Genomic DNA, 56,888 nt, shown 5'->3' with positions numbered 1-56,888 from the left:
GCTGCAGACCAGTTGCTCTGAATGGCAACCGAATACTTTCACATTGGTTGGGGAGTTGCCGCCAAACTTTTCTTATTGGGCGGGCGTGCTCTATGAGCCTGAGCCTGGTACCAGCTGTGCGGTGACAGATTGGAGGCGAACCATGCCGGAATTTAACCGCCCTTGGCTGGGTGAATATAAGCCAGAGATAAAAATACCCATACGCACCCGAATAAAGGGTTGCCAGATGGTTTTGGATAAAATCGACATAAAAATATTTGCTCGATGGTCTGATGCCACGCCAGTAGACAGGACGGATAGCTACACACGCGCTGGCTTGGGTATTTACTCGCAATATGAAGGTAGGAATAAACGAAAAATCACAAAAAGCGATGAGGATACTTTCTATGGAGAGTGCTATTGGGAATTCAGAACCATGGGTAAAAAACGCCAGCTCTCAAAGGGGTTGAGTTGCAGGCAGGACGCCAGCCGTGGAGAGGTCGGTTTGGATGTGGTGTATGCCGTCTATACATTGGATCAGTTGCCGGGAAAAACCATAAAAATGAATATTCGGTTACTTGAAGAGGAGGAGCCGGGCGAAGGCGGGAGGTGGGTCAAGTTTCCGAATGGATGGAAAAGATGCATGGGGAAAGGGTTTGAAGATCCTTATGCCTTTTGCAGAGGTAATACATCTGATTTCAGTCATTTCACGGGACCGAACGGCGAGATTTGCACAATTCATCCTGGGTGTAAGGAGTAGCAGTTGTTATGAAAGATATCGTGGACGAATTGTCATTACCCATTAACCCGAAAATTTTCTCTTGCCCTATACAGGACCGCCGGACCAGCTTTCAGTTAGTCGATGAATTTGGACAAGGCGAGCCATATGCAGGGCTAGGATATGAGGCAATTGATCGGGAGGGAGTGACTTATCAAGGGGTGCTGGATGTTCAAGGGAAGGGTGCTGTTGCAGCACACTATAGTGGTGGGTTGGTTATTACACTCTTGACAAGCTATATCGTTGTCGATGAGTTTTATACGACTTTGATCGAACGAAAATTTTACCCTTTAAAGATTACGGAATTACAGGTTCGTGCAGAAGCTACTCGGTTCAGACATGAAGATGGCTCCCGAACCTTGGACAACCCTGCTCAAGCCTTGTGCGACCACTTTTTCCAGGTCGAGGTTCGTGATCTTGTCCGGTACGCCTGCCATCTACCTCCCCCGACAAAATCTAATTTTCCTATGGAGAAACACGCCAAAAAACTCATGCGTGGACATGGTACCCACGGTGTGTGCCTGAGGCCCAACCAGCACACGGTGCTGGAAGTCCGCCCCCTGCGCGCCTTGCGATTGGTGCTATCGAAGGATCCAGGTTTTTGTGTGTTGAACATGTATCAGCTGGCACTCATGGCCACGCTGAGCTATTCGCCGTTCGGGCAAGAACCGGATGGGCACCCGGTCCGGGCATCGACGGTCAGCTTTCCCCTTGAGCCCAGCGTTGGCAATTGGTTTGCCGAGTCGCTGAGTGCATTCAGGGAGATCTGGAAGGTCGATACGAAACTAACGCAGTCGTTCTACCCGTTCTATGAAGGCGTACCGTACTCGCAGCGATGGGAAATCGCGCCTTTTGATCCCGAACTGTATCCCTACAATCATCCGAGCCGGAAAGGCCTTCAAGAGCACCCAGCCAGTATTCATTTTCTTGATGATCGAAACAGGTTCAACGCGACGGATACCCAGGCATTCGCTACTCACACATCAGATCAGATCTTGATAGCAGTCCGGGGTACCAGCGAATTCATGGCCGATGCGCTTCGAGATGCGGATGCGTTACAGGTTGAATTTCGTGAAGGGGCGGGTCGAGTTCATCGAGGATTCTATGAATCCGCTACGCAAGCGTACGCTTTCGCACGGGACTACATGCGTAGGTTCTACACGGGTCAACAATTGGTCATCTGCGGTCACAGCCTCGGCGGTGCGGTTGCCTTGCTCTTGGCAGAAATGCTTCGCCGCCAAGTAGAAGGCATCGACATCCAGCTCTACACCTACGGCGCCCCCCGCGCCGGCGACGCCATCTTCATGCAAGGCGCCGCCGATCTGGTCCATAACCGCATCGTCAACGACAACGACCCGGTCCCCAGTGTCCCCGCCAGCTGGATGCACCGTCCCTTCGAGCGGGTCCGTCAGGATGTTGCGCAGGCTCATATGCAAGCGCCCTTGGGCGTGAAGACGGTGCTCACCAGTCTCGGTTTCGAACTGGCCGAGTCCTACGAGCACCACGGTGAATTGCGCCATTTCATGAGTATTCCCTTCGCGCCAGGCCGTCAATCCGCCGTGCTGTGGACGCCCGGCTGCAGCACCATCACCGAGCAAGCGCTGTGCAACCGCATGCTGCGGCACGAGTACGGCCTGCCCGAACGTATGGCGTTCATGGATCAACTGTTCAGGGTCGGCGACCATTTCATGGTTGCCTATATCCCCGCCTGCTGGGCCGCGTTGCGCCGCCATCAGGAGGTCCTGCAGGCCAACACGCCCCCTGTCACCCGCCGGGAACTGTCGCTGATCCGCGCAATGCTGGTTTCATTCGATGAACAAATCCAGCGCAGGCAGGCGTCGATCAAGCAGGCAGACCCACACCGTCGCCAACACGAAAACCGGCTGCAAATCATGCAGGAGGAACGCCGCCGACTCGAAGCCACCCTGACGCGACTCTCTGCGCTAGCCACCACCACTGTCACCGCAGCCCAGGTCTACGGCTCGCTCGCCAACCACCCCGAACTCGAAACCGTACTCGCCCGCTGGCACGCCCATGACGTGAACAACCGTGAAGAGCAGCTTGCCATGGTCCCCGCCGAACTACCCTCAAGCGAGCCACCGATAATCAAAGTGTCCTTCGACGAGATCCTCGCCATGCTCGATGCCGAGAGCGATCCGTCGGACCCCCTGAACTTGATATAAAAAAACGGCCCGAAGCGTGCGCTTGGGCCCTTGAAAGGTTGAGAGGTGTCCTGGCGCAGCCCCTGCTGCCGGGCGACGGTCAGGGCCTGACCGACGCGTTGCCGCTACCCGTGACGGCGGGTCCGGTGCAATGGGCGTTGTGGGCGGCGAGTCAGACGCTCGACAGCGCGCTGTGTCCGGTCTGTGACAGTTGTTGCGACACGTCTTTGGGAGGTGCGGTATGAGCGAGTTAACCCCGTGGCAATGGATGGCGCGCGAGCGCGCTTGCGGCCGTGACATCGTGCTGATGCTCGACGCCGGTTTCGATGCCCGCCAGGCCCTGATGGCCCGCTTGGGCTCCGAGCGCTGGTGCGCGTTGTACCAGCAGACCGACGTCGCCCACCTCGCGGCGCAAGGGCCGGCCTGCTTTCTGATCGGTGAGGGCGAGGTGCGCTTGCTGCAGGGCTTGTTCGAGGCGCCGCAAGGCAACTGGGGGTGGTTGGCCAGCCTGGCGCCGGGCGCCTTGCCGGACTGGGTCGAGCATTGGCGCGCACGGCTGCTGCTGGGCCAGCGGCCGCAGCGGGCGCTGTACCGGTTCCACGACAACCGTGTGCTGGCGCGAGCGATGGCGGTCGCGGATCGCAGGGCTGCCTGGCTCGGCCAGGCCATCAGCGTGTGCTACTGGCAGGCCACGGCCTGGCGGGTGGTGGATAACCCGGCGCCCCGTGCCTACCCCGTGCCGCCCGTTCCGGTCTGGTTACCGACTCCGGCCGAAGTCGAAGGCAATGGGATCGTCCTGGCCAATGCCCATCGCTACCTCTACAGCCAGCATCTGGACACCTACTGCACGCTTGCCCAAAGCCAGGTGCCCCTTGAGTGGTTGCAACGCCAACTGCGTCAGGCTCGGGTCTGGGGCTGGCATACAGGGGAGGAGATCGAGTTCCTGCTGATGTTGAGCCTGCGCTCGCCGGGGTACGAAGTGCCGCGGGAATGTGCGCCGTTGGTTGATGAAAACCCACAGGCGCATCTAGAACGGTTGCGACTTCGTACGGTGTTTTGAACAGGGAGAAAGAAGGATGAATGGGATGTTGGTGAAGTGCCTGGTGACGTTGATCCTGGCCTCGTTGGTGGGGTGTGCGGAAGAGCAGCCGAATACCTTCAAGTTGGTGGGGGAGCTGCCGCCGGACTTTGCGTACTCAGCGGCTGCGTATTATGAGCCAGAGCCAGGAACGGAGTGCTCAGTGATTGACTGGAAGAGAACGATGCCAACTTTTAATTCGGATTGGCGTAAAGAGTACAGTCCTGTATCGATTATAGAGATCTACAAGGTAATCAAAGGATGTCGGATGGTTGTTAGTCATATAAAGATCAGGATTTTTGGGGTCTATGGGGAAGTCTTTAATCAAGTGACGGAAGCCGATGCTAATGTAGGTATATATACGGAGCTGGATGATAAATATAGACGTGTTATGAATGCCAGTGATGGCGATACGTTTTATGGAAAGTGCCAGTGGTGGTTTAGGACATTAGGGCCGGATCGACGTATCAGAAAAATACTGAATTGTAAAAAAGATAACGAGCGCGGAGAAAAATTTGTCGGAAATCCTTTTGGGGCCTACATGATAGATCAATTGCCGGGAAAGACAATCAGGATGAATATTCGTCTCGAAGGCAGAGAGGAACCATCAATAGACGATACTTGGGTTGAGTTCTCAAATGGCTGGAAGCGTTGCATGGGGAAAGGCCTCGATGACCTGTACGGCTTTTGTCGGGGTAATTATAAAGATTTTGTCGATTTCAAAATGCCTGATGGACGTATTTGTCAAATTTATCCTGGCTGTAATGAGTAGCTCATGAAAAATAGCGCTGATCTAATAAAAGAGTTAAATCATCCATTGAATAACCTGATGCTGACTTGCCCGGTGCGTGGCTGCTCAACGAGCTTTCAGTTGGTTGATGAACATGGTAGTGGAGCCCCGTATGCTGGAGCTTTCTATGAGGTTGAGGATATGGAGGGGGTTATTTACAAAGGGGCGTTGGATAGAGAGGGACAAGGTGAGGTTTCAAATCATTATACTGGGCCGATATCTCTGAGGTTTGTAGCAAGCTATGCAGGAGGTCATGACGATTACACTTTTTTGCAGGCTCGAAAACATTATCCGCTGAAGATAACCGATCTTCAGGTCCGTGCTGAGCAGACTCGTTTCTCGAACCATGATGGAACTCGAACATCATCCAATCCTGCAAGGCTTAATGCTGATGACTTTCGTCAAGTAGAGGTTCGGGACCTTGTTCGATTTGGTTGTCACCTTCCCCCGCTGTCAGCGAGGTCCTCCCCACCTGACAAGGGACTTCGGCGAATTATGGGCAAGCATTGCGAATGGGGTGTCGGGCTCATGTTCGGCAAGCACACGGTATTGGAAGTCCGCCCGCTGCGAGCACTGCGGCCCGTCCTGTCAATGGACCCTGATTTCTGCGCGCTGAACCTCTATCAGTTGGCATTGATGGCCACGCTCAGTTACACCCCGTTCGGGCAGGAACCTCCGGGTCACCCCGTTAAAGCCAAATCGGTCAGTTTCCCCCATGTCCCCACCGTCGGAAATTGGTTTGGCGACGCTCTGGCCAAAGGGCAGGAGATCTGGCGCGTAGACACGAAACAACAGACAGAGTACTTCCCATTCTACGAGGATGTCCCTTATTCCCAGCGATGGGAAATTGTGCCATTCGATCCTGATCTGTATGAGGAGAACAACCCAGCGCTAGGTGAAGACCAGAAGAATCCTGCCAGAATCCATTTTTTGGATGATAGAGAACATTCGGACACTACCGATACTCAGGCATTCATGACCCACAATGCCGATGTGATGATCATCGCTATCCGTGGCACCAGCGAAAAGATCCCGGATCTACTGCGTGACGTGGACGCATTACAGGTTCCGTTCGAAGAGGGGCATGGCAAGGTTCATCGTGGTTTCTACCTCGCCGCAAAGCGTGCTTTGCAGTTCGTGGAAGTTTACATGGACAAGTTTTACCAGTCCCAACAACTCATCATCTGCGGCCACAGCCTCGGTGGCGCGATAGCATTACTGCTGGCCCAAATGCTGCGCGCCGGCGGTCACATTGGCCCACTGCAGCTCTACACCTACGGCGCCCCCCGAGTCGGCGACAGCACGTTCCTCGCCAGCGCCGCCGACCTGCTACACCACCGCATCGTCAACAATGACGACATGGTCCCCAACCTGCCACTGCCGTGGATGAACACCCGTTACGAGGTGATCGCCACAGGCGCCGTCCTGGCGAGTATCAACTTCCCGCTTGGCGCCATGGTCATGCGAACGGGCCTGGTCAACCAGGACGGCGAGCCCTACGGGCACCATGGCGAGCTGCAGCATTTCATGCCGATCCAGCTCAGCAACCAGGAATCCTCGGCCATTCTCTGGCGCCCGGGCTGCACCACCATCACCGCCCAGCCCGCCTGCAATTACTACCTGGAAAAGGTCGAAGGCCTGCCGCAGCACAGGTCTGTCAGCCTGGCGGATCATTCCATGGTGTCCAGCTACATCCCGGCCTGCTGGGCCATGCTGCGCCGTCACCAGCAGGCACTGGCGAGCCGCACGCCAGCGGTAACTGTACGGGAACTGGAGGCGGTGGAGGCGGCGCTGGCGTCGATCAGCCAGCAGTTGCGCGAGCGTCGTTCTCGATTGAGCCGAGGCGACTACTACCCGCGCTCCCGCGAGCCCAGCCTGACTGCCATCGAAAAAGAACTGGAACGCCTGCAGGCTACCCGCGAGCGACTGGCCAGCTTGCGTCGCGCCCCGGTCAGCGAGGCCGACGTCTACGGCAGCCTCGCCGGCCAGCCGCAACTGGTCGAGGCCCTGGAGCGCTGGCAGGCCCACGCCGCCAGCACCCAGGCTGCACCGCTGGCCATGGCGCCCAAGGAACAGGAGATCAACGTGGTGACGTTCGACGAGCTGTTCGCCAGCCTCGACGACCCGCTCGACCTCATATGAGGAGTAGCCGGCTTGCCCAGCGTCGCGTTCAAACCGCCAGGCGCGATGTCGACCCGATCACCTGCTCCAGCACGCTCGAGTCGATCCACTCGCGCACATCGATGTGCCGTGGAATGAACCCCCAGCGGTGGAGGAACTCGCTGAAGTCCTGCAACGCCGTGATCGACCGGCCATCCAGCGCCGTGCGCAAGCGCCGGTGGGCGTCCTCGCCATAGGCCGCCGTCACCCAGTATTCGCTGGTGTTCAGCTCGCGGGCGAGAAAGCGCCGGGTCTCCTCGGGGTTGGCCCAGGCCCACTGCTCGGTGCGCAGCACGGTGTCGACCAGGGTACGGCTGGCGTCGAAATGTTCGTGCAGCAGGTGGGTGTCCACCGTCAACGTGCGCGGTGTGCCGTTGTTGCTGCGGATCAGCGGGTCGGGGTGGCTGCCGGTGTCGACCACCACCCGCAGACCGAACTCATGGGCCAACTGCACCGCATGGGCCCCCTTGAGGAAGATCGCGTCGATGTCGCCGCGCAGCAGGCCGATCAGCTCGTTGTTGCGCCGGCTCACGCGGCGGGTGTCCAGCGCCACTTGCAAGCCGTGCAGGTGCTGCTTGGGCTCGTCGCTGTAGGTGCCGCCGTAGGGGTAGTCCACCAACTCGACATCGGCCACGTTCAGCCCTTCGAGCTTGAGCGCGTTCTCCAGGCCGCGCAGGGCCTGGGCGCGGGTGAAGTCGATCTGCACGTTGGCCCACTTGGGCAGGCCGAAGCGGCGGTTCTTCAGGTCGCGGATGCCGCGCACGCCGCTTTCTTCGGTGGTGAGGATCAGCTGCACCTCGTCGATCCAGCTCAGCCCCAGTACCCGGGTCTCGACGCCGCTGGCGTAGGCCCAGATCGCCGGGATGCTGCCGCCGTGGCGCACCGAGTTCTGCAGGTGGTGGTCGTAGTGCGCCTCGCGCACTTCGCGTTCGCTGGACTCGCGCAGCGACTGGATGCGCGTGCCGAACGGCGTGAAGGCCTGGGCCAGGCGCCCGGACTGCACGGCGATGCCGAGGCCGGTGGGCACCGGGCTGTGGGTGTACCAGAGGGTGTCGAGGGGATGGCTCATGGCTGGTTTCCTCAGGCGCTGGCCTTGAGTGGCGCGACGACGGGTTGCTGCACCAGCGGCAGCACTTCCTGGCCGATGCGCAGCGCCTCTTCCAGGTGCGGGTTGGCCGCCAGGATGAAGGTCGAGAAGCCGGCGTCGCGGTACTCGGCCAGGCGTTCGGCGATATTCTCGTGGCTGCCCACCAGGCCCACCGTCGGGCCAGGCTTGGCCTTGGCGAAGCCGGCCCACAGGTTGCGGGCCAGCTTCAGCGCGTCGAAGTCCTGCAGGTGCTGGTGATAGGCCGCCTGGCGCGCGCCACCCACCGAGTCGGAGCCGCTGGCGAAGCCCTTGGCGATGGCGCTGCTCTTGCCTTCGAGGCGTTCGAACTGCTGGCGCAGTTCGCGCCAGGCCTGCGCTTCGGTTTCGCGGGCGAACAGGTCCACGCGCAAGCCGAAGCGCACCGTGCGCCCTTGCTTGTCGGCCAGTTCGCGCACCCGCTCGATATGCGGCTTGAGCGTGTCGATGGGCTCGGCCCAGTTCAGGTAGACGTCGGCGTGGCGGGCGGCGACGTCCAGCGCGGCATCGGAGAAACCGGAGAAGTACACCGCTGGCTTGCGCTCGTGCTGAAGGCCCGGCGGCAGGCTGCCGTGCTCCAGGCGGTAGATGTCGCCTTCGTAGGAGAACGTGTCGTTGGCCCACAGGCCCTGGATCACGTCGAGGAATTCGCCGGTGCGCTTGTAGCGCAGGTCGTGTTCGAGGAAGTCGCCGTGGGCGCGCTGGCTGGCCGGGTTGCCGCCGGTGATGATGTTCCAGTCCAGCCGCCCGCCGCTGAGGTTCTGCAGGATCGCCGCCTGCTGCGCGGCATAGGCGGGCAGGGTCCAGGTGGCCTGGAAGGCGATCAGGAAGCGGATGCGCCGGGTCTCGCGGGCCAGGGCCGCGGCGGCGATCCAGGGTTCGGGGCCGGTGGGCAGCAGGGCGCCTTCGAAGCCGGCCAGCTCGGCGGCCTTGGCCACCTGGGCGATGTAGTCGATGTAGGTGAAGCCATCGGCTTCGCCGTTGGGCAGGCGGCCTGGGGCGATGTGGCCGGGGCGGTGCTGTGGATTGCCGCGGTTGTGGTGGTCGGTGGACAGCTGCGGGCCATCGGTGCCCAGGGGCAGGCGCCAGAAGAATTCGGTGGTCATGGGGGCTCCTGAAGGGGAGGTTGGCGATGGGGAGGGTGGTGCAATGGCTGTGCCATGGCGGTGCAAGACCGATGGCGCGGGGGATGGTGGCGGTTGGCGAGGGCGGGTTGTTGCTGTGGCAGCAGCCGGCCAGCAGCGACGCAGCATGGCCTGTGTAGGAGCGGATTCATCCGCGATGCGCCGCACGGGCGGCGCTCGGTCATGTGAACACCATCGCGCTTTCGCCGGGCACCTCAATGCCACCGCTGCGGCTTTCAAAAGTTCGAGATCCGCAAGGTGCTTGCCTGTAGAGCATTTGTGCCTATTGGATCGAGCGCCGCAGGCGCGGCGCATCGCGGATGAATCCGCTCCTACACACAGGCCAGGGTCAGGCTTCGGCGTGCACCTCCCCGGCGCTGCGCAGATAGGCGTCGTACAGTCCGGCATACGCACCTCCAGCCTCGATCAGCTCGGCATGCCGTCCCTGCTCCACCACTCGCCCGTGGCGCACCACGGCGATCCGCTCGGCATCGCGGATGGTCGCCAGGCGGTGGGCGATGATGATTGCCGTGCGCCCTTGGCACAGCCGCCGCAATGCCCGCTGGATGCGCCGCTCGGTGTGCACGTCGACCGCCGAGGTGGCTTCGTCGAGCACCAGCACCGCAGGGTCCGCCAGGTAGGCACGCACCAGGCACACCAGCTGGCGCTGGCCATGGCTGAGGTGGCTGCCCAGCGGGCCGACTTCGGTGTGGTATTGCCCTGGCAAGCGTTCCAGCACCTCGTCGGCGCCCAGCTCGCGGGCGGCGGCGACCAGCACGGCATCGTCGGCCTCGGGCCGGGCCAGGCGCAGGTTGTCGAGGATGCTGCCGCTGAACAGCACGTTGTCCTGCAGCACCACGCCGACGTTGCGCCGCAGCTCGCGCTGGGCCAGTTCGCGCAGGTCGATGCCGTCGAGCCTCACCGCACCGCGTTGCACGTCGTAGAAGCGCGTGAGCAATTGCACCAGGGTGCTCTTGCCATGCCCCGAGGGGCCGACGATGGCCAGCACCTCACCTGCCCGGATGCGCAGGTCGAGCCCGTCAATCACGGGTTGAGCGTTGTAGGCGAAAGCAACGTCTTCGAAGTCCACCTGACCCCGGGCGCGGCCCACTGTTCGCGGCTGTGCAGGGTCCAGCACCTGAGGGCAGGTGTCGAGCAGCAGGAAGATCCGTTGCGCCGAGGCGCTGCCGGTGGCGTAGCGCTCGAACAGGTCCGACAGCTCCTGCAGCGGTCCGAGGAACAGGAACACGTAGAACAGGCTCTCGGCAATCTGGCCAACGCTCACCCGGCTCTCGGCCAAGCCCAAGGCACCCACCAGCAACAGCACGGCCATGCCCGTCGTACTCAGCAGCGCAGTGAGCGGGGCGAACCAGCCGGTGCGCAGGCTGCCGCGGATCAGGGCCTGGTTGAAGTCCTCCAGCAAGCGTCGGTAGCGGCCCTGATTGTCGGCTTCGCGGCCGCACTGCTGGATCAGCCGCACGCCGCTGACGCTCTCGACCAGGTGCGCGGTGAAGCGGCTGCGCTGTTCGGCAACTTCGGCCCAGCTGCGTTGCGAGACACGTTTGAAGCACCAGGTCGCCAGCACCAGCAGCGGCACGGTGGCAGCCAGGCTGTAGAAGAAGCTCGGCTCGATGCGCCACAGCATCAACCCGGCCAGGCAGCAACGCAGCAGGGCACCGATCAGCTCTGGAGGGCCTTGCACCAACAACGGCTCCAGCGCGTCGACGTCGCGGTCGACGCGGGCGATGATGCGTCCGGCGCGGGTCTGGTCGAAGTAGCGCACCGACAACCCCTGGACATGGGCGAACACCTGCACGCGCAGGGCGCCGAGCACGCGGATCGCCGCGTTGCCAGCGATGAATTGCGAAGCCCCGGCCAGCAGGAAGCGCCCCAACCAGCTGGCGGCCAGTCCCAAGCCGAGCCACAGCACCAGGCGCTCGTCGAGCAGCCAGTGGCCGGCTTCCCGGATCAGCCCACGGTCGATCAGTTCGCGGACGAACCAAGGCCGCAGGAACACGGTGAGCACCAGCAGCAGTTCCAGGCCGATCACGCTCATGATGGCTCCACGGATCGGCCGCAGCAGCGGCAGCAGGCGGTGCAGCATGCCGCGGTCGAGGGCCTGGCGCGCCAGGCGCTGTTCGATGTCGATGTCGCTTTCAGCCATGCTCGATCCCCAGCAGGTCGCGGTAGTGGGCGTTGTGCGCCGCCAGTTCGGCGTGGTGGCCGCTGGCGCTGATGCGCCCGCCTTCGAGCAGCAGCACGCGGTCGGCCAGCAGCAGGGTGGACAGGCGGCTGGTGATCAACAGCAGGGTCGGTGTGCGGCCCTGCTGGCGGCGCAGGTTGTCGAGCACGCGGCGCTCGTTGTGGGCGTCCAGGGCGCTGGTGGCGTCGTCCAGGCACAGGATGTCCGGCGCGCCGAGCAGGGCGCGGGCCAGGCACAGGCGCTGGCGCTGGCCACCGGAGAGACTTGCGCCACGGTCGCCCAGCGGCGTGTCCAGGCCCTGGGGCAGGCGCTCCAGCACGTCCTCGGCGGCGGCCAGGCGCAGGGCTTCGCGCAGCTCGCTGTCGCTGGCCGCTGGCGCGGCCAGGCGCAAATTCGCGGCCAGCGAGTCGGAGAACAGGAAACTTTCCTGTGGTAGTACTTGCACCCGGCGGCGCAAGGCGTTCAGGTCGAGGTCGCGCACATCGTGCCAGCCGGTGCTGTCGGAGCCGACCCGCACGCTGCCGCCGTCCACCTCGGCCAGGCGCGGCAGCAGGCTGGCCAGCAGGCTCTTGCCGCTGCCGGTGGCGCCGACCAGCGCCACCACCTCGCCGGGGCACAGGCGCAGTGAGCAGCCCCGCAACAGGTCGCGCGCTGCCTTCGGCGTGGCCACGCGCACCTGCTCCAGCTTCAGGCCCAGTGGTCCCTCCGGCAGGGCGCCCTGGCCACTGCGAATGGCAGGGCGTTCATCGAGCAGTTGCCAGATGCGCTCGGCACTGGCGCGGGCATCGGCAAAAACCTGCATCACCCGGCCGATGCCCTCGATACGGAATACCAGCGTGGTGGCCACCAGCAGAGAGGTCACCAGCTCGCCGATGCCCAACTGCCCGTCGGCCACCCGATGGGCGCCGTAGACCAGAATCCACACATGCCCCAGGGCGACCACTGCCTGGGGCAGGGGAATTCGCGAACTGGCGTAGGCGAGGGCGGCACGGGCATGAGTGCTGAACACCGTTACCTGCTCGGCGAAGCGCGCTATACGCCGATCCTCCAGGCCGAACGCCTTGATTACCCGCACCCCGCCGATGCCTTCCGCGAGGTCCTGGCTCACCTGGTCGTAGGCCGAGGCGACGGCTCGGTCGAGGCTGACGAGGCGCTCGGTCTGGTGCACGAACAACCCCAGCCCGACACCGGTCAGCAGTAAAGGCACCAGGCCCAGCAGCGGGTCGTACCCGCACAGCAGGCCGACCGCCATCAGCACCACCAGCGGTGTCTCGATGATCTGCCGCCAGAAGGTGATCAGCGCATCGCGGACCTTGTCGGCGTCACGGGTGGTGCGGGTGACCAGCTCGCCCATGCCATGGCGCCAGTGGTAGCCCAGGTGCAGGGCCTGGACCTGTTCGAGGATGCGTTCGCGCAAGCGCGTCAGCAGGGCTTGGCTGAGCACCAGCGACAGCACGGCGGCGGCGTATTGCAGGATGCCGCGGGCCAGGGCGATGGCCAGCAGTGTCCACAGCCAGTGCCAGGCCAGGGTGGCATCAAGGCTGCCATTGGCCAGGCGGGTGACGGCGCGGCCGGCGCCGACGTCGTCGATCGCCTGGCCGATCAGCCATTGCTGCCAGGCCAGGGCCAGGTTGCCGGTGATATAGAGGGTGGTGACCAGGGCGAAGCGCCAGGGCATCTCACGGTAGATGGCCAGGGCGCGCAGGAGGGGGTGTCTGGAGGTCATGCAGGGCTCGGGTCTGGAGTAGGCGGGAAGTGGTCGAGATCCTCGGGGGCGCTGTGCGCCCCTTTCGCGGCACAAGGCCGCTCCTACATGGGGTGTGCGGTTTCTGTAGGAGCGGCCTTGTGCCGCGAAAGGGCTGCGTAGCAGCCCCCAGCGCATGCCTCAACGACGCGTGGCGCCTTGCGCTTCCTTGGCATTGAGCACTGCCGTGTACTCCCCAGGGTCCGCCCCATTGAGGTAGTAGTTGCCAACGTTGTGCAACCGCCAGCGGATCGGGTCGTGGGTGGTGTGCACCCGGGCATCGCGCCAGAAGCGGTCGAGGTTCCATTTGCTCAGCGAGGCACTGGCCCCCAGCAGCGAGAACAGGTCGCTGGAGATCTTCAGCGCCGCCCCATCGGCATGCGCCCGGGCGGTGGCCACCGAGAGTATCAGTTCGTCCTGCAGCGCTTTGTCGTCGGGGGCGCGCTCATGGGCGTCGAACACCCGCGCGGCCTCGCGCAGCACCGCTTCGGCGCCGCGCAGGGCGACCGCATACTCGCCAACCTGGCGGATGATGTGCGGCTCGTCGCTGGCCCGCTCGACACCACTCTCGACCCAGGGCCGGGCATGCTCGCGCAGGTAGGCCACCGCCGCCTGCAACGCGCCTGTGGCGATGCCGCTGTCGATGGCGGCATGGAGGATTTGCGGGAAGGTAAGCCCTGTGCGTTTCATCGGCCCGCTGCGCAAGGTGACGAAGCGCTCGTCGAGGACGATTTCGTCGAACTCCACCGTGCCGCTCACCGAGTGCTGCTGACCGAAGGCCCGCCAGTCATCGACCAGGGTCAGGCCAGGGGTGTCGCGGTGCAGCAGCACCCCGGCAGCGCCGTCTTCACTGGCGGCGGTCAGCCAGATCCAGTCGGCCAGGTAGGCGCCGGTCGAATAGAACTTGCTGCCGTTGAGCACCAGTTTGCCGTCGGCGCGGCGTTCGACACGGGTCCGGAGGGCGAACTTGTTCTTGCCGCCGACCTCGGCCAGGGCGTTGCCCAGGCGTTTGCCGGCCAGTACATCGGCCAGCACGCGGTCGCGGACTTCGTCGGGGTAACCGTCGAGCAGGCCGCGCAGCATGACGTTATGGATCTGCAGCAACTGGCCGACGCCGCCGTCGGCGGTGGCGATCAGGCGCACGGTTTCGACGAGGGTCTCGACCGAGGCGCCCAGGCCGCCGAACTGCGTGGGAACGCCGATGGCGGTGAGGCCACTGCTCGACAGCCGTTCGGCCTGGTGGCGGGGGAGCTGGTCGTTGTTGCGCGGGTCGGCGGCGAGGGTGGCGAATTCGCTGGCGACTTCACGGGCGATGCGCAGGGCTTCGGCTTCGCTGGTGATGCGGTGGGCGGGGGGCTGTTCGATGATGCTCATGGTTGACCTCGATGGCGGTGTTCGCGGGGGCTGCCTTGCAGCCCAACGCCGGCAAGCCGGCTCCTACCGGTATTGCGTTGACCTGTAGGCGCCGGCTTGCCGGCGATGGGGCACGCAGCGGCCCCGATCCTGACAACGCCAGAGCAACTTCTTTGCCACCCCAGTGGAGCCCTCGCAACAGCTGGCCTGCGGCGAGATTCCAAAGGTCCAGTGCTGCGCCAGCAACACCCTCGGCCACACCGCTTGCTGATCTGGCAACACCCGCCCCGCATGCCTGCTCCCAGGCCAGCAGCCTGGCCTGGGTTGCTCGCGCACAGTCTGCATGTTCCGGGCCTTCCAGCCCTTGGCACGACCGCTGCAACACGCCCTGCACGACGCCCAAGGAGCTCTCCATGACCCTCGCCCGAACCGCCCCCAAACCTGAAACACTGGACCGCCTCTGGTTCACCCGCTGCCCGGTACCGACCGCCTCCGGCATCGCCTACAAGCTCGGCTGGTTGCAGAAGGAGTTTGCCCGTGACGGGCTGCCCATCGACACCCTGCAGGAGGCCCGTCAGCTCGGCCATCATCACTACGATCACCTGCTCCCCGGCCTGTTCCGCGAAGGCGGCAACCTGCCGGCCCTGGCCGCCCGCGCCGCCGGGGCGCCGTCAAGGCTGGTCGGCCTGACCTGGATTGAGGAGTGGCAGACCCTGCTGGTCCGCCCTGACAGCAATATCCGCCGCCCCGAAGACCTGCGCGGCAAGCGCCTGGCGCTGCCGGCCTGGGGGGACGATCGCCCCGGCAGCATCGCCCGGGCCATGAGCCTGCACGGCTACAAAGGCGCGCTGGCCTCGGTGGGGCTGACCTTCGATGACGTGCATCTGGTGGAGGTGGCGCTGCTCGACCAGCAGGGTGCCAGCACCCCGCAGTTGGGCCTGCAACGCCTGTGGTCGGGCCTGGACTACCTGGTGCGCGGCGAGGTCGACGCGGTGTATGTCAAAGGCGCCGCCGCAGCCGACGCCGCCCGCCGCCTGGGCCTGGTGGTGGGTATCGACCTCGATGCGCTGCCCGACCCACGGCACCGCATCAACAATGGCACGCCACGGCCGATCACCGTCCACCAGTCGCTGCTCGACGAGCACTTCGACCTGGTGGCGCGTTTCCTCGCCCAGACCCTGCGCGCCGCCGATTGGGCAGCCGGCAACCGCGAGGCGCTAAACGCCATCCTCGAGGAAGAGACCCACGCCGGCAGCCAGGGCGTGGCCGAGGCCTACCGCGGCGGCTTCCACGCCACCCTGGCGCCAGACCTGTCGGCCCAGCGCCTGGCCTTCCTCGATACCCAGAAGACCTTCCTCAACCTGCATGGCTTCCTGGCGCGCGACTTCGACCTCGCCGACTGGGTCGACCACCGCCCCCTGCAAGCCGCCCATGACCTGTTGGCCCAGCGCCGCGCCTGACTCCGGAGATCGACCATGACCGTACTGATCAACGAACGCCCCCTCACCGCCGAACTGCAAGCCTTCATCGACCAGGTACTGGCCGAGGCCGAAGCTGCGTTCTCGGTGTTTCGCGAAACCAACACCATCACCGCCAATGGCACCGTCGGCTTCATCGAGCGGGTGCCGGGGCAGGAACTGTTGGTGGCGGTGAGCTACGCTGGCCCGTGGCACTACCGCAAGCCGCTGGAAGCGACGGTCAGCGACTTCGCCGGCAATGTCATCCTCGGCAAGGGCAAGGGGGGCCTGGGGCGTTACACCAGACTGTTCCAAAGCCATGCCGACATCACCACTGTGTCCCACGTGCATACACCTTACCTCGGCGCTTGGGCGCAGACCCATCGCACGTTGCCATTCCACTATGTGCCGGTGCAGCGCTACCAGCTGGCCCGCGAGTTGCCTGTGTACATCGACCGGCGCCAGGCCGAGGTGGATTTCATCCTTGAGCAGATCGCCGCCAACCCCTTCAACCTGGCCATTCTCGAGGCCAACGGCGGCGCTACCGTGTGGGGCAAACAGGGCCTGCGCGCCACTGCCGAATTCATCCTGCTGCTGGAGGAGGGCGCGCAGATCCAGTTGCTCGCCGATGCACTCGGTGGCTCGCGACCCTATGGGCCCGGTGTACTCACTCAGCAATGGAAGATGAGCGGCCTGTACGAACGCGCCACCGAGCTGGGGTTGGTGCCCGGTATCGACCGCCGCAACTGATTCGTCACTGGCAATTTCCGCGGCGCGAGGTACATTTTCCGTGCGCTGTACGAGGCGGCGGTAGCCAAGGAATTGCCTGATGAAAACCATCCGTTACAAAGGCGGCTGCCTGTGCGGCCGCATCCGCTTCATCGCCCAGGGCGAACCACGGTTTCCCCACACCTGCTCCTGCGGCATGTGCCAACGCCATTCGGGCGGCCTGACGCTGTGCTGGGTGGAGTTCGACAAGGCGGCTGTCGAGTGGGTCGGCGAGGGGGGCTTGCCGGCCCTGTACCGGGCTTCAGCGCAGTCCAGCCGCGCATTCTGCGCGACCTGCGGCAGCAGCCTGGGCGCGATCGACGATGCGCCGACGGTCGGGTTGCTGCTGGGGTGCTTCGACGCCAAGGGCGAGAAGGCGCTGCGGCCTGCCTACCACTCTTTCGTTTCGTCTCGCCCGCGCTGGTGGAAAATCAATTCGCTCATGTGATCCCTGCACCCTCTGTAGGAGCGGCTTTAGCCGCGATGCAGGCAACGCATTGCCCGGCACCCGCTTCGCGGGTGATCGCGGCTGAAGCCGCTCCTACAGAGGTTGGGCAAAGTCAGAGGGTGGCGCGTTCGCCGCGAAAGTGCGGAAGGATGTGCTCGCCGAGGCGGTAGGCCTCTTCCAGGTGCGGGTAGCCGGCGAGGAAGAACAGGTCGATGCCGATGGCGTGGTACTCACGGATTCGCGCCACCACGTTTTCGTGGCTGCCAACCAGCGCGCAGCCCGGCGGGATGCCGATGTAGCCAAAGCCGGTCCAGACGTTGGGGTGGATGAAGAAGTCGTCGAAGGCGGGCGCCTCGCCCTGGTCGGCGTATTCGTGCTCATAGCTCAGCTTGCGCGCTGTCCGCAGCCCGGCGTGGGCGGCACGGGCCTTGACCGTGCCCTTGGCCACGCCTTCGTCGAAGAAACGCTTGGCTTCGGCCAGGGCAGCCTCCTCGGTGTCGCGGGTGATGACGTCAATGGACAGCCCGAAACGGATGTCGGTGCGCCCATGTTTCAAGGCCCGCGCACGGATATCGGCGATCAGCGCGGCGATTTCGTCAGGATGCTCGGCGCGCATCAGGTAGAAGTCGGCGTGCTTGGCGGCGAATTCGCGGGCCGCCTGCGAGGAGCCGGCAGTGCAGATCAGCGGCAGTTCGGCCTTCTTCAGCGGCCCGCGCAGGCCGCCGCCCTCGGCACGGTAGTAGCGGCCTTGGTAGTGGAAGTTGTCGCTGTGCCAGTAACCACGCACCACATCCATGAACTCGGTGGCGCGGGCATAGCGCTCATCGTGCCCCTCGAAGTCGCCGACCTGGCGCTGGATGGCGTCGGATCCACCATTGATGATGTTCCACACCAGGCGGTTGCCGGTGGCGCGCTGGTAGGTGGCGGCCTGCTGCACCGCGACCCAGGGCGTGTAGTGATAGGGCTGGAAGGCGGTGACGAACTTCAGCGTGCGGGTCTCGCGGGCCAGCAGCGAGCATACCGTCCACGGCTCTTCGCCGGAGGGCGCGTTGACCATCAAGGCGCCGCCGAAGCCGTTGATCTCGGCGGCCCTGGCCACCTGGCCGAGGTAGTCGATATAGCTGAAGTGATCGCCCACGGCGAAGCCGGAAACCGCGCCGGTGCTGGGGCCGCCGGCGTGCCAGTCGCCGCGGTTGCGCGGGTCGCCCGGGAGGAACTGGGTTTCGCCGTGCAGCGGCAGGCGGGTGAAGAATTCGAGGCTCATGGTGGTGCTCCTGGCTTACTGGACGCTGGGGTTGCAGTTGGGGGTGACGGGTTGGCCGCTGATGACCTGGCGAGCGAAAGGGATGGAATCCTGCAGCGAGGCATTGACCGTCTCGCTGTGGCCCAGGCCTTTGTACAAGTGCCCCTGGACCACGGAACCGGCCTTGCAGGCGTCCTGCATCAGGGCCACCTGGGTGCTGGCGGCGGGGGTCTTGTCCTCGGCGCCGGTGCCGATGAAGATCGGCTGCGCGAGCTTGAGGGTCGGGTACGACACCTGGGCCTGCCAGGCTTCAAGCTGGTTGCCCTGGTAGTCCTTCCTGGCATTGGCCGGGGTCAGGCCGCTGCCGACCACGTCGCTGACCAACGAAGACAGGCAGTTGCTGCGCGCCTGCTCGAACAGCGGCAGGGCCTTGGCGGTGTAGAAGTCGCGCGGGTCGATGCTTGGGTCGTACTGCTGCGCTGCCAGCAAGGTGTAGAAGCCGTAGGCCAGCGACGGGTCGACCTTGTCCGGGTCCTGCTCGCCGACGTTTTTCGCGCCGAGGGTGTAGATCACCCCGGTGCCGATACTGCCCTTGACGCCGAGGTCCGGTGCATAGGTGGCCGCATAGGCGCCTGCCGCGAACGCCCCGGCCCCGCCTTGTGACTGGCCGACGATCAGCACCTTGTTGGCCAGCCCCGGCACGCTGGCGACCACTGCCCGCGCCGCGTCGAGGATGCCGTAGGCCGCCATGCGGTTGTTCAGCAGCGGGTGGCCACCCGGCACGCCGAGGCCCTGGTAGTCGCTGGCGACGATCGCGTAGCCCTCGTCGAGCCAACGGTCGAGGTACTGCACATCACGGTATGAGCGCCCGGCCCAGGACGGGGCGCAGATATCGGCGACGCCCACCGTGCCGTGACCCCAGCTCGCCAGCGGCCAGCCACCGGCGGGCGCCTTGCCCTTGGGGATGAACAGCGCGCCGGAGACCACGATCGGCGTCTTGCCATCGATGCCGTCCAGCGAGGTGTAGAGGATGCGCTGGGCGCTGGCGGCGTTGGGCAGGCTCAGGGCCTGGTCCAGCGGCTCGCTGCGCAGCAGCTTGCCGGGCGTGGCCGGGATGGCCTTGCTCCAGGTGTAGAACGCCGAGACCCGGCCATCGCCCTGTTGCGGGTCGGGCTTGGGGGCGAAGGTGTCGGCGGCGACGGCACCGATGGACAGCGCCAGGGCGGTCAGGCCCAGCGTGAGTGAGGCAGGCAGCTTCATGGCGGGTTCTCTGTCAGTGTTGGCTGAGCTGGGCGTCGAGCGACGGCCAGTAATGGGTCAGTTGCAGGTCCTGCAGCGCCTGGCGGGTGAAGCCGGTGGCCAGGTCGCCGTCGATGGCGTAGGGCGTGCGGATCAGGCGGTTGTCCAGGGCATAGCGGGCCAGCGCCTGGTAGTGGGCCTTGAGTTGGGCGTCGCTCTTTGGCGCCCAGCGTTCCTTCCAGGCCACCGGGTCGTCCTGGTCGTCACGGCGCAGCACGCTCTCGGCGACACCGGCGCGGGAGGACAGGGCGTAGTAGCCGTCGCGGTTCTGCTCCTGGGAAATCCACCACGCCGCCTTGACCCAGGCCGTGGCCACCAGTTGGGTGATGTCGGCGTGTTGTTCGATGAAGCGGTCGGTGCCCCACAGGTCGGAGACCAGTCGCCAGTCGTTGGCGCCCTGCTTGGTCGACCAGAGGATGCGGGCCACGCCCTTGTCCTCGAGGGCATAGGCCTCGCTGAGCAGCACGGCGGCATCCACCTTGCCCGCCGACACGGCGGCCGCGCCGACCTGCGGGTTGAGGTTGGCGATCTTGAAGTCGGTCAACTGCAGCCCCTGGCTTTGCAGGAAGTTGCTGAAGGCGAACTCCCACGGCCGCCCCCGATGCAGGGCCAGGCGCTGGCCCTTGAGGTCCTGGATGCTGCGGGCCGTGGAGTTGGCCGGCACCACCAGGTACACGTTGTTGCCGCTGCCGCCTGGCACGACCAGTTTGCCGGGGACATTGCCGGCCCCGGCGATCACCGATGGCAGGTCGCCGCGCACCGCGAAGTCCAGGCTGTCGTTGCTGAAGCCTTCGTTGATCTGCGGGCCGGCGCCGGCGTGGGGCAGGGCCACCCAGTCGAGCTGGATACCGCGTTGCTGGAGTTGCTGGGCAAGCCAGCCGTCCTCGATCACCCGCCCTGGGATGCCGCCGAAGACTGGCGCGCCGCCCTGGGTGAAGGCGACGATGGCAATGCGTACGGATCCGGGAGGCTCACTGGCCCAGGACGCGAGGCTCAGTAGCAACCCGAGCAGGGCCAGGCTGTGGCGCCAGATAGTCTTCATGATGTTCCGCTCCTGACAGTGTGCGGGCCGCGCGTTTGAGCGGCCCAGGCGTTTGCCAGGCAGGAGCGAAATGCATGCCAGGGTATCTTGGAGAGCGCTGTAGGCCTTGTGTGACGGGGCCTGCGGTCAACATTGCCAGCCATGCTCAGCGCGCTTGCTGTGCTGATGCCCACGCAAGACGGTGTTGACTGGGTGTTGCTCCAGCAGCAATCGGGCTGCTGTCTTTCAGATATTCTCAAATCGAATATATAAATATTTATTAATAATTTTTCGGTCTAAATTGTTTCATGCACTATGGGGGCGCGCACACTTGCCAGGAATGCCCCCATGTCGCTGATCACCCATCCCCACGCCCGCGAGCTGACCAAATCCGTGCGCGCCACCGTGCTCGTGTTCAAGGACCCACGCTCCCAGGAGTTGCTCAGCCGTATCGAGCGCCTGGCACCCAGCGAAGCCAACACCCTGATCATCGGGGAGACCGGCACCGGCAAGGAGCTGGTCGCCCGCCACATCCATACCCTCAGCCGGCGTCATCGCGAACCTTTCGTGGCGGTGAACTGCGGTGCCTTTGCCGAAACCCTGGTGGAGAGCGAGCTGTTCGGCCACGAGAAGGGGGCCTTCACCGGGGCCACCTCGAACAAGGCCGGCTGGTTCGAGGCGGCCAACGGCGGGACGCTGTTCCTCGACGAGATCGGCGACTTGCCGTTGAACATGCAGGTGAAATTGCTGCGTGTGCTACAGGAGCGCGAGGTGGTGCGCCTCGGCTCGCGCACACCGATCCCGATCAATGTGCGGCTGGTGGCGGCCACCAACGTCAACCTCGCCGATGCCGTGGTGGCGGGGCACTTTCGCGAGGACCTGTTCTACCGGCTGCACGTGGCCACCATTCGCCTGCCGCCGCTGCGTGAGCGGCCAGGCGACATCCTGCCGCTGGCCGAATTCTTCATCGAGGAGCATTGCCGGCGCCTGGGCTACGAGCGTGCGACCCTGAGCCCTGAGGCCGAACGCAAGTTGCTGGCGCACAGCTGGCCGGGGAACATCCGCGAGTTGGAGAACGCCATCCACCATGCCTTGCTGGTGTGCCGCCAGCAGCAGGTGGCGCCGGCCGACCTGCACCTGGTGGATATGCGCCCACTGGCAGTGGCGCACGGGGAAGTGGCGGCGTTGCCCGTGGCTGCCGGTGCAGTGCCGGTCAACCTTGAGAGTGCGTTGCTGGCGCTGTTCGAACAGAACCTGCCGGACCTGTACGAGCATATCGAGGAAACGGTGTTTCGCTCGGCGTATCGGTACTGCCACGGGAATCAGTTGCAGACGGGTAGGTTGCTGAATATCAGCCGGAATATCGTGCGGGCGCGGTTGGAGAAAATAGGCGAGCTGGGAAAGGAGAGGTTGAACTGATCAGGCGGACGATACAGCCATTGCGGTTGGCGGGCCGCACTCCAGTCCATAGAGTGCGGCGAGTATTTTAGTCTTGCTCGATATAGAATGAGGGACCGTGGATGATTTCGGCCGCTTCTGGTACTTCGATCTCGAGAACCTCTTCGATTTCAACAGAAGTGCTAAATCCGGAGCGCCTTGCAGTTACAACCCATTTAAATAAGCCGTGCTCAGAGTCCGCTAGGAAGGTTGCATTAGCCACATCGTCATCAGGTTCTTTGTAGCCGCCGCTAGGTTCTTTGTCGAACTTGATGTCGACTAGTCGAGGGGCGTCGGTGAAAAAGGTTAGATCTTCAGAACTGTACTGGTATTCAGCGCCATTTGAGTTTACGTCTACTGTCCAGGCCATCAGTGAAACATCCCTTTCAATTGGTTGCGAGTAGCGCCTCGTACGGTAATGGCAATTGGCTCTTGGTGGCAAGCTGCTATGGACTCATGATCTGCCAGGTAACGCTGAACCGATCGACCTTGCGCACGGTGATCACCTCGCCGACCTTGACCTTGCGCCGTGGCCGGGCCTTGTCGAGCACGGTCCTGGCGCCGTCGGCGGCGACGCGCATCAGCTCGCCTTCGTCGATGCACAGCACACCTTGCTGGTTGGCCTGCAGCGCACGTAGATAGGCGGAGTGGGTGGCCTCGCTGGCGTGGCGCGGCACTTGCCGTTCCAGGGCGTCGAGGGCTTGCTCGGAGAGCTTTCTTGCTTTTGCGACCATGAAGGAATACCTCCGGGCAACAGGGGGGCTGTTGCGTACATGGGAGGCATCATAGCGCTGACAGGGGTGGATGACATCAAGAGGGGGCATGGGTGTTGTTCCTGACGTGGATTGCGGCTGAGTCTGGTACAGCCTCATGTTCCGCTTTTCCCGGTTTTGCGTAGTCCCTCTCCTGTACGCTGAACGGGGCTGCCAGGCAGCCCCATTACCCAGTTTCAGAAGCCGAATTCACTCAACCCGGGATGATCGTCCGGCCGCCGTCCCAGCGGCCAGTGGAACTTGCGCTCGGCCTCACTGATGGGTTGTTCGTTGATGCTGGCATGGCGGTTGCGCATCAGCCCGTCTTCGGCGAATTCCCAGTTCTCGTTACCGTAGGCGCGGTACCACTGGCCGCTGTCGTCGCGGTACTCATAGGCGTAGCGCACGGCAATGCGGTTGTCGGTGAAGGCCCAGAGTTCCTTGATCAGGCGGTACTCCAGCTCGCGGTTCCATTTGCGGGTGAGGAAGGCCTGGGCTTCTTCGCGGCTGTGGCAGAACTCGGCGCGGTTGCGCCAGTGGGTGTCGGCGGTATAGGCCAGAGCGACCTTGGCGGCATCGCGGCTGTTCCAGCCGTCTTCGGCGAGGCGGACTTTTTCGATGGCGGTTTCACGGGTGAAAGGTGGCAGTGGCGGGCGGGACATGGTGCTGCTCCTCTGGTTGAGGCCTTGAGTGGCCTGGCAGGGAAGGAGGCTACGCCCGCTACGCCTTGCCGAGAATCGGTGGTCTCGGCACTTCATAATTGTGCTTGGTGGAATAGTAGGTGGGGAGCAGAGGTGGGGCGGGTGATCGCGTGTTGGCGGGCAGGTGCCAGGCGATAGCGTTACAGCGCTCTCAAGAACGAGCGCCGTCCGCGCGGCGCATCGCGGATGAATCCGCTCCTACATCGGTTTCAGGCGATATGCCTGCCTGAAACCGCCAGGCAAAACTGGCCCGAAACACACCTGTAGGAGCGGATTCATCCGCGATGCGCCGCAGGGCGGCGCTCGATCTCCCAGGCACTGCAACGCGCTTGGCGAACACCTCGAAAGAACAGCGGCTTCGCGTGACTACACAGCATCACCGACGGCACTACCCGCCACCTTGGCCCGCCCGCCCAGCCACACCAGCAGCAACCCACCGGCCGCCAGCAAGCCACCGGCCATGGGGACCGCGGCATAGCCCAGGTCCAGGCTGATCACCGCGCCACCCAGCGCGGCGCCCACCGCGTTACCCAGGTTGAACGCACCGACGTTGATCGAGGACGCCAGGCCCGGCGCTTCGGCGGCGGCGATCATCACCCGCATCTGCAGTGGCGGCACCACGGCGAAGGTGAACATGCCCCACACCAGCAGCGCGATGGCCGCGCCGACATGGCTGCCGAGCACCAGCGGCATCAGCAACATGATGACTGCCAGGGCGCCGAGGAAAATCCGCGCGGCGCCATCCAGCGACCAGTCCGCCAGCTTGCCCCCCAGGCTGTTGCCGAGGGTGAAGCCCACGCCGATCAGCACCAGGCCGAGGGTGACGAAGGCGTCGGACGCGCCGGTCAGGTCCGCCAACACCGGGGCGACGTAGGTGTACAGGGTGAACATCGCACCGGCACCCAGTACCGTGGTGGCCATGGCCAGCAGCACGTTGGGCCGGGCGATCACGGCGAGCTCCTTGCGCACATGAGGGACGCTGCCACGCTCGCCCTTGGGCAGGGCGTACCACAGCGCGGCGATGGCCAGCACGCCCAGCACGGCGGTGCCGGCGAAGGCCATGCGCCAGCCGACCTGCTGGCCAAGCCAGGTGGCCGCCGGCACGCCGCCGATGTTGGCGATGGTCAGGCCCATGAACATGGTGGCCACGGCACTGGCCTGCTTGTCCTTGGGCACGACACTGGCGGCGACCACCGCGCCCAGGCCGAAGAAGGCACCATGGTTGAGGCTGGTGATCAGCCGCGAGGCGAGCAGGGTGTAGTAGTCCGGCGCCAGGGCCGACAGCAGGTTGCCGACGGTGAAGATGCCCATCAGCATCATCAGCGCGGCGCGCTTGCCGAAGCGGCTGAACAACAGGGTCATGATCGGCGCGCCGACCATCACGCCGATGGCGTAGGCGGTGATCAGCATGCCGGCGCTGGGGATGCTGGCGTCGACGCCCTCGGCGATGACCGGCAGCAGGCCCATGGGGGTGAACTCGGTGGTGCCGATGCCGAAGGCGCCGATGGCCAGGGCAAACAGGACCCGTTTGGGAGAAAGCGTGCTCATCGGGAGCTCCGTGTTGCGTGATGAAGGCGAAGCCGCCCTGGCGGGGCGGCTCGAGTGTTCAGGTCAGTCCCAGATCGGCGCCAGGCCATCCGGGCTGACTTCACGGCCGTTGCGCTCAAGCGTGGCGATGCGGGCCATGTCGTCGGCGTCCAGCTGCAGGCTGCGGGCGAGCAGGTTGCTGGCCAGGTTCTCGCGTTTGGTCGACGAGGGGATCACCGCGTAACCCAGCTGCAGTGCCCAGGCCAGCGCCACCTGGGCGACGGTGGCCTTGTGCTTGGCGGCGATCTCGGCCAGCACCGGGTCTTTCAGCACCTTGCCGTAGGCCAGGGTCATGTAGGAGGTGGTGGTGATGCCTTGTTCCTTGAGGAATGCGGTCAGCTTGCTGTTCTGCAGGTAGGGGCTGAGCTCGACCTGGTTGGTGGCGATCTCGCCCTGGCCGACCACGGCGATGGCCTGGCGGGTCAGTTCGATGTTGAAGTTGGAGACGCCGATCCGGCGAGTCAGGCCCAGCGCCTTGGCCTCGGCCAGGGCCTGCATGTACTCGCTGAGTTCGACGCCGTTGCCCGGTGCCGGCCAGTGGATCAGCAGCAGGTCGACATGGTCGGTGCGCAGCTTGGCCAGGCTCTCGCGCAGGCTCGGCACGAGCTTGTCGGCGGCGTAGTTTTCGACCCAGATCTTGGTGGTGATGAACAGTTCGTCACGTGGTACGCCGCTTTCGGCGATGGCCTGGCCGACGTCGGCTTCGTTCTGGTAGATCTGCGCGGTGTCGATGACGCGGTAGCCCAGCTCAAGCGCGGACTTGACCGAGTCGATGACGGCCTGGCCGGTGAGGCGGAAGGTGCCGAGGCCGAAGGATGGAATGCTCATGGGGCTGCTCCTGGTGGACGGTGGGGGATCAGCCTTGCGCGGTGCTGCGCCAGCTGATCGAGTGGGTGCAGTCTGCGGGTTGCGGCGGGATTGATTAAGACGTCCCTGGGTCAAGGTCCTTTGACTAAAAGTCATCAATGGCTGAACTGTTTGTGAATAAAAAGTAGGCAATTGGCCCTGCGTTTCACCTGTAGGAGCCAGCCTTGCTGGCGAACCGGCCCGACGCAGGACCGTGGTGTGGCCTTCGCCAGCAAGGCTGGCTCCTACGGGTAATTGGTCTGATGATGTTCATGGCGCCCTGAGCAAACGCGGCTAGGTATGATCAGGCCTGTATCGATGATGCTACGGCCTGCCGTATTTCAGGAGTCTGCCCCGGTGCTCGACCTGCCCACCCATGCGCTGTACCAGAAGCGCTTCGACGCGGTGCTCGCCTATATCGAGGGCAACCTCGAAGGCGACCTGTCGGTCAACGCCCTGAGCGCGGTGGCGCATTTCTCGGCATTCCACTTCCATCGGCAGTTCAGTGCCTACGTGGGGGTGCCGGTCGCTCGCTACGTGCAGTTGATGCGCCTGCGCCGCGCCGCCCACCGGTTGGCGTGCCAGGCGCACTACAGCGTGCTCGACGCGGCCATGGGCGCCGGCTTCGAAAGCCCCGAGGCGTTCAGCCGGGCCTTCCGCCGCGCCTTCGGCCAGGCGCCCAGCACGTTCCGGCGCCAACCCGACTGGCAACGCTGGAATACGGTGTTCGACATTCCTCATTTTTCCAGGAGCATCACCATGCAGGTACGAATCGTCGATTTCACCGAAGTTCGGCTGGCCGCGCTCGAGCATCGCGGCCCACCTGGCCAGGTCAGCGAGACCGTGGGCCGTTTCATCGAATGGCGCAAGCGCAGCGGGCAATCGCCCGTGGCCACGAGCCGCAGTTTCGGTATTCCCTTCAACAACCCGGATACCACCGCGCCCGAGGACTTTCGCTTCGCCATCTGTGGTGAGTTGTTCGAAGCGCTGCAGCCCAACGACGAAGGCGTGCACACGCTGAGCCTGCCCGGTGGGCGCTGCGCGGTGGTGCGGCATGTGGGGTCGCCCGATCATATTGGCGAGACGATCTACCCGCTCTACCGCGACTGGTTGCCGGGGAGTGGCGAGGAACTGCGCGATCACCCGCTGTTTTTCCACTACCTGAGCATCTATCCGCAGACACCGCTCGAGCAGTGGCAGACGGATATCTACGTGCCTTTGCGCTGACGCGGTTCCTGTAGGAGCGGCTTTAGCCGCGATGCAGGCAACGCGGTGCCTGGCACCCGCTTCGCGGGTCATCGCGGCTGAAGCCGCTCCTACAAAAAGCGAGCGAACGTGGATCAGTCGCCAATCTTCGACGGATCGGTCTGCAGCAACCACAGGTGGCTGTTCGCAGCCAGCTGCTGGTCGAGGTTCGACTGGACGCCGATGCGACGGGCCTCCTCATCGTGCTTGAGCAGCTGGTTGAGCATGTCCATCAGGTCGCGGGACTTGCGCACCGATTGTGGTGTGCTGACATCGGACTTGAGTTCGCCGTTCTGGTAGGTCATCACCCGATGGGTGCTGCTGGCTTCCTGGGTGGCGCTGGCTTCGCTCAGGGCGCCGTTGACGAAGCCGACATGGGTGCTGGCGCTGGCTTGCTCACTGAGCAGGTGATAGCGGTAGTTGTTCGGGTCGACGCCCAGGTTGAGCTTGGCCGACGATGACAGCTGAGTGTGCCAGGCGGCGTCGAGCTTGGCCTGCTGGCGTTGCTTCACGTCGAGGGTCAGGCCGCTGCCGTTGGTCGTGGTGGCCTGCGACGCCTGGTAACTGAAACGGTCTTCCTCATCAGGGCGGTGCGAATTCAGGCGCTGGCTGGTCTGGCTGATCGAGGCATTGAAGTCGGCCAGGCCGCTGAGCAACGAGCGGCTGTACCGGTTGATCGCATCCTCATGCCCCGCCGGGCGCGGGTTGCTGTCGTCCACGCTGTTGAGCTGGCTGAAGGCGTCCTTGAACAGGGTCATCAGCTGGGCGTCGCCCTTGCCGCGGGCCTGGGCCGCGTCGAACTGGCTCAGGTAATTGCTCAGCGCGGCCTGGCGCTGCTGCTGGTTGCCCAGCACCACGCCAGCCTGGGTGTCCAGGTCGAGCTGGATCTGGCCGCTCGGGCCTTGCAGCTTGAGGTTGCGGGTCGAGCCGTCCATGCGCAGGTCGAACGTCTGCAGCTCGCCGCTGGCGGTCTCGAGGCTGGCGTTCATCCGCAGGCCAGTGAACAGGGTCTGGTCGAGCTTGAGCAGGGCGCCCAGTTGCAGGCTCGGCGTTTCCTGGGTCAGGCCGTTGATGGCCGACTGGAAACCATTCGCCAGGGTAGCCAGGCCCTTGAGTTCTTCGGCGCTGAGGGTGCCACCCTGGACGTCGGCCTCCACGGCCAGGCCTTGTTCACCGTTGTACAGCCCGAGCTTCACCGTGGCGCCGGAGGCGGTGGTGAGGTCGAGGGTGATGCTGTTGCTGGCGTGCTCGCGCAGCCTGGACTGTTGCAGGGCCAGCAGGGTGGGGGCGATTTCGCTGTTCTCGCCGACCTGCAGCGCCGATTGTGAGACGCGCTGGCCACCATTGGCCACCAGTTGTTCCATCAGGGCGGCGCCCAGGCCCTGGAAGCGCGCGGCGGTATTGTTGCCCTTGATGCTGCCGAGCATGTGCATGCTCAGTTTGTCGATGCTGTCCTGCTCCCACACGTAGCGGGGCTGGGCGCTACCCAGTGTGCCCCGGGAGGAATAGGTTTGCGAGTCGGGAATGCGCGTGTCCTGGCCAAGGATGACCTGGGCGCCGGGGCTGCTGGCGGCCGCGGCGGTCTGGCGGGCATCGAGGCTCTGCGGGGCAGGGGAGGCGCTATACACGGGGGTGAAACGCAGTGCGGAGGTGATCGGGCTCATCATCGCTTTCCTTGCGGAGTTAATGAGTACGCCTTGATATCGGCGTGCCATTAGCAAACCTGAGCAGAAGATCAGCTATTTTTTGCGATGCAGCGCGAGTGACTGGGGCTGCGTGGCAGCCCCAGTGCGAGGGTCAGCGTCGACGGAACAGCGGCAGCGGTTCGTCGGTGGCGCCCTGGTAGGTGACCGAGAAGTCCTTCAGGCTTTGCAGCGCGTCCTCAGGATTCTTGTCGGCACGGATGGCGAAGGCGTCGAAACCGCAGCGGGCCATGTAGAACAGCTGGTCGCGCAGCACGTCGCCAATGGCGCGCAGTTCGCCCTTGAACTTGTAGCGTTCACGCAGCAGGCGCGCGTTGGAGTAGTTGCGCCCGTCGGTGAAGGCCGGGAAGTTCAGGGCGATGACCTGGAAGTGCTCGACGTCGTCACCGATTTCCTCGGCTTCCTCGTCGCTGTCCAGCCAGATGCCCAGGCCACCGTCGCGGGCCTTGAGCAGGCTCGGGTGATCGCGCCACAGTTGCAGCGGCACGATGTAGTCGTCGCAATTGGTCAGCTCGTCGATCGACACGTCCTTGGGCAGCAGGTGCCAGGTTTCGTCGACGATCTGGTTGTGCTTAATGATTCGCTGCATAGACGCGTTCCTTGAAGGGGTCGATGCCGATCCGCTGGTAGGTGTCGATGAAGCGCTCGTCTTCGGTGCGCTGCTCGACGTACACGCTGATCAGTTTCTCGATCACGTCGGCCATGGCGTCCTGGGCGAAGGAGGGGCCGAGGATCTTGCCCAGGCTCGCGTCGCGGGCGGCATTACCGCCCAGCGAGACCTGGTAGAACTCTTCGCCCTTCTTGTCCACGCCAAGGATGCCGATGTGGCCGACGTGGTGGTGGCCGCAGGCGTTCATGCAGCCGGAGATGTTCAGGTCGAGCTCGCCGATGTCGAACAGGTAGTCCAGGTCGTCGAAGCGGCGCTGGATGGATTCGGCGATCGGGATCGACTTGGCGTTGGCCAGGGAGCAGAAGTCACCGCCCGGGCAGCAGATGATGTCGGTCAACAGGCCGATGTTCGGGGTGGCGAAGCCTTGCTCGCGCAGCTCCAGCCAGAGGGCGTGCAGTTGGCGCTGCTCGACGTCGGCGAGGATGATGTTCTGCTCGTGGGAGGTGCGCAGGAAACCGAAGCTGTAGCGTTCGGCGAAGTCCGCGACGGCGTCGAGCTGCTTGTCGGTCAGGTCGCCCGGGGCGACCCCGGTGGGCTTGAGCGACAGGGTGACGGCGACGTAGCCCGGCTTCTTGTGGGCGCGGGTGTTGCGCGAACGCCAGCGGGCGAAGCCTGGATGTTCCTGGTCCAGCGCGCTGTAGTCGACGTTGTCCAGGGCCAGGTAGTCGGGGTCGATGAAATGGCGCGCCACGCGCTCGACTTCCGCTTCGGTCAAGGTGGTGCTGCCGCCGCGCAGGTGGGCCATCTCGGCCTCGACCTTCTCGGCGAACACTTCCGGGGTGAGCGCCTTGACCAGGATCTTGATCCGCGCCTTGTACTTGTTGTCACGGCGGCCGTAACGGTTGTACACGCGCAGGATGGCGTCCAGGTAGCTGAGCAGGTCCTGCCAGGGCAGGAACTCATTGATGAACGAACCGATCACCGGGGTACGGCCCAGGCCGCCGCCGACCAGCACGCGGAAGCCCAGTTCACCGGCTGCGTTGCGCACCGGCTCCAGGCCGATGTCGTGCACTTCGATGGCGGCGCGGTCGTCGCTCGAACCGTTGACGGCGATCTTGAACTTGCGCGGCAGGTAGGCGAATTCCGGGTGGAAGGTGGTCCACTGGCGCACGATCTCGCACCAGGGGCGCGGGTCGACCAGCTCGTCGGCGGCGACACCGGCGAACTGGTCGGTGGTGACGTTGCGCAGGCAGTTGCCGCTGGTCTGGATCGCGTGCATCTGCACGGTGGCCAGCTCAGCCAGGATTTCCGGGATGTCTTCCAGCGCCGGCCAGTTGTACTGCACGTTCTGGCGGGTACTGATGTGCGCGTAACCCTTGTCGTAGTCGCGGGCGATCTTCGCCAGCATGCGGGTCTGGCGGGCGTTCAGCTGGCCATAGGGCACGGCGACACGCAGCATCGGCGCGAAACGTTGGATATACAGGCCGTTCTGCAGGCGCAGAGGGCGGAATTCTTCTTCGCTCAGCTCACCGGCCAGGTAGCGGCGGGTCTGATCACGGAACTGCTTGACGCGGTCCTCGATGATCCGCTGATCGTACTCGTCGTATACGTACATATAAGTCCTGTCTCAGGCTGCATGCAGCTAATCGCGCGCACGGCCGCGCACTCCGGGTCGGAGCCGAGGAACGATAGCAGAGTGGGTTTATGCGCTAAAGTGATGTTTTTGCATATGAAAAGAACCATTTGGACTAAGTGAGACTGACTGGCATTTGTCCGTTCTGGCACGCCATCTGGCTATAATCCGAGGTTTGTTTCGCAGGGATGTAACCGCATGCTCAAGGCCTTGTGCCAGGGCCTGTGCCTGAGCCTGCCGCTGGCAGCCGGCGCGCAGGCTGCCTCGGTGGTGTTTCTCAACCCGGGTTATTCCAACGAAACGTTCTGGGTCGATTATTCGCGTTTCATGCAGGCCGCCGCCAAGGACTTGGGGATGGCGCTGCGCGTGCAGTACAGCGAACGCAGTGCCGACCGCACGCTGACCTTGGCCCGTGCGGTGCTGCAGGGGCCGCAACGCCCCGACTACCTGGTGCTGGTCAATGAACAGTACGTGGCGCCGGAGGTCATCCGCCTTTCCCGTGGCACAGGGGTGAAGCTGTTCCTGGTCAACAATGGCCTGACCGAGGACCAGTTGCGCAGCATCCAGGCCCAGCCGGAGAAGTACCCGCGGATTCTCGGCACCCTCGTCAGCAACGATGAGGAGGCCGGCTACCAGATGCTCAAGGCGATGGTCGCGCAGTTGCCACCTGTGGATGGCCCGGTCGACCTGCTGGCGTTCGCCGGCGTGAAGACCACGCCTGCCTCGCAGTTGCGCGAACTGGGTATGCGCCGGGCGCTGGCCGACCACCCTCAGGTGCGCCTGCGCCAGGTGGTGTACGGCGGCTGGAGTCGCCAGCGTGCCTTCGAGCAGGCGCAGCTGCTGCTGGAGCGCTACCCAGGCACGCAATTGGTGTGGTCGGCCAACGACGAGATGGCATTCGGTGCCATGCGGGCGTTCGAGGCGGCGGGCCGGATGCCGGGGCGCGATGTGGTGTTCAGCGCGGTCAACAGCTCGCCCGAGGCCCTGCGGGCGCGTATCGATGGGCGCCTGGGGGTGTTGATGGGCGGGCATTTCACCATGGGAGGCTGGGCCATGGTCATGTTGCATGACGATGCCCTGGGCCTGGCGGTGGACCGTGACGGGCGGCAGGAGTATCAGGTGCCGTCCCTGCAACTGATCGACGTGGACAAGGCCCGGCGTTGGCTGAGGCTGCTGGACCAGGATGGCCACGGTATCGATTTCCACCGTTACAGCGCTGAAGGGCGGGCGGAGAGTTTTCGCTATCCCTTCCTCATGTCACCCGTCGACTACTGAAAGACCCTGCTTGAGTGAAGGGCATTGCTGGACTTAACTGCTGCTTGCGAAGTGCATTCCCATAACCACTACAAGAGGTAATGCAATGGGAAACTCAAGCAAGGTCCGCAAAGCTGACAGCAGTGTCGATGCCTGGGCGATCCTGTGTCTGATCGTGCTGGTGGTGGTCACGGCGGTGTATTGGGTCAGCCATCAATAGCGGGTGATTTGCGCTGGTCGTGAAGCTCACTTGAGAGCCGCCTGCGGAAGGGATATCCGTGGGCGGTGGGCTTCGTGGGGTTGGTTCTGGTCGTTGCAGGCCCATTCAATAGCCGATGCGCGTGCATGCGCCGCGTCACCTGTCGCTTGAAAGCTTCACCGCAAAATCGGCTGCCGGCGACTAACCTGCTGTTTTTCTGCGAATTTTTTTAAAATAATGCTTCCCACCTTGGGAAAAGGTTGTTAAAGTGCCGGCCATTCCCGCACAGCAACACACGGAGCTTGCGGTGAATGGTCAGATTGGCAGTGCATCAGGCGCTCGTCATATCCGATACAGGGGCGTCGCCAAGCGGTAAGGCAGCAGGTTTTGATCCTGCCATGCGTTGGTTCGAATCCAGCCGCCCCTGCCATTTCTTCTCTGCTTTCAAAGCAAATCAAAATCGCCGGCTGGCGATTTTTTTCATTCCAGATTCCCGTTCTCCAACAGCTCGGCCAACGCCAGGGCCAGCACTTGCTCGTGCACAGGTTTCTGGATCACCAGGCTGCCCGGCAGTTCCTGGCCATCCAGTTCGGCGTAGCCGGTCAGAAACACCACGGGCAGCCGCGGGTAGCGCGCTCGTGCCGCCCGTGCCAGTTGCGCGCCATTGAACTCGGGCATGGCGAAGTCGGTCAGCAGCAAGTCGGTGGCGTCATCGAGCAACGCCAGGGCCTGTTCGCCGTTGTGCGCCTGGCGCACCCGATAACCCTGGCGGCGCAGCACATCGCCGATCATCTCGCGCACCAGATGGTCGTCGTCCACCAGCAGGATGCTGCGGTCGCCGCCACCGGCCGGCGGGCGCCCCTTGTCCAGGTCTGGTGTGGCGTGAGCAACCTGGGCCCTGACCGAGGGCAGGTACACGCTGACCTGCGTGCCGCGGCCGGGCGCGGTGTCAATGCGCACCCCACCGCCGCTCTGCTTGGCGAAGCCGAACACCTGGGCCAGGCCAAGGCCCGAGCCCTTGCCGATGTCCTTGGTGGTGAAGAAGGGCTCGAAGACCTTGGCCGCCACTTCTTCGCTCATGCCGCAGCCGGTGTCGCTGATGGTCAGCATCACATAGTCGCCGGGCTCCGGGTCTTGCGGGCGCTGAGGCTGGGCGCTGACTCGGGTATTGCGGGTGGCCAGGGTCAGTTGGCCACCATTGGGCATGGCGTCGCGGGCATTGATCGCCAGGTTGAGGATGATCATCTCGGTCTGGGTCGGGTCGGTGAGGGCGAACCAGAGGTGGGTCTCCAGGTCCAGGCGCACCGAGACACGGCCGCCCAGGGTGCGGCGCAGCAGCTCCTCCAAACCGCCGAGGGTGCGGTTGAGGTTCAGCGGCACGGGTTCCAGGCGTTGCTTGCGGGAAAACGCCAACAGCTGAGCGGTGAGCTTGGCGCCACGTTCGCCGGCTTCGCGAATGTGCTTCAGGCGGCCATGGGCCTTGTCCATCAGGCCCTTGTCCAGGTCGTTCTTGAGAAAACTGGCGCCGGTGAGGATGACGGTCAGCAGGTTGTTGAAGTCGTGAGCCACCCCGGCAGTGAGCTGGCCGACCGCCTCCAGGCGCTGCATTTGCTGCAGCGCCGCTTCGATGCGTTCGCGCTCGGCGATCTGTTCGCGCAGGCGGGTGTTGGCCTCGGCCAGCTCCAGCGCCGACTCGCGCTCGCTGGAGATATCGCGGGCCACCACATACAGGAGGCTGTCATCCGGCACCACCACCCACGACAGCCAGCGCTGCTGGCCGCCGGCATGCAGGATGCGGCCGACGAAGCGCGCGCTGGCGCGGCCCTCGGCCAGGGCGCCGATTTCGGCGAGAAAGGCCTGCTGGTCGGCTTCGGGCAGCAGTTGCAGCAGTGAGATCTGCCCCAGGCGTTCGCGGGTGAAGCCCAGGCTCGCCTCCCACGCCGGGTTCAGCGCCACGGGTGTGAGGTCCTTGTTGAGCACCGCCAGCAGGTCGTGGGACAGCTCCCAGGCGCGGTCGCGTTCGCGGGTGCGGCGCTCGACCCGCTCGCCGAGTATTTCATTGAGTTGCTCCAGGGCTCGGGTGGCCTGGCGCTGCTGGTGGATGTCCTGCAGCACGCCGGAGAAGCGCACGCACTGGCCATCGACGAACTGGGTCTGGCCGCTGGAGAGCAACCAGCGTGGCTCCAGGGCGCCGGCCGGGGCGATGCGGAATTCGACCCGGTAATGGCCGCCGCTGTCCTCGCGCATGGCCTGCTCGACCGCGTCGCGCACCCTGGGCAGGTCTTCGGGGTGGATGCCGGCGAAGAACACTTCAAGGTTCATCTCGGTGTCGGCGGGCAGGCCGAACAGGGCCTTGCAGCGCATATCCCACTGCATGCGGCCACCCTGTGGGTTGTAGTCCCAACTGCCCATGCCGGCGGCATCGATGGCGATCCGCGCGCGGGCCTCCATGTCGGCCAAGGCTTCCTCGGCGCGGCGCCGACGCTGACGCTCCTGCACTTCGGTCAGGGCCCGACGCACGGCCTTGGGTAGCAGCGGCAGGTTTTTCTTCAGCACATAGTCGGTGGCGCCGAGGCGGATCATCTCCACCGCGTGCTCTTCACCGTAGATGCCGGAGAGGAAGATGAACGGTGTATCCGGCGCGATGCGCTGGGCGATGGCCAGCACCTCGGTGCCCGAGGAAGCGGGCAGCACGCAGTCGCACAGGATCAGGTCGAAGGTGCTCATGCGCAGGGCGTGCTCGGCGCCGACGTGGTCGAACACCAGGCGTGACTGCACCTGCAACCCACTGCGCTCCAGGCGCATCAGGATCAGCTCGGCGTCCATGGAGCTGTCTTCGACCATCAGCAGTTTCAGTGGCGTCGTCTGCATGGTGACTGCCTCAGTGGTCGTCGCGACGGTTCAGCCGCAGGGAGCCGGGCGGCGGCTCGTTGAGGACGGCCCAGAACATCCCCAGGCCAGAAATCGCGGTAACGAACGCCTTGAACTCCACCGGCTTGACCACGTAGGCGTTGACGCCCAGCTCATAGGCGCGCCGCAGGTCGGGCCCCTCGCGCGAGGACGTCAGCATGACGATGGGGATGCTGCGCAACTGCGCGGTGGCGCGCACTTCCTTGAGCACCTCGAGGCCGTCGACCTTGGGCAGCTTGAGGTCCAGCAGCATCACCGCCGGGTTGCCGTCGGCGCGCTCGGCGAAGGCGTTGCGCCGCAGCAGGTAGTCCAGGGCATCGGCGCCGTCGCGCACGACAACCACGTCGTTGGCCAGCTGGCTGCGTTCCAGGGCCAGCAAGGTCAGTTCCAGGTCCTGGGGGTTGTCTTCGACCAGCAGGATGGGCTTGAGCATGATGGGCAGCGGCCTCAGACGGTCATCGGTTGGCGGGGGAGGGTGAAGTGGAAGCTGGCCCCCTGGCCCAGGCTGCCCTGGGCCCAGACACGGCCGTCATGGCGCTCGATGATGCGCCGCACGCTGGCCAGGCCAATCCCGGTACCCTCGAATTCCTCCATGCGGTGCAGGCGCTGGAACACCCCGAACAGTTTGTCGGCATAGGCCATGTCGAAGCCCACGCCATTGTCGCGCACGTACACCTCGATCTCGTGCCGGTGCTGCACGGCACCCACCTCGATGCGCGCAGGATCGCGGTTGCGGGTGTATTTGACGGCATTGGAGATCAGGTTGTGCAGGACCATGTTGATGAAGGCCGGGTCGGCAATCACCTTGGGCAGCGCGGCGATGTCCCAGAGGATCGACCGGCCGGCGTAGTCGGGGGCCATCTCCGTGCGGATGGTATCGACCAGGGTATTGAGGTCGACATCCGACAGGCGCAGCGCCGAGCGGCCCATCTGCGAGAAGTTGAGCAGGTTGTCCACCAGGGTGCCGGCGAATTGCGCTGCTTCCCCGATATGCCCGAGGAAGCGCTTGCCGCGCTCGCTCAGGTGTTCACCTTCGATCTCGCCGAGCAGTTCACTGTAGCCGGCGATATGCCGCAGCGGCGCGCGCAGGTCGTGGGACACACTGTAGGAGAATGCCTCGAGTTCCTTGTTCGACCGCTTCAGTTCGCCGGCAAGCTGGGCCAGTTCCTCGGCCTTGCGCAGGACGATGCCGAGCACCGCGCCGCGCAGCTCCCGCACGCCTTCGAGGGTCAACGGGTGCCAGGCGGCGCTGAAACCGCGGACTTCTTCCTGCCAGCGCTCGAAGCTGTGGCGCGGATTGAGGTTGCCCAGGAGGGCGAGCTGTTTTTCCGGGCGCCCGGCCCAGTTCACCGTGTGCGCCTGCTCCGGACGGAACCACAGCAGGTAGTGCGAGTGCAGCTGCGAGATGGCCACGGCCAGCACGCCTGCGGCATGCCGGCCCAGCTCCGGCAGCACGTCGATGTCACGCTGCGCGTTGTCGGTGTGGAACACCAGGTCTTCGCCGCGCTGGGCCAGCCAGTGCACCAGGGCGTTGACCTGCGCCGCCGGTGGCGTGTGGCCGATCAGGTCGCAACGCTCGGCGCTGATGATCGCCGCCCCCGTGGCGCCGGCGAACTGCAGCATCACCTCGGGCAGGGCGAGGAGGCCGTCGCCGACACTGTCGTGGTCGGCCATCGACGAGAGCATGTGCACGATGTGCTGGCGCAGGTCGAGCAGCAAGCGCGTGCTGTTGTGGGCCTCGTGGGCCTCGATCTGCAGCGACAGGACATTGGCCAGCAGTTCGCAGGCGGTGCGGGTCTGGAAATCCACGGCCCGCGGTTGGTCGTGGTGGCACGACAGCAGGCCCCAGAGCTTGCCGTCGACCACGATCGACAGCGACATCGACGCCAGGGTGCCCATGTTGCGCATGTACTGCAGGTGCACCGGGGACACGCTGCGCAACGAGGCGAAGCTCATGTCCAGGGCTTTGCCGGTGCGTGGGTTGGCGGCGGGTACCAGCGGCGAGGCCTGGTAGTTGGCATCCTCGATCACCCGGATGCGGTTGATGCGGTACAGCTCGCGGGCCTGGCGCGGGATGTCGGAGGCGGGGAAGCACAGCCCCAGGTACTGGGGATAGCCAGGGTCGGCGTCTTCGGCGAGCACCGTGCCATTGCCTTCGACGTCGAAGCGGTAGGCCTTGACCCGGCCGAAGCCGGTGATGCGCTTGATCTGGCGCACCGACTGGCGCAGCAAATCGTCGATGCTGGTGGCCTGGTGCAGGGTACTGACGAAGGCCCGCACCAGTGGGTAGTAGTCGCCCTTGGCCGAGCCGCGGCAGGGCTCGAACTCGAGGAACAGCACCAGGTCGTGGCGGTGGGCCAGTACCCGCAGCGGCGCCTGGCAGGGGGCGCCTTCACGCAGGCGGACATCGCCGATATGGAAAGGGAAAATCTCGTCTTCCGGCAGGGATGCCAGGTGACGGCGCAGGTCGAAGTCTTCGCCGACCAGTTCGTCGAATGCCTGGCCAGGCAGTTCCAGGGCCGGCACGCCGAGCCAGCGTTCGGTGTTTTCACTGGCCTGGACGATGCGCAGGCTGTGTTCGTCCAGCACCAGCAGGAAGCCGTGAGGCTGGATGCTGCCGGGTATCTGGATAGGCTCCTGGGCACAGCGTTCGATGGCCTGGTCGAGTGAAATCGGGGCAGTGGTCACGGGTAACTCCTGGCAGGGTCCGTCCACGCACGGGGGTGCGTATGGCACAGGATGGTCGTCATGAAGGTATCAGAACCTTGGCCGGTTTGTCGGGATATGACTATTTGAGGGGTAGGCAGCTACGGGGTTTACTCCGGCAACTACTGGTTTTTCCAAGTGGTTCAGGCGAATTCAGCCTAGGCATTAATGCTAAAGAGGGGGCGTGCGCGACCGCTTGGCTGCAAACCCGCTGCTACGCTCAAGCTCAACCCATGCAGACAAGGATCGACAGGTGACGCAATGCTTGAAGGCCGCGCTGTTGGGCCTGTGGTTGAGCGGCAGTGCCATGGCGGCGGAGTTTCTCGTCGAGGTGCAGGTGCGTGTGCAACGCGGTTGCATGCTGGTCAACCAGCAGCGCGATGCCGGCGCCCAGGCCCTGGGCCGGATCGACCTGGGCAGCGCCGCGCGCCTGGACGGCCCGGGCGCGCCCTTGAGCGGGGTGCTGCTCAGCCAGCGGCCACCGCGGTTGGAGTGCAACCCTGACACCCCGTATCAAGTCCGCGTCGATGGCGGTCAGCATGGCGGCGTGGGCGAGGTGCGCTACCTCGCCAGCCGCGACCCACAAGCCCGGCCGATTCCCTACCGCCTCTACCGTGACGCCGCCTGGCAAATGCCGCTGGCGGTGGATGTCGCGCAATCGGCGCGGATACCGGACAGCGGTTCGCTCGAGCTCCCCCTGTACGCACGGATCGACAGCCTGGCCTGGGTACCCCATGCCGGGTTGTATGCCGACCTGCTCAAAGTCACGGTCACCTGGTAGGGGAAGGCCATGCACAAGGACGCGTTGCAACGCACATCGATCCTGCTGCTCACCCTGGGGCCACTGTTGCTGCCCGCAGGCGTGGCCCATGGCACCAGTACCGGCTTCATCCAGGCACGCCTGGTGATCAGCGCCGCCTGCGAGATCAGCAGCCAGCAACCTACCGTGGCGGGCAACAACGGGGTGATGGACTTCGGCTCGCGCGGCCCGACCTGGGACCAGCCGCTCACCAGCCGCGTGGACGAGCCCGGCGCCGAAGGCAGCCTGCAGATCAGCTGCACGCCCCAGGTGCGCGCCTTCAGCGTGCGGATCAATGGCGGGCTCAATGGCGGCGACGGCGTGCGCCGCCTGAGCAATGGCCGCGAACTCATTCCCTATCAACTGGCGGTCGACCCGGGCGGCAACAGCCGCTACGGCATCGGCCAGGCCCGCACCTTCACCATCAGCAACACCGAACACGTGCCCGTGCCCATCTACGGCGTGGTGGTCGCGCAGCCGCGCGCGCTGCCCGCCGGGCTGTATCGCGACACCCTAAGGGTGACCCTGGACTGGTAACACGCAAGGAGACTCCGATGCCCAAGCATCTCACCCGCTGCATCTTCGCCGGCCTTGGCCTGGCCCTGGCCGCCCAGGCCCACGCCGCCACCGTCACCGGCATCATCAGTTCGACCCTGACGCTGACCGCCGCCTGCCAGGTCAACGGCAGCGGCGGCACCTCGGGGCTGAACTTCGGCAGCCTCAACTTCGGCACCCAGGATTCGCTGTTCACCACCGCCAACGGCCAGGTGCTCGGCGGCGGTGGCGGGGCCATGAGCATTCTCTGCTCGGCAGGCACGGTGCCGACGATCAAGGTACGTGCTGGAACCCATGACTCGCAGTCCGCTGGGGGGACCCGGGCCCTGGCCGATGGCTCGGGCAATTTCGTGCCCTACGACTTCTACACCGACGCCGGACACACTCAGCTGCTGGCGATCGACGGCACCATCACCCTGCCGACCAGCACCGGCGTGGCGCAGACCGTCAACCTGTATGGCCAGGCCCGCGGCAAAGCCGGCCTGCCGGCCGGGGTGTACACCGACACGGTGGCGGTCGAGCTGAGTTTCTGAACCATGCCGGGCATGGCGCGGCTGCTGGCCGTCGGGCTGTGCCTGGCGCTGACCCAGGGTGCCCACGCGGTCACCACCAGCACTTTCCAGGTGACGGCGCAGATCGTCGCCGGTTGCCTGGTGGTCGGCGGTGTGACGGCCTATGGCGTGCTCGACTACGGCACCAGCTCGGCGCTGTCCACGGCCACCCTGAGCACCTCGCTCGGCGGCAGCACGGTGACCTTCCAGTGCACCCCCGGTGTGGCCCTGAGCATGAGCCTGGACGGCGGCCAGAACAGCGCCAGCGGCACGCGCAACCTCAAGCGTTCGGGCGGCACGCAGTTGCTGGCCTACCAGCTGTATCGCGATGCCGGGTTCAGCCAGAGCCTGGGTATCGGCAGCAGCGTGGCGGTGAGCTACAGCGACCCGACGGCGATCACGTTGCCGGTCTATGGCCGTACCACCCTGACCGGCACCCTGCCGGCCGGGACCTACACCGATGTCGTGCAAGTGACGGTGACCTGGTGAAAGGCCGCCGCGGATAACAGAGAAGGAGAGGGGCATGGGGGCAGGCGCGAAACGGGCGCGTGGGATCATCGGGCTGCTGCTGTTGGCCAGCGCACCGGCCTTTGCGGCCACCTCGGTGCTGATCTGGCCGATCGACCCGGTGCTGGAGGCCGACCAGAAGGCCGGCGCGCTGTGGCTGGAGAACCGCGGCACGGCGCCGACCAGCCTGCAGGTACGGGTGTTCGCCTGGCGCCAGGGCGAGTACCAGGAACAGTTCCAGAACCAGCGCGAGATCATCGGCAGCCCACCGGTGGCGAACATCGCGCCGGGGCAGAAGCAGCTGGTCCGGCTGACCCGCACCGGCAATTCGCCGGCCGGCCAGGAGCAGGCCTACCGCATCATCATCGACGAGATCCCCTCGCCCTTGCCGGCCGACACCGCCAGCGACGGGCCGAAGGCGGCGATCCGTTTGCAGATGCGTTACTCGGTGCCGCTGTTCGTCTATGGCGAGGGGCTGTGGGGCAAGCCCGACCCTGAGGGCAAGCGCAGCGCCGAAGGGGTCGGCAAGCCGCAACTGAGCTGGCGCGCGGTGACCGTGCAGGGCAAGCCCTATGTCGAGCTGCGCAACACCGGGCCGGTGCACGCCCGGTTGACCGATGTGGTGTTGCAGCAGGGTGGGCAGGACAAACCCCTGGTCGAAGGCTTGCTCGGCTATGTGCTGCCTGGCGCCAGCATGCGCTGGCCGGCACCGGCCGCGCCCGGGGCGGCCAGTGTGCTCAAGGGCCGGGTCAATGGCCAGGACGCGGCGCAGGCCATCAGGCAGAGCCAGTGATACGCGGGTGAACGTCTGTCAGGGGCCAGGGAGGACCCGGCAATGGTTGGAAATCGTGTGTGAGCTGGGTGCGGGTGGCAATGCACCGGTTGTGGCTGGGCCTGGCGGTACTGGGCCCTGGCCTGGGCGCGGCCGACGAACTGCCGCCACCGCCCACCGAGAGCGCCGCCATCACCGATGCGACGCTGTACCTCGACCTGCTGGTGAACCAGGTGGGCAAGGCTGAGCTGGTGCCGGTGCAGCAGCGCGCCGGGCGCCTGTACCTGGACAGCGAGGTGTTGCGTGGCGCCGGGATCAGGCTGCCGGGCGACCCTTGGGGCGAGGTGGCGCTGGACGCCATTCCCGGCTTGCACAGCGACTATGACAGCCAGAACCAGCGCCTGTTGCTGCAAGTGCCGCCAGCCTGGCTGCCCGAACAGCAACTGGGGGAGCGCAGCCTGTACCCGGCCAGCGATGCCCGCAGCAGCTTTGGTGCTTTGTTCAACTATGACGCCTACCTCAACGACACCGACGAAGGCGGCAGCTACCTCGCCGCCTGGAACGAGCTACGGCTGTTCGACGATTGGGGTACCTTTTCCACCACCGGGCAATGGCGCCAGTCATTCAACGGCGCCCAGGACAACAGCCGCCAGGGCTTCCTGCGCTATGACACCACCTTCCGCTACACCGACGACCAGCGTCTGCTCACCTATGAGGTAGGGGACCTGGTGACCGGCGCATTGCCCTGGACCACCTCGGTGCGCGTTGGCGGGTTGCAGTTGTCACGGGACTTCAGCGCGCGCCCCGACCTGGTCACCTACCCATTGCCCGCGTTTGCCGGCGAGGCGGCGGTACCGACCTCGCTGGACCTGTTCATCAACGGCTACAAAAGCAGCACCACCGAACTGCAGCCGGGCCCCTATACGTTGACCAACGTGCCTTTCATCAACGGTGCCGGCGAGGCGGTGGTGGTGACCACCGACGCCCTTGGCCGCCAGGTGTCCACCACCTTGCCGTTCTATGTCACCAGCAGCCTGCTGGCCAAGGGTTTGTCGGACTTCTCGGTGGCTGCCGGCAGCCTGCGCCGCGACTATGCCGTGCGCGATTTCGGCTATGGCCCGGGCGTGGCATCGGCCAGCCTGCGCCATGGCGTTACCGACTACTTCACCCTGGAAACCCATGCCGAAACCGCCCAGTCGATGATGCTCGGCGGCTTGGGCGGCAACTTGCGCCTGGGCAACTTCGGCGTGCTCAACGCGGCGATGGCCCAGAGCCGTTTCGAAGGCGACACCGGCCAGCAGGTAGCGCTGGGCTACCAGTACAACAGCCGGCGCATCGGCTTCAACTACCAGCGCGTGCAACGCCACGGCGACTACGCCGACCTGTCGTTGGTCGACAGCCCCTACACCCGCCTGAGCCAGCGCAGCGAGCAGGCCACCCTGAGCCTGAACCTGGACCGCTACGGCAGCCTCGGCGCCGGCTACTTCGACGTGCGCGCCGGTGACGGCACGCGCACGCGGCTGGTCAACCTGAGCTGGAGCAAGCCGCTGTGGGGCAACAGCAGCCTGTACCTGTCGGCCAACCGCGAAGTCGGCGACAGCCAGTGGGCGGTGCAGGCGCAGTTGGTGATCCCCTTCGACCTGCGCGGCACCCTGGCCTTCAGCGCCGAGCGCAGCAAGGATGGCCAGGACCTGCAGCGGGTCAACTACAGCCAGGCGGTGCCGGTGGGCGGCGGGGTGGGCTACAACCTGGGCTACGCCACCGGCGGAAATCGCGACGACTACCGCCAGGCCGACCTGACCTGGCGCCTGCAGTCGGTGCAGTTGCAGGTGGGCGCCTACGGCAGCAGCGGCGAGATGACTCGCTGGGCCGACGCCAGTGGCTCGCTGGTGCTGATGGATGCGGGCCTGTTCGCCGCCAACCGCATCGACGATGCCTTCGTGGTGGTCAGCACCAGTGGCTACGCCGACGTGCCGGTGCGCTACGAGAACCAGCAGATCGGGCGCACCGACCGCAATGGCCACTTGCTGGTGCCCTACAGCAGCGGCTATTACCGCGGCAAGTACGAGATCGACCCCATGGACCTGCCCGCCGATGTGCTGGCGCCGCAGGTGGAGCAGCGCGTGGCGGTGCGTCGTGGCAGCGGCTACCTGCTGGAGTTCCCGCTCAAGCGTGTGCTGGCGGCGAGCCTGGTGCTGGTCGACGGTGACCAGCGGGAGCTCAAGCTCGGCAGCCGGGTGCGCCACCAGGAAAGCGGCGGCGAGGCGGTGGTGGGGTGGGATGGGCTGGTGTACCTGGAGAACCTGGCGCCACATAACCGCCTGCTAGTGGACAAGACCGACGGGGGGCAGTGCCAGGTGACGTTCGACCTGCCGGAAGGGGAGGGGCCGATTCCGTTGATCGGCCCGCTGGTATGCCGATAAAGGCGCTCAAAGTCTGGCTGGTGCTGGGTGCCCTGTTGCTGCCTGGCGGAGCCGCCTGGGCGCTGTGTTCATCGGTGGCCACCGCACCGGCAGCCTTTGGCTCGATCAACTCGACCCTGGTGCGCACCACGGTGCAGAACGCCTCCACCACCAACGCCGGGTTGCAGTGCACCGGCTCGCTGTTGTCGTTGCTGGTCAGCTCCGATCACTTCTACGCCACCATCACCTCCGCCACCAGCGGGCTGGTGGGGCCGACCGGCGACGTCATTCCCTATACGATCTATGCCGACAACACCACCAGCTACCCGATCAGCCGCGGCGTGCAGTTCGACTTCGCCCGCAACGGCATCCTCGACGCCCTCGGGCTGCTCAACGGCCCCACGCCCAAGACCGTGCCGCTGTACCTGAAGACCGTGGTCGGCGCCAACGTCGCGGCGGGCGTGTACCAGGAGACGCTGACCGTCGCCTGGAGCTGGAACTACTGCTCGGGCATCGGCATCGGCAATATCTGCCTGGGGCGCGATATCGGCAGTGGCAGCAAGACCCTGAACGTCAGCCTGACGGTAAGCAACGACTGCCAGATCACCACGCCCAACATCAGTTTCGCCAGCGCACCGGTGGTGGCCGGGTTCGGCACGGTGAACCAGAGCGTGAGCGTGTCGTGCACCAAGGGCAGCAACTACACGGTGGGGCTGGACGACGGGCAGAATGTTTCGGGCGGGCGGCGGCGCATGAAGTCCAGTGCCAACAACTACCTGGCCTACGACATCTTCAAGAGCGCCGGCGTGGTGCGCTGGGGCTCGGTGGGCGCGGCGCGGCGTTCGAGCAGCGATGCCGAGGTGAACCCCGGGGCGGGGACCGGTACGGGCAGCCAGGTGTTCAACTACAACGCCAAGGTGTACACCGACCAGGCCACGCCGCCGGCGGCGACCTATACCGACAGCGTGATCCTGGATGTGCAGTTCTGAGTAATGCTGCCTGCCGTGCACAATCCCCGTGTAGGAGCGGCCTTGCGCCGCGAAAGGGCTGCGGAGCAGCCCCAGGATCTCAGCGTCGCGGCAGATATTGCTGGGGCTGCTTTGCAGCCCTTTCGCGGCGCAAGGCCGCTCCTACACGGGATCGCGTTACTTAGCGCAGGTCGTCGACCATCTTCAACAGCGTCTCCAGCACGGCGCCGGCCAACGCCTTCGACCGCTCACCCGACCACCCGGTGCGCGGATTCGGCGCATCGTCGTGGTCCTTGAACGGCATCTCCAGGGTCAGCGACAGGCAATCATGGGCCTGGCCCACGGCATTGCAGGCCAGGGTCATGTTGGCCATGCCCGGTTCGTCGCGGGTGTAGCCGTATTTCGTCTGGAAGTCCGGCGTCAGGCTGCACAGGGTGCTGCGGAACAGCGCTTCCAGCTTCTCGATCCGCGGCGTGTACCCCGGGTTGCCTTCGCAGGCGGCGGTGAACACGTGGGGAATCTCTTCGTCGCCATGGGCATCGATGAACGCATCCACCCCATGCAGCTTCATCTGGCTCTGGGCGAAGAACACTTCCGGGCTCAGCTCGACGCTGGCGTCCTGCCAGGCACGGTTGAGGTCCTTGCCCTTGAAGTTGGTGCGCAGGTGGCCGAGGAAGGCGCCGTCCGGGTTCATGTTGGGGATCAGATACAGGTCGGCCTTGGCCAGCAGTTGCTGGATGGCCGGGCCGTTTTTATCAAGGGCGTCGATCACGCCCTCCATGAACCATTCGGCCATGTGCTCGCCCGGGTGCTGCTGGGCGATGATCCACAGCTTGCGCTTGCCGGCCGCGCCATTGCCCGCACGCAGCAGCGGAATGTCGCGCCCCTGCACGCTGCGCCCGCTGGCCAGCAGCTCGACGCCGGGGATCTGCCGGGCGCGTTCGATCAGTTGGTTGTGGCGGGCGCGGGGGTAGGGCTCGAAGTAGGCGAACCAGGCTTGCGCTTGCTCAGCCTTGAGCTCGAAGCTCAGCGCCTTGCCATCGTATTGGCTGGGCACCCGGAACCAGGTCTGCTGGTCGTAGGAGGCCACGGCGTGGTAGCCGTCCCAGGCGTTCTTGTAGGAGGACGCATGGGCGTTGTCCAGGCTGAAGCGGTGGGATTGACCTGGGGTGAGGCCGCTGGCCTTGAAGTGGAACCACTGGAAGTGGTCGCTGTGGCTGTCCTTGCGGATGTCCAGGTGGACGTGCGCCGGGTCACTGGCATCCTTGACCAGAATGTTGCCGGAGTCGAAATCGCAGTCGATGTGCAGCGGGGAGAGCGTCACGGTCATTGCCAGCCTCCTGTTGGCGTTTGTTGTGACCGTACTCTACACCGCTTGGCGTTGGGCTCCCATCCCTGGCAAACCATTTGGCACGCCCTCTGTAGGAGCGGCTTCAGCCGCGATCCCCCGCGAGGCGGGGGCCTGGGCACCGCGTTGCCTGCATCGCGGCTGAAGCCGCTCCTACAAGGACAGCAAACCCAATGCGGTCAGGGCTGCAACGGCAAGCCCCACGGCTATCGAACAGCCACCCAGTGACAGCGCCGCGCGTCCTTGTCGGTACCAGGCGTCGTGGCCCAATTGCCGCGCTGGAGCAAGCAGGCTGCGCCAGCGCAGTTCGGTTTCGTGGAAGGCACGCAGATGATCGGGGTCGGCATCCAGCCAGCGGCGAAAATCGATGCGTTCGCTTGCAGTCACCTGCGGGCTCTGCAAGCGCACGTACCACTGGCCGGCAATGCTCGCCAGGGCATCACCCGGCGCACGGGCGGTCTGCAGGGCCTGGTTCATGTGGCGTTCGATGTTGATCAAGGGCAGGTCGAGGCGTTCGCCTATCTCGGCGAAACCGACCTGGTCGAGGCGGTTGAGCAGGAACACTTGCTGGACCCGACGGGGCAGGCGCTTGAGGGCATGCAGCAACGCGTCGTCGCGGGTTTGCTCGGCGGTGCGCGGGTCGTGCTCAAGGGGCAGCAGCAGGCGGGTCATGGACAGCTCCTTGCTCATGAGGTGAAAGGGTGGGGGCATCTTCCCTGATGCGGAGTCAGCTTAGTCTTAACGAGATTGATTCTCAAGTGCTGATTCCGCAAACTTTTGTAATGAGCGTTCACGTGCTGACACATTATTGCTATCATCGCGGCCATCAACGATCTTCATTAGCCTGAAGAGCAAAAAAAAGACCCGGCAAAAAGCCGGGTCAAAAACCGTGATTAGCCTGATGAGGAGATAATCTGAGCGTTCGACCTGAGGACGTTGCAGGTTATCCAGCGGGTCTCGCGACCTGCTAAGCGCAATAATAATGGTTATCATTTGCCAGTCAAATGATTTTTCCGTGTTCCGGTAAAAAAATCCTCCTGACGCACCTCCAGTCCCCGGCAATTGGGGCTATTGCCGTTCGTCGGCTATCACGTTCTCCCTTCAGATCGATGTTTTCTCCATGGCGTGGCGCTGTTCTAGTAGCGCGCGGGCCATGTTGATCATGTGCATCAACGCAAACACCACTTCCCGCGTCGTGCCCTGCAGATGGGCGCCGGTTTCCTGTGCCGTGGCCGAGGCGCAGCGCAACAGGGCCATGGCGTGTTCGCTGGCTTGAGCGGTGGTTACGCCTTCGCGCAAGGTCCAGAGCGAGCGCTCCAGCTCAGCGGCGGTGGGGGTGGGGTTGAGGTAGTAGTCGAGGGCGCGGCGGGCGGCTTCTTCGTCGAGATCTGTATCCGTATCTTTCGAACTGTTCATCCTGATTACCTGCGAATGCCAATGGGTGAAAGGTGAAGTCAGATTCTAATACCTAAAGTATTAAAGCGCTTTGTAGCAAATACTACTTGATGTGTATTGAACGCATGGAGGCAGTCCGTATCGTGCCTGCGATGAATATGGACAAATGGATCGCCCTCGTCCGGGAACGGATCGAGGAGCTCGATATCTCCCAGGAGCAGCTTGCCGAACGCGTTGGGGTTTCCCAGGGCAGCATCGGCCACTGGCTGAAGAAACGGCGCCAACCCCGGGTCGACTCGATGAACCGCACGTTCATCGAACTGGGCATGCCGCACTACCAGGTCAGCATGCAGCTGCGTGTGCTGGGGCAGGTGGGCGAGGAACGGGCGCGTTATGGTCTCGAGGATGAGGATGATGACGACGGGCTGGCGAAGTACTTTGTGTGCTTCCGCTATCCGGTGCGTGACTGGGCCTCGTTGGGCCAGGAGCAGGGAGCGCCCGATGTCTTCGAGCAGACCGACTACCTGGCCCAGGGCAAGGCGTTCTGGTTGACGGTTGAAAACGACACCATGAGCGCGGCCAGCGGCAGAAGTGTGCCCGAGGGGGTTCGGATCCTGGTCGATGATGGGGTGGCTGCCGAGCCGGGGCGCCTGGTGATTGTCCGGCTGCCGGGCAAATCCGCGATCTTTCGGCAGTTGACCGAGGAGGGTGGGCAGCGGTATTTGAAGGCGCTCAACAATATCTATCCGACCCTGGTGTGCGAGGAGGGCTGCGAGTTTCTCGGCGTCGTGGTGCGGATGCACGGGGTGCTCTAGATTTGCGCGGGGACCGCGTTGGGGCGGCCAGGTGCCAGGCGGTTGCCCTGCAGCGCTCTTGAGATCGAGCGCCGCCTGCGCGGCGCATGCGCCGCCTGGGCGGCGCATGCGCCGCGCGGGCGGCGCTCGATCTCATAGGCGAAACAACCCTTTCGGCGAACACATCGCCGCCATTACTCCGCCTCCAACTCCACCAGCACCGTCCCTTCGCTGACCATATCCCCTTCCTGGCAGAACAGCGCCTTCACCGTCCCCCCATGGGGCGCCCGAATGCTGTGCTCCATCTTCATCGCCTCCAGCACCACCAGCGCGGTCCCGGCCTCGACCACCTGCCCCGGCTCGACCAGCACCCGCACGATGCTGCCGTTCATGGGCGCGCCCAGGCCGCCTTGATGGCTATGGCTGGCTTCCGCTGCGGCAATCGGGTCATGAACGCTGACGGCATGCAATTCACCCTGCCATTGCAGGTACAACGTGCCGCCCCGGCGTACCGCCAGATGGCGACGACGCATTCCGTCCTGGTCGTGGCACAGCTGCTCACCCTCCAACTGGTAGGTCGAAGGCGCGCTGCGCTCCAGCGCCACCGCCTGCTCATGCCCCTCGCATTGCAAGTGCAGGCTGCTGCGCGCCGGCAAACCCAGGCGCAGGCCATCGCGGGTCGCCCACGGCGAAGCGTGGTCGTCCTTGCGCTGTAGCGCAGGCTCGCTTTGCAACCAGGCCTCGGCGGCGGCTTCCCAGAACAGTGCCGGCAAGGGCTGCGGCGCAGGCAGCAAGACGTCCTGGTGACGCGGAATGAAGCCGGTGTCCAGCTCCGCCTGCGCAAACGCCGGGTGCGCAAGGATCCGGCGCAGGAAGGCGATATTGGTCTTCAACCCGCCAATGGCGAATTCATCGAGCATCGCCAGCAGCCGCAGGCGCGCTTGCTCACGGTCCTGGCCCCAGGCGATCAGCTTGCCCAGCATCGGGTCGTAGAACGGCGACACCACATCGCCCTCGCTGACGCCGCTGTCCACCCGACGCCCTTCGCCCGGCGCCGACTCGCGGTACAACGCCAGGGTGCCGGTGGCCGGCAGGAATTCATTGGCTGGGTCTTCCGCATACAGCCGCACCTCGATGGCATGGCCGATCAGCGGCACCTGTTCTTGGGTGATCGGCAGCGGCTCGCCGCAGGCGACGCGGATCTGCCAGGCCACCAGGTCGAGACCGGTGATGGCCTCGGTGACCGGGTGCTCCACCTGCAGGCGGGTGTTCATCTCCATGAAGAAGAATTCGCCGCGGGCATCGAGCAGGAACTCCACGGTGCCCGCGCCGACATAGCCAATGGCCTGGGCCGCGCGCACCGCTGCCTCGCCCATGGACTTGCGCAGGTCAGGGGACAGACCCGGCGCCGGTGCTTCCTCGACCACTTTCTGGTGGCGGCGCTGGATCGAGCAATCACGCTCGTTGAGGTACAGGCAGGCGCCATGCTGGTCGGCGAACACCTGGATTTCCACATGGCGCGGCTTGAGCACGTACTTCTCGACCAGCATGCGCGCATCGCCGAACGACGACTGCGCTTCACGTTGCGCCGAGGCCAGGGCGTCGGCCAGCTGGCTTTCCTCCTCGACCACCTTCATGCCCTTGCCGCCGCCCCCGGCGCTGGCCTTGAGCAGCACCGGGTAACCGATGCGCTCGGCGGCGGCGCGGAAGGTGTCGAGATCCTGGGCCTCGCCGTGGTAGCCCGGCACCAGCGGTACGCCTGCGGCTTCCATCAGCGCCTTGGCCGCCGACTTGCTGCCCATGGCGTCGATGGCGCTGGCCGGTGGGCCTAGGAAGATCAACCCGGCCTGCTCGATGGCGCGGGCGAAACCGGCGTTCTCCGAGAGGAAGCCATAGCCCGGGTGGATGGCCTGGGCGCCGCTGGCCTTGGCGGCGGCGATCAGCTTGTCGACCACCAGGTAGCTTTCAGCCGCCTTGCTGCCACCGAGGTCGACGCGGATGTCCGCTTCGCGGCTGTGGCGCGCCTCCCGGTCGGTGGCGCTGTGCACGGCCACGGTGGTCAGGCCCAAGGCCTTGGCGGTGCGCATCACCCGGCAGGCGATCTCGCCGCGGTTGGCGACCAGCAGGGTGGTGAGGGTGGGGCGGCTCATGGGCGCGGCTCCTTCTTGTGCTCGGTTTGCCAGGCGGGGCGGCGTTTTTCCAGGAAGGCGCGCAGGCCCTCCTGGCCTTCGGCGCTGACGCGGATGCGGGCGATGGTGTTCTCGCAGTAGCGGCGCAGCGCCGGGCTCAGCTCGCCATCGTCCACTTCGCGCAGCAGGTCCTTGGTGGCGCGCAGGGCCTGGGGGCTGTTCTGCAGCAGGTTGTCGACCCAGGCCTCGACGTGCGTGTCCAGCTCGGCGGCCGGGTATACCTCGGCCAGAAGGCCCAGGTCACGGGCGCGCACGCCGCTGAAGCGATCGGCGGTGAGGGCATAGCGGCGGGCGGCGCGCTCGCCGATGGCCTTGACCACGAACGGGCTGATCACTGCGGGGGCGAGGCCGATACGCACTTCCGACAGGCACAGCTGGGCGTCTTCGGCGCCGATGGCCATGTCGCAGCAGCTGATCAGCCCCAGCGCGCCGCCGAAGGCCGCGCCTTGCACCACGGCCAGGGTCGGGGCCTTGAGGCGGTGCAGGGCGTACATCAGCTCGCCCAGTTCATGGGCGTCATCGAGGTTGGTGTTGAAGTCCAGTTCGGCCGACTGCTGCATCCAGGCCAGGTCGGCGCCGGCGCTGAAATGCCGGCCACGGCCACGCAGCACCACGAAGCGCAGCTTGCTGTCTTCGGCGACCTGGTCGAGGGCGACGATCAGTTCGCGGATCATCTGCGCGTTGAAGGCGTTGTTCTTGTCTTCCCGGCTCAGCCACAGGGTGGCGAAGCCGCGAGGGTCCTTGACCAGTTCGATAGTCGCGAAGTCGCTCATGGGTCACATCCGGAAAATGCCGAAGCGGCTCTGTTCGATCGGGGCGTTCAGCGCGGCGGACAGCGCCAGGCCGAGCACGTCGCGGGTCTGCGCCGGGTCGATGACGCCGTCGTCCCACAGCCGGGCGCTGGAGTAGTAGGGGTGGCCCTGGCGCTCGTACTGGTCGAGGATCGGCTGCTTGAGCTTCTTCTCGTCGTCCGCGCTGAACACCTCGCCACTGCGCTCGCTCTGTTCGCGCTTGACCTGGGCCAGCACCCCGGCCGCCTGTTCGGCGCCCATCACGCCAATGCGCGCGTTGGGCCACATCCACAGGAAGCGCGGGTCGTAGGCGCGGCCGCACATGCCGTAGTTACCGGCACCGAAGCTGCCGCCGATGATCACCGTGAACTTCGGCACCTGGGCGCAGGCCACCGCGGTCACCAGCTTGGCGCCGTGCTTGGCGATGCCGCCTTCTTCGTACTTCTTGCCGACCATGAAGCCGGTGATGTTCTGCAGGAACAGCAGTGGGATACCGCGCTGGCAGGCCAGCTCGATGAAGTGCGCGCCTTTTTGCGCGGCCTCGGCGAAGAGGATGCCGTTGTTGGCCAGGATCGCCACCGGGTAGCCGTGCAGGTGGGCGAAGCCGCACACCAGGGTGGTGCCGAACAGCGCCTTGAACTCGTCGAACACCGAACCGTCGACCAGGCGCGCGATCACCTCGCGCACGTCGAACGGCTGCTTGGCGTCGGCCGGCACCACGCCGTACAGCTCCTCGGCGTTGTATAGCGGCGCGATGGGGGCCTGGCATTGCAGCTTGCCCTGCTTGTGCCAGTTGAGGTTGGCCACGCTGCGCCGGGCGATGGCCAGGGCGTGCTCGTCGTTGTCGGCATAATGGTCGGCCACGCCGCTGGTGCGGCAGTGCACATCGGCGCCGCCGAGGTCCTCGGCGCTGACCACTTCACCGGTCGCGGCCTTCACCAGAGGCGGGCCGGCGAGGAAGATGGTCGCCTGCTGGCGCACCATGATCGCCTCGTCGGCCATGGCTGGCACATAGGCGCCACCGGCGGTGCACGAGCCCATCACCACAGCGATCTGCGGGATGCCCAGAGCACTCATGTTGGCCTGGTTGAAGAAGATCCGCCCGAAGTGCTCGCGGTCGGGGAACACCTCGTCCTGGCGCGGCAGGTTGGCGCCGCCGGAGTCCACCAGGTAGATGCACGGCAGGCGGTTTTGCAGGGCGATGGTCTGGGCGCGCAGGTGCTTCTTCACCGTCAGCGGATAATAAGAACCGCCTTTGACCGTGGCGTCGTTGGCCACGATCATGCATTCCACGCCTTCGATGCGGCCGATGCCGGCGATTACACCCGCCGCCGGCACGTCCTCGCCATACACCTCATGGGCGGCCAGCTGGCCGATCTCGAGGAACGCCGAGCCCAGGTCGAGCAGGCGATCGATGCGCTCGCGGGGCAGCAGCTTGCCACGCGAGGTGTGCCGCTGCTGGGCCTTCGGCCCGCCGCCCTGCGCGATGTGGGCGAGCAGGCCGCGCAGGTGGTTGACCTGTTCGAGCATGGCCGCGCTGTTGCTGGCGAATTCCGCCGAGCGCGGGTTGATCTGGGTATGCAAGGTAGCCATGTGCGCCCGTTCCTTGTGCTCAGCGGGTTTCGTTGAACAGTTCGCGGCCGATCAGCATCCGGCGGATCTCGCTGGTGCCGGCACCGATCTCGTACAGCTTGGCGTCGCGCAGCAGGCGGCCGGCCGGGAACTCGTTGATGTAGCCGTTGCCACCGAGGATCTGGATCGCTTCCAGGGCCATCTGCGTGGCGCGCTCGGCGGTGTACAGGATCACCCCGGCGGCGTCCTTGCGGGTGGTCTCGGCGCGGTCGCAGGCCTGGGCCACGGCGTACAGGTAGGCGCGGCTGGCGTTGAGCTGGGTGTACATGTCGGCGATCTTGCCCTGGATCAGCTGGAACTCGCCGATGCTCTGGCCGAACTGCTTGCGGTCGTGGATGTACGGGACCACCAGGTCCATGCAGCTCTGCATGATGCCGGTCGGGCCGCCCGACAGCACCACACGCTCGTAGTCCAGGCCGCTCATCAGCACGCGCACGCCGCCGTTGAGCTGGCCGAGGATGTTTTCCTCCGGCACTTCGACGTCGTCGAAGAACAGCTCGCAGGTGTTGGAGCCACGCATGCCGAGCTTGTCGAACTTGTTGCTGCGGGTGAAGCCCTTCCAGTCGCGCTCGACGATGAACGCGGTGATGCCGTGGGGGCCCTTGTCCAGGTCGGTCTTGGCGTAGATCACGTAGGTATTGGCGTCGGGGCCGTTGGTGATCCAGGTCTTGCTGCCGTTGAGCACGTAGTGGTCGCCGCGTTTTTCGGCGCGCAGCTTCATCGACACCACGTCGGAGCCAGCGTTGGGCTCGCTCATGGCCAAGGCGCCGATGTGCTCGCCGCTGATCAGCTTGGGCAGGTACTTGAGCTTCTGCTCGTGGCTGCCGTTGCGATTGATCTGGTTGACGCACAGGTTGGAGTGGGCGCCGTACGACAGGGCCACCGACGCCGAGGCGCGGCTGATCTCTTCCATCGACACCACGTGGGCCAGGTAGCCCAGGCCGGCGCCGCCGTATTCTTCAGGGACGGTGATGCCCAGCAGGCCCATGTCGCCGAACTTGCGCCACATGTCGGCGGGGAACAGGTTGTCGTGGTCGATTTGCGCGGCGCGCGGCGCCAGCTCGGCGGCGGCGAAGGTGCGCACCTGGTCGCGGAGCATGTCGATGGTCTCGCCCAGGGCGAAGTTCAGGCTGGGGTAATGCATGTGGGGGCACCTTCTTGTTCTTGAAATTCGAGGTACCACGCCGGCCCTGTAGGAGCGGGCTTGCCCCGCGATGCCCGTCAGAACGGCCAGCAGTACTGCCTGGTCCGGCCTCATCGCGGGGCAAGCCCGCTCCTGCAGGGTCGGCGTGATGCGTGGTTGACGTTAACGTAAACCTGCCTTCCGAACGTGTCAATCGGAACGTCACCTTTACGTAAACGTAAATCTGCGCCAGAGTAATTGCCGCCTGTTTCAGTCATGCCCAGAACAACCACAAGAAGGGATCGCCATGCCTCAACCAAGCTACACGCGCGGCCGCCAGGACCAACCACTGCTTACCCTGACCATCGGCCAGGCCTTCGATGCCACCGTCGCCCGCCACGGCGAGCGCGAAGCCCTGGTAGTGCGCCACCAGGGCCTGCGCTACAGCTGGCGCGAGCTGGCCGTCGAGGTCGACGTGCATGCCCGAGCCTTGATGGCGCTGGGGGTTGAGGTGGGCGAGCGGGTTGGTATCTGGGCGCCCAACTGCGCCCAGTGGTGCATCCTGCAATTGGCCACGGCCAAGGTCGGCGCGATCCTGGTCAACATCAACCCGGCCTATCGGGTGGGTGAGCTGGAATATGTGCTGCGCCAGTCCGGCTGCCGCTGGCTGGTGTGCGCCGATGCCTTCAAGACGTCCGACTACCACGCGATGGTGCAGGAACTGGTGCCTGAACTCGGGGGGGCGGCCGTGGGCGAACGGGTCAGCGAACGCCTGCCTGATCTGCGCGGCGTGATCAGCCTGGCCGCCGAACCGCCGACGGGCTTCCTGCCCTGGACCGCACTGGCCGGTCGGGCCGGGGAGGTGGAGCCAGCCGCTTACGAGGCCCGTCAGCACAGCCTGCAATTCGACCAGCCGGTGAACATCCAGTACACCTCCGGCACCACCGGCGCGCCCAAGGGCGCCACCCTGAGCCACTACAACATCCTCAACAACGGTTACCTGGTGGGCGAGAGCCTGGGCCTGACCGAGCGCGACCGCATGGTGATCCCGGTGCCGTTGTACCACTGCTTCGGCATGGTCATGGCCAACCTCGGCTGCATCACCCACGGCAGCACCATGATCTACCCCAACGACGCCTTCGACGCCGAGCTCACCCTGCGTGCCGTGGCCGAGGAGCACGCCAGCATCCTCTATGGCGTGCCGACCATGTTCATCGCCATGCTCGACCACCCCAGCCGCACCGCGCTGGACCTGTCCACCCTGCGCAGCGGCATCATGGCCGGCGCCACCTGCCCGATCGAGGTGATGCGCAAGGTGATCGACCAGTTGCACATGGCCGAAGTGCAGATCGCCTATGGCATGACCGAGACCAGCCCGGTATCGCTGCAGACCGGCCCGGACGACGGCCTGGAACTGCGCGTGACCACCGTGGGCCGCACCCAGCCGCAGTTGGAGACCAAACTGGTGGACGGCGACGGGTGCATCGTTGCCCGTGGCGAGATCGGCGAGCTGTGCACCCGGGGTTACAGCGTGATGCTCGGTTACTGGGACAACCTGCAGGCCACCCACGACGCCATCGACCCGGCCGGCTGGATGCACAGCGGCGACCTGGCGGTGATGGATGACGAGGGTTATGTGCGCATCGTCGGGCGCAACAAGGACATGATCATTCGCGGTGGCGAGAACATTTATCCGCGTGAGCTGGAGGAGTTCTTCCACACCCACCCGGCGGTGGCCGAGGCGCAGGTGGTGGGGATTCCGTGCAGCCGGTATGGGGAAGAGGTGGTGGCGTGGATTCGCCTGCATCCCGGGCACAGTGCCACGGCCGAGGAATTGCAGCAGTGGTGCAAGGCCAGGCTGGCGCATTTCAAGACGCCAAGGCATTTCCGTTTTGTCGATGAGTTTCCGATGACGGTGACGGGGAAGGTGCAGAAGTTTCGGATGCGGGAAGTGAGTATCGAGGAGCTGGCGGGGCGGTGATGAAACGCCCCTTCTTCAGTTTTACAAGGCCGAAGAAGGGACTCATGCCAGTCTGCTGTCACAATAGATTGACCAGGCTGTTGATGTCGGTGAGGTTTTCCAGGTCGCTAGTGGAGATTTCTTTATTGAACTTGTCTCTTACGTGAGTGGCGAGGTTCTTGTCAGTGACGATCGCAGCGATAAGGGTGGTGCCCTCGATGTCGTCCTCCTCCTTGCCGTATTTTTCGGCGAGCAGACCTTTCAGATCATCTATCTTTGCCATGGTGAACTCCTTGTTGCAGTGGGTGAGCGCTCAATTAATAGCAGCAGGTTGGTCGATATGGCTACTGGTAAAAATATCAGGTGTGGCGCTGACGGAAGTAATTGATGGGGCTGAGGCAACAATGAATGCTGATTATCACGGTTTTGGTACTCCATCGATGAAGTTTACTTGAGGCCAGCCCCTGTCTCGTAATGCTACCCCTGTTGCCGGGGCGCATTTCCCCTTGTCGCGTGCGATTGAGTAATCAATCTTTGCTAATTCTTGCGATGTTGGAAATTTTGAAGCTGAGCTCCCGTTGCAATGTGGCGTGAGTGAGCGTGGCTATACCCGCTTCCTCGTTGACGCCTCTCAATAATCCAAAGAGAAAGTCGCCGTAGCCCGAGCTGATTTTCAGATGAACCGAAACGTTGGAACCAACGAGTTTTTTTACGGCCGCGAGCATGGTTGATTGGGCCGCTGCGGATTCATCGGCGATGCGTTTGGCCTCGGCTTCGTCGGCTTTGCGC

General features: G+C 64.8%; 49 protein-coding genes and 1 tRNA gene. 22 read left to right on the top strand and 28 right to left on the bottom strand.

The features are described 5' to 3' along the window. Nucleotides 1-142 precede the first annotated feature (142 nt). The 5 genes from P5705_RS18470 to P5705_RS18450 all read left to right on the top strand — a co-directional run bounded on the left by P5705_RS18470 (nt 143) and on the right by P5705_RS18450 (nt 6,929). Nucleotides 143-739 (top strand): hypothetical protein, encoded by a 597-nt coding sequence (locus P5705_RS18470; protein ID WP_277462358.1) that lies wholly within the window; start codon nt 143-145, stop codon nt 737-739. An 8-nt stretch (nt 740-747) separates the two neighbouring features. After that, nucleotides 748-2,940: a lipase family protein gene (locus P5705_RS18465; protein ID WP_277462356.1), complete on the top strand. Its 2,193-nt coding sequence runs from the start codon at nt 748-750 to the stop codon at nt 2,938-2,940. A 220-nt stretch (nt 2,941-3,160) separates the two neighbouring features. Then, nucleotides 3,161-3,979, top strand: a complete 819-nt coding sequence (locus P5705_RS18460) for a DUF4123 domain-containing protein (protein ID WP_277462354.1) — start codon at nt 3,161-3,163, stop codon at nt 3,977-3,979. A gap of 16 nt (nt 3,980-3,995) precedes the next feature. Continuing rightward, on the top strand, nt 3,996-4,769 hold the full coding sequence (locus P5705_RS18455; RefSeq protein WP_277462351.1) for a hypothetical protein: 774 nt from the start codon (nt 3,996-3,998) through the stop codon (nt 4,767-4,769). A 993-nt stretch (nt 4,770-5,762) separates the two neighbouring features. Next, on the top strand, nt 5,763-6,929 hold the full coding sequence (locus P5705_RS18450; RefSeq protein WP_277462349.1) for a lipase family protein: 1,167 nt from the start codon (nt 5,763-5,765) through the stop codon (nt 6,927-6,929). A 28-nt stretch (nt 6,930-6,957) separates the two neighbouring features. On the opposite strand, the gene P5705_RS18445 is transcribed toward P5705_RS18450, so the two are convergent. The 5 genes from P5705_RS18445 to P5705_RS18425 form a co-directional block, all read right to left on the bottom strand. Beyond that, nucleotides 6,958-8,016 (bottom strand): ABC transporter substrate-binding protein, encoded by a 1,059-nt coding sequence (locus P5705_RS18445; RefSeq protein ID WP_277462348.1) that lies wholly within the window; start codon nt 8,014-8,016, stop codon nt 6,958-6,960. Between the two features lie 11 nt (nt 8,017-8,027). Next, nucleotides 8,028-9,176, bottom strand: coding sequence for an LLM class flavin-dependent oxidoreductase (locus P5705_RS18440; protein WP_277462347.1), 1,149 nt, complete (start codon nt 9,174-9,176; stop codon nt 8,028-8,030). A 367-nt stretch (nt 9,177-9,543) separates the two neighbouring features. Then, on the bottom strand, nt 9,544-11,358 hold the full coding sequence (locus P5705_RS18435) for an ABC transporter ATP-binding protein (protein ID WP_277462345.1): 1,815 nt from the start codon (nt 11,356-11,358) through the stop codon (nt 9,544-9,546). Further along, entirely contained in the window at nt 11,351-13,123 is a 1,773-nt protein-coding gene (locus P5705_RS18430; protein WP_277462343.1) for an ABC transporter ATP-binding protein, read from the bottom strand. The genes P5705_RS18435 and P5705_RS18430 overlap by 8 nt, the downstream gene beginning before the upstream one ends. Before the next feature lie 159 nt (nt 13,124-13,282). Next, nucleotides 13,283-14,515, bottom strand: a complete 1,233-nt coding sequence (locus P5705_RS18425; protein ID WP_277462342.1) for an acyl-CoA dehydrogenase family protein — start codon at nt 14,513-14,515, stop codon at nt 13,283-13,285. Between the two features lie 392 nt (nt 14,516-14,907). Here P5705_RS18425 and P5705_RS18420 point away from each other — a divergent pair, with 392 nt between their 5' ends. The 3 genes from P5705_RS18420 (at nt 14,908) to P5705_RS18410 (ending at nt 17,167) form a co-directional block, all read left to right on the top strand. After that, on the top strand, nt 14,908-15,954 hold the full coding sequence (locus P5705_RS18420) for an ABC transporter substrate-binding protein (RefSeq protein ID WP_277462340.1): 1,047 nt from the start codon (nt 14,908-14,910) through the stop codon (nt 15,952-15,954). Between the two features lie 15 nt (nt 15,955-15,969). Next, nucleotides 15,970-16,701, top strand: coding sequence for a class II aldolase/adducin family protein (locus P5705_RS18415; protein WP_277462338.1), 732 nt, complete (start codon nt 15,970-15,972; stop codon nt 16,699-16,701). Nucleotides 16,702-16,780: 79 nt separating this feature from the next. Beyond that, on the top strand, nt 16,781-17,167 hold the full coding sequence (locus P5705_RS18410; protein WP_277462337.1) for a GFA family protein: 387 nt from the start codon (nt 16,781-16,783) through the stop codon (nt 17,165-17,167). A gap of 112 nt (nt 17,168-17,279) precedes the next feature. Here the strand turns inward: P5705_RS18410 and P5705_RS18405 are convergent, their stop codons facing one another. From P5705_RS18405 to P5705_RS18395, 3 genes are read right to left on the bottom strand one after another with little or no spacing between them, the layout of a single operon-like run. Next, nucleotides 17,280-18,431 carry an LLM class flavin-dependent oxidoreductase gene (locus P5705_RS18405; protein WP_277462328.1) on the bottom strand — a complete coding sequence of 384 codons (1,152 nt, stop codon included), beginning with the start codon at nt 18,429-18,431 and terminating at the stop codon, nt 17,280-17,282. Nucleotides 18,432-18,446: 15 nt separating this feature from the next. Continuing rightward, nucleotides 18,447-19,670 (bottom strand): lipase family protein, encoded by a 1,224-nt coding sequence (locus tag P5705_RS18400; RefSeq protein ID WP_277462326.1) that lies wholly within the window; start codon nt 19,668-19,670, stop codon nt 18,447-18,449. Between the two features lie 13 nt (nt 19,671-19,683). Then, a complete protein-coding gene (locus tag P5705_RS18395) occupies nt 19,684-20,751 on the bottom strand; it encodes a PhnD/SsuA/transferrin family substrate-binding protein (protein ID WP_277462324.1) in 1,068 nt (355 codons plus the stop codon). Between the two features lie 327 nt (nt 20,752-21,078). On the opposite strand from P5705_RS18395, the gene P5705_RS18390 reads away from it, so the two are divergent. Next, a complete protein-coding gene (locus P5705_RS18390; RefSeq protein WP_277462323.1) occupies nt 21,079-22,149 on the top strand; it encodes a sigma-54 interaction domain-containing protein in 1,071 nt (356 codons plus the stop codon). Nucleotides 22,150-22,216: 67 nt separating this feature from the next. Here the strand turns inward: P5705_RS18390 and P5705_RS18385 are convergent, their stop codons facing one another. From P5705_RS18385 to dkgB, 5 genes are all read right to left on the bottom strand, one after another. Then, the gene (locus P5705_RS18385; RefSeq protein WP_277462322.1) at nt 22,217-22,537 is read right to left on the bottom strand and encodes a hypothetical protein; all 321 of its coding nucleotides are present in this window, start codon (nt 22,535-22,537) and stop codon (nt 22,217-22,219) included. Nucleotides 22,538-22,613: 76 nt separating this feature from the next. Beyond that, nucleotides 22,614-22,901, bottom strand: a complete 288-nt coding sequence (locus P5705_RS18380; protein ID WP_277462321.1) for a hypothetical protein — start codon at nt 22,899-22,901, stop codon at nt 22,614-22,616. Nucleotides 22,902-23,116: 215 nt separating this feature from the next. Beyond that, nucleotides 23,117-23,581: a DUF1348 family protein gene (locus tag P5705_RS18375; protein WP_277462320.1), complete on the bottom strand. Its 465-nt coding sequence runs from the start codon at nt 23,579-23,581 to the stop codon at nt 23,117-23,119. Between the two features lie 405 nt (nt 23,582-23,986). Continuing rightward, nucleotides 23,987-25,168, bottom strand: coding sequence for an MFS transporter (locus P5705_RS18370; protein WP_277462319.1), 1,182 nt, complete (start codon nt 25,166-25,168; stop codon nt 23,987-23,989). Between the two features lie 63 nt (nt 25,169-25,231). Continuing rightward, nucleotides 25,232-26,035: a 2,5-didehydrogluconate reductase DkgB gene (dkgB, locus tag P5705_RS18365; protein ID WP_277462317.1), complete on the bottom strand. Its 804-nt coding sequence runs from the start codon at nt 26,033-26,035 to the stop codon at nt 25,232-25,234. A gap of 339 nt (nt 26,036-26,374) precedes the next feature. Here dkgB and P5705_RS18360 point away from each other — a divergent pair, with 339 nt between their 5' ends. Then, entirely contained in the window at nt 26,375-27,280 is a 906-nt protein-coding gene (locus tag P5705_RS18360; RefSeq protein ID WP_431196961.1) for an AraC family transcriptional regulator, read from the top strand. Between the two features lie 113 nt (nt 27,281-27,393). Here the strand turns inward: P5705_RS18360 and P5705_RS18355 are convergent, their stop codons facing one another. From P5705_RS18355 to P5705_RS18345, 3 genes are all read right to left on the bottom strand, one after another. Next, nucleotides 27,394-28,962 carry a hypothetical protein gene (locus P5705_RS18355; RefSeq protein WP_277462315.1) on the bottom strand — a complete coding sequence of 523 codons (1,569 nt, stop codon included), beginning with the start codon at nt 28,960-28,962 and terminating at the stop codon, nt 27,394-27,396. 133 nt (nt 28,963-29,095) lie between these two features. Continuing rightward, entirely contained in the window at nt 29,096-29,590 is a 495-nt protein-coding gene (locus P5705_RS18350; RefSeq protein WP_277462314.1) for a DUF934 domain-containing protein, read from the bottom strand. Beyond that, nucleotides 29,574-31,226 carry a nitrite/sulfite reductase gene (locus P5705_RS18345; RefSeq protein WP_277462313.1) on the bottom strand — a complete coding sequence of 551 codons (1,653 nt, stop codon included), beginning with the start codon at nt 31,224-31,226 and terminating at the stop codon, nt 29,574-29,576. The genes P5705_RS18350 and P5705_RS18345 overlap by 17 nt, the downstream gene beginning before the upstream one ends. Nucleotides 31,227-31,442: 216 nt before the next feature. Here P5705_RS18345 and P5705_RS18340 point away from each other — a divergent pair, with 216 nt between their 5' ends. Together P5705_RS18340 and P5705_RS18335 are read left to right on the top strand one after the other, a co-directional pair. After that, a complete protein-coding gene (locus P5705_RS18340; protein WP_277462312.1) occupies nt 31,443-32,519 on the top strand; it encodes an ABC transporter substrate-binding protein in 1,077 nt (358 codons plus the stop codon). A gap of 533 nt (nt 32,520-33,052) precedes the next feature. After that, nucleotides 33,053-33,127, top strand: a tRNA-Gln gene (locus P5705_RS18335). A gap of 50 nt (nt 33,128-33,177) precedes the next feature. Here the strand turns inward: P5705_RS18335 and P5705_RS18330 are convergent. The 3 genes from P5705_RS18330 to P5705_RS18320 are packed head-to-tail and all read right to left on the bottom strand — an operon-like array spanning nt 33,178 to nt 38,295. Continuing rightward, entirely contained in the window at nt 33,178-35,568 is a 2,391-nt protein-coding gene (locus P5705_RS18330) for a hybrid sensor histidine kinase/response regulator (protein ID WP_277462311.1), read from the bottom strand. Nucleotides 35,569-35,578: 10 nt separating this feature from the next. Then, nucleotides 35,579-36,040 carry a response regulator gene (locus P5705_RS18325; protein ID WP_277462310.1) on the bottom strand — a complete coding sequence of 154 codons (462 nt, stop codon included), beginning with the start codon at nt 36,038-36,040 and terminating at the stop codon, nt 35,579-35,581. 14 nt (nt 36,041-36,054) lie between these two features. Next, on the bottom strand, nt 36,055-38,295 hold the full coding sequence (locus P5705_RS18320; protein WP_277462308.1) for an ATP-binding protein: 2,241 nt from the start codon (nt 38,293-38,295) through the stop codon (nt 36,055-36,057). 325 nt (nt 38,296-38,620) lie between these two features. On the opposite strand from P5705_RS18320, the gene P5705_RS18315 reads away from it, so the two are divergent. The 7 genes from P5705_RS18315 (at nt 38,621) to P5705_RS18285 (ending at nt 44,888) form a co-directional block, all read left to right on the top strand. Beyond that, a complete protein-coding gene (locus P5705_RS18315; protein ID WP_431196960.1) occupies nt 38,621-39,094 on the top strand; it encodes a Csu type fimbrial protein in 474 nt (157 codons plus the stop codon). A gap of 24 nt (nt 39,095-39,118) precedes the next feature. Continuing rightward, the gene (locus P5705_RS18310; protein ID WP_277462364.1) at nt 39,119-39,649 is read left to right on the top strand and encodes a Csu type fimbrial protein; all 531 of its coding nucleotides are present in this window, start codon (nt 39,119-39,121) and stop codon (nt 39,647-39,649) included. Between the two features lie 17 nt (nt 39,650-39,666). Next, the gene (locus P5705_RS18305) at nt 39,667-40,200 is read left to right on the top strand and encodes a Csu type fimbrial protein (RefSeq protein ID WP_277462305.1); all 534 of its coding nucleotides are present in this window, start codon (nt 39,667-39,669) and stop codon (nt 40,198-40,200) included. Nucleotides 40,201-40,212: 12 nt separating this feature from the next. After that, entirely contained in the window at nt 40,213-40,707 is a 495-nt protein-coding gene (locus tag P5705_RS18300) for a Csu type fimbrial protein (RefSeq protein WP_277462363.1), read from the top strand. Nucleotides 40,708-40,741: 34 nt separating this feature from the next. After that, a complete protein-coding gene (locus P5705_RS18295) occupies nt 40,742-41,518 on the top strand; it encodes a fimbrial biogenesis chaperone (RefSeq protein WP_277462304.1) in 777 nt (258 codons plus the stop codon). Between the two features lie 80 nt (nt 41,519-41,598). Beyond that, nucleotides 41,599-43,920 carry a fimbria/pilus outer membrane usher protein gene (locus tag P5705_RS18290; protein ID WP_277462303.1) on the top strand — a complete coding sequence of 774 codons (2,322 nt, stop codon included), beginning with the start codon at nt 41,599-41,601 and terminating at the stop codon, nt 43,918-43,920. Then, on the top strand, nt 43,911-44,888 hold the full coding sequence (locus P5705_RS18285; protein WP_277462300.1) for a Csu type fimbrial protein: 978 nt from the start codon (nt 43,911-43,913) through the stop codon (nt 44,886-44,888). The genes P5705_RS18290 and P5705_RS18285 overlap by 10 nt, the downstream gene beginning before the upstream one ends. A gap of 160 nt (nt 44,889-45,048) precedes the next feature. Here P5705_RS18285 and P5705_RS18280 read toward each other — a convergent pair whose 3' ends face one another. The 3 genes from P5705_RS18280 to P5705_RS18270 all read right to left on the bottom strand — a co-directional run bounded on the left by P5705_RS18280 (nt 45,049) and on the right by P5705_RS18270 (nt 47,631). Beyond that, nucleotides 45,049-46,197, bottom strand: coding sequence for a M14 family metallopeptidase (locus P5705_RS18280; RefSeq protein ID WP_277462298.1), 1,149 nt, complete (start codon nt 46,195-46,197; stop codon nt 45,049-45,051). 171 nt (nt 46,198-46,368) lie between these two features. Next, nucleotides 46,369-46,887 (bottom strand): DUF4880 domain-containing protein, encoded by a 519-nt coding sequence (locus P5705_RS18275; RefSeq protein ID WP_277462295.1) that lies wholly within the window; start codon nt 46,885-46,887, stop codon nt 46,369-46,371. Nucleotides 46,888-47,316: 429 nt separating this feature from the next. Further along, the gene (locus P5705_RS18270; RefSeq protein WP_277462292.1) at nt 47,317-47,631 is read right to left on the bottom strand and encodes a DUF6124 family protein; all 315 of its coding nucleotides are present in this window, start codon (nt 47,629-47,631) and stop codon (nt 47,317-47,319) included. An 89-nt stretch (nt 47,632-47,720) separates the two neighbouring features. Here P5705_RS18270 and P5705_RS18265 point away from each other — a divergent pair, with 89 nt between their 5' ends. Beyond that, on the top strand, nt 47,721-48,425 hold the full coding sequence (locus P5705_RS18265) for an XRE family transcriptional regulator (RefSeq protein WP_277462290.1): 705 nt from the start codon (nt 47,721-47,723) through the stop codon (nt 48,423-48,425). A 173-nt stretch (nt 48,426-48,598) separates the two neighbouring features. On the opposite strand, the gene P5705_RS18260 is transcribed toward P5705_RS18265, so the two are convergent. The 4 genes from P5705_RS18260 to P5705_RS18245 are packed head-to-tail and all read right to left on the bottom strand — an operon-like array spanning nt 48,599 to nt 54,160. After that, a complete protein-coding gene (locus P5705_RS18260) occupies nt 48,599-50,554 on the bottom strand; it encodes an acetyl/propionyl/methylcrotonyl-CoA carboxylase subunit alpha (RefSeq protein WP_277462289.1) in 1,956 nt (651 codons plus the stop codon). Beyond that, on the bottom strand, nt 50,551-51,366 hold the full coding sequence (locus P5705_RS18255; RefSeq protein ID WP_277462288.1) for a gamma-carboxygeranoyl-CoA hydratase: 816 nt from the start codon (nt 51,364-51,366) through the stop codon (nt 50,551-50,553). Before P5705_RS18255 ends, P5705_RS18260 begins: the two co-directional genes overlap by 4 nt. Before the next feature lie 3 nt (nt 51,367-51,369). Beyond that, on the bottom strand, nt 51,370-52,977 hold the full coding sequence (locus P5705_RS18250) for a carboxyl transferase domain-containing protein (RefSeq protein WP_277462287.1): 1,608 nt from the start codon (nt 52,975-52,977) through the stop codon (nt 51,370-51,372). A 19-nt stretch (nt 52,978-52,996) separates the two neighbouring features. After that, nucleotides 52,997-54,160: an isovaleryl-CoA dehydrogenase gene (locus tag P5705_RS18245; protein WP_277462286.1), complete on the bottom strand. Its 1,164-nt coding sequence runs from the start codon at nt 54,158-54,160 to the stop codon at nt 52,997-52,999. Between the two features lie 286 nt (nt 54,161-54,446). Here P5705_RS18245 and P5705_RS18240 point away from each other — a divergent pair, with 286 nt between their 5' ends. Then, nucleotides 54,447-56,120, top strand: coding sequence for an AMP-binding protein (locus P5705_RS18240; protein WP_277462284.1), 1,674 nt, complete (start codon nt 54,447-54,449; stop codon nt 56,118-56,120). Nucleotides 56,121-56,178: 58 nt separating this feature from the next. Here P5705_RS18240 and P5705_RS18235 read toward each other — a convergent pair whose 3' ends face one another. Then, nucleotides 56,179-56,382, bottom strand: coding sequence for a hypothetical protein (locus tag P5705_RS18235; RefSeq protein ID WP_277462282.1), 204 nt, complete (start codon nt 56,380-56,382; stop codon nt 56,179-56,181). Nucleotides 56,383-56,392: 10 nt separating this feature from the next. Between P5705_RS18235 and P5705_RS18230 the strand changes: the two genes are divergently transcribed. Further along, nucleotides 56,393-56,554, top strand: coding sequence for a hypothetical protein (locus tag P5705_RS18230; protein ID WP_277462280.1), 162 nt, complete (start codon nt 56,393-56,395; stop codon nt 56,552-56,554). A 72-nt stretch (nt 56,555-56,626) separates the two neighbouring features. Here P5705_RS18230 and P5705_RS18225 read toward each other — a convergent pair. Beyond that, the coding region (locus tag P5705_RS18225; protein ID WP_277462277.1) for a hypothetical protein at nt 56,627-56,888 on the bottom strand (262 nt) is incomplete at its 5' end.

The sequence above is a fragment of the Pseudomonas entomophila genome (assembly GCF_029478665.1).
GTDB classification, from domain to species: Bacteria; Pseudomonadota; Gammaproteobacteria; order Pseudomonadales; family Pseudomonadaceae; genus Aquipseudomonas; species Aquipseudomonas entomophila_F.
This window is presented reverse-complemented; position numbering and strand designations above follow the sequence as displayed.

Excerpts from the sequence above, each read along its gene's own strand:
- P5705_RS18470 (WP_277462358.1), top strand. The coding sequence starts at position 143 with ATGCCGGAATTTAACCGCCCTTGGCTGGGTGAATATAAGCCAGAGATA.
- P5705_RS18465 (WP_277462356.1), top strand. The coding sequence starts at position 748 with ATGAAAGATATCGTGGACGAATTGTCATTACCCATTAACCCGAAAATT.
- P5705_RS18460 (WP_277462354.1), top strand. The coding sequence starts at position 3,161 with ATGAGCGAGTTAACCCCGTGGCAATGGATGGCGCGCGAGCGCGCTTGC.
- P5705_RS18455 (WP_277462351.1), top strand. The coding sequence starts at position 3,996 with ATGAATGGGATGTTGGTGAAGTGCCTGGTGACGTTGATCCTGGCCTCG.
- P5705_RS18450 (WP_277462349.1), top strand. The coding sequence starts at position 5,763 with ATGACCCACAATGCCGATGTGATGATCATCGCTATCCGTGGCACCAGC.
- P5705_RS18445 (WP_277462348.1), bottom strand. The coding sequence starts at position 8,016 with ATGAGCCATCCCCTCGACACCCTCTGGTACACCCACAGCCCGGTGCCC.
- P5705_RS18440 (WP_277462347.1), bottom strand. The coding sequence starts at position 9,176 with ATGACCACCGAATTCTTCTGGCGCCTGCCCCTGGGCACCGATGGCCCG.
- P5705_RS18435 (WP_277462345.1), bottom strand. The coding sequence starts at position 11,358 with ATGGCTGAAAGCGACATCGACATCGAACAGCGCCTGGCGCGCCAGGCC.
- P5705_RS18430 (WP_277462343.1), bottom strand. The coding sequence starts at position 13,123 with ATGACCTCCAGACACCCCCTCCTGCGCGCCCTGGCCATCTACCGTGAG.
- P5705_RS18425 (WP_277462342.1), bottom strand. The coding sequence starts at position 14,515 with ATGAGCATCATCGAACAGCCCCCCGCCCACCGCATCACCAGCGAAGCC.
- P5705_RS18420 (WP_277462340.1), top strand. The coding sequence starts at position 14,908 with ATGACCCTCGCCCGAACCGCCCCCAAACCTGAAACACTGGACCGCCTC.
- P5705_RS18415 (WP_277462338.1), top strand. The coding sequence starts at position 15,970 with ATGACCGTACTGATCAACGAACGCCCCCTCACCGCCGAACTGCAAGCC.
- P5705_RS18410 (WP_277462337.1), top strand. The coding sequence starts at position 16,781 with ATGAAAACCATCCGTTACAAAGGCGGCTGCCTGTGCGGCCGCATCCGC.
- P5705_RS18405 (WP_277462328.1), bottom strand. The coding sequence starts at position 18,431 with ATGAGCCTCGAATTCTTCACCCGCCTGCCGCTGCACGGCGAAACCCAG.
- P5705_RS18400 (WP_277462326.1), bottom strand. The coding sequence starts at position 19,670 with ATGAAGCTGCCTGCCTCACTCACGCTGGGCCTGACCGCCCTGGCGCTG.
- P5705_RS18395 (WP_277462324.1), bottom strand. The coding sequence starts at position 20,751 with ATGAAGACTATCTGGCGCCACAGCCTGGCCCTGCTCGGGTTGCTACTG.
- P5705_RS18390 (WP_277462323.1), top strand. The coding sequence starts at position 21,079 with ATGTCGCTGATCACCCATCCCCACGCCCGCGAGCTGACCAAATCCGTG.
- P5705_RS18385 (WP_277462322.1), bottom strand. The coding sequence starts at position 22,537 with ATGGCCTGGACAGTAGACGTAAACTCAAATGGCGCTGAATACCAGTAC.
- P5705_RS18380 (WP_277462321.1), bottom strand. The coding sequence starts at position 22,901 with ATGGTCGCAAAAGCAAGAAAGCTCTCCGAGCAAGCCCTCGACGCCCTG.
- P5705_RS18375 (WP_277462320.1), bottom strand. The coding sequence starts at position 23,581 with ATGTCCCGCCCGCCACTGCCACCTTTCACCCGTGAAACCGCCATCGAA.
- P5705_RS18370 (WP_277462319.1), bottom strand. The coding sequence starts at position 25,168 with ATGAGCACGCTTTCTCCCAAACGGGTCCTGTTTGCCCTGGCCATCGGC.
- dkgB (WP_277462317.1), bottom strand. The coding sequence starts at position 26,035 with ATGAGCATTCCATCCTTCGGCCTCGGCACCTTCCGCCTCACCGGCCAG.
- P5705_RS18360 (WP_431196961.1), top strand. The coding sequence starts at position 26,375 with ATGCTACGGCCTGCCGTATTTCAGGAGTCTGCCCCGGTGCTCGACCTG.
- P5705_RS18355 (WP_277462315.1), bottom strand. The coding sequence starts at position 28,962 with ATGAGCCCGATCACCTCCGCACTGCGTTTCACCCCCGTGTATAGCGCC.
- P5705_RS18350 (WP_277462314.1), bottom strand. The coding sequence starts at position 29,590 with ATGCAGCGAATCATTAAGCACAACCAGATCGTCGACGAAACCTGGCAC.
- P5705_RS18345 (WP_277462313.1), bottom strand. The coding sequence starts at position 31,226 with ATGTACGTATACGACGAGTACGATCAGCGGATCATCGAGGACCGCGTC.
- P5705_RS18340 (WP_277462312.1), top strand. The coding sequence starts at position 31,443 with ATGCTCAAGGCCTTGTGCCAGGGCCTGTGCCTGAGCCTGCCGCTGGCA.
- P5705_RS18330 (WP_277462311.1), bottom strand. The coding sequence starts at position 35,568 with ATGCAGACGACGCCACTGAAACTGCTGATGGTCGAAGACAGCTCCATG.
- P5705_RS18325 (WP_277462310.1), bottom strand. The coding sequence starts at position 36,040 with ATGCTCAAGCCCATCCTGCTGGTCGAAGACAACCCCCAGGACCTGGAA.
- P5705_RS18315 (WP_431196960.1), top strand. The coding sequence starts at position 38,621 with ATGGCGGCGGAGTTTCTCGTCGAGGTGCAGGTGCGTGTGCAACGCGGT.
- P5705_RS18305 (WP_277462305.1), top strand. The coding sequence starts at position 39,667 with ATGCCCAAGCATCTCACCCGCTGCATCTTCGCCGGCCTTGGCCTGGCC.
- P5705_RS18300 (WP_277462363.1), top strand. The coding sequence starts at position 40,213 with ATGGCGCGGCTGCTGGCCGTCGGGCTGTGCCTGGCGCTGACCCAGGGT.
- P5705_RS18295 (WP_277462304.1), top strand. The coding sequence starts at position 40,742 with ATGGGGGCAGGCGCGAAACGGGCGCGTGGGATCATCGGGCTGCTGCTG.
- P5705_RS18290 (WP_277462303.1), top strand. The coding sequence starts at position 41,599 with ATGCACCGGTTGTGGCTGGGCCTGGCGGTACTGGGCCCTGGCCTGGGC.
- P5705_RS18285 (WP_277462300.1), top strand. The coding sequence starts at position 43,911 with ATGCCGATAAAGGCGCTCAAAGTCTGGCTGGTGCTGGGTGCCCTGTTG.
- P5705_RS18280 (WP_277462298.1), bottom strand. The coding sequence starts at position 46,197 with ATGACCGTGACGCTCTCCCCGCTGCACATCGACTGCGATTTCGACTCC.
- P5705_RS18275 (WP_277462295.1), bottom strand. The coding sequence starts at position 46,887 with ATGACCCGCCTGCTGCTGCCCCTTGAGCACGACCCGCGCACCGCCGAG.
- P5705_RS18270 (WP_277462292.1), bottom strand. The coding sequence starts at position 47,631 with ATGAACAGTTCGAAAGATACGGATACAGATCTCGACGAAGAAGCCGCC.
- P5705_RS18265 (WP_277462290.1), top strand. The coding sequence starts at position 47,721 with ATGTGTATTGAACGCATGGAGGCAGTCCGTATCGTGCCTGCGATGAAT.
- P5705_RS18260 (WP_277462289.1), bottom strand. The coding sequence starts at position 50,554 with ATGAGCCGCCCCACCCTCACCACCCTGCTGGTCGCCAACCGCGGCGAG.
- P5705_RS18255 (WP_277462288.1), bottom strand. The coding sequence starts at position 51,366 with ATGAGCGACTTCGCGACTATCGAACTGGTCAAGGACCCTCGCGGCTTC.
- P5705_RS18250 (WP_277462287.1), bottom strand. The coding sequence starts at position 52,977 with ATGGCTACCTTGCATACCCAGATCAACCCGCGCTCGGCGGAATTCGCC.
- P5705_RS18245 (WP_277462286.1), bottom strand. The coding sequence starts at position 54,160 with ATGCATTACCCCAGCCTGAACTTCGCCCTGGGCGAGACCATCGACATG.
- P5705_RS18240 (WP_277462284.1), top strand. The coding sequence starts at position 54,447 with ATGCCTCAACCAAGCTACACGCGCGGCCGCCAGGACCAACCACTGCTT.
- P5705_RS18235 (WP_277462282.1), bottom strand. The coding sequence starts at position 56,382 with ATGGCAAAGATAGATGATCTGAAAGGTCTGCTCGCCGAAAAATACGGC.